Source organism: Vibrio crassostreae 9ZC13 (assembly GCF_000272045.2).
Lineage (GTDB): Bacteria > Pseudomonadota > Gammaproteobacteria > Enterobacterales > Vibrionaceae > Vibrio > Vibrio crassostreae_C.
The window spans coordinates 539,538-596,942 of sequence record NZ_AJYZ02000019.1 but is presented as its reverse complement, the minus strand read 5'-3'; the positions used below and the strand labels follow the sequence as shown (position 1 = coordinate 596,942).

Annotated in this window: 57 protein-coding genes and 1 pseudogene (1 of these 58 cut by a window edge); 13 read left to right on the top strand and 45 right to left on the bottom strand. The window is 44.2% G+C overall.

The genetic code is table 11. The annotated features are described in order from the left end of the window. On the top strand, window positions 1-59 hold the final stretch of the coding sequence (locus A136_RS04040; protein WP_032546850.1) for a GGDEF domain-containing protein. Its footprint begins 1,183 nt before the window's first position; 59 of the gene's 1,242 nt are visible here — the last part of the coding sequence; its start codon lies beyond the left edge, outside the window; the stop codon is at window positions 57-59. 144 nt (window positions 60-203) lie between these two features. Here the strand turns inward: A136_RS04040 and A136_RS04035 are convergent, their stop codons facing one another. Together A136_RS04035 and A136_RS04030 are read right to left on the bottom strand one after the other, a co-directional pair. Further along, window positions 204-1,214 (bottom strand): Solitary outer membrane autotransporter beta-barrel domain, encoded by a 1,011-nt coding sequence (locus A136_RS04035; protein WP_029235232.1) that lies wholly within the window; start codon window positions 1,212-1,214, stop codon window positions 204-206. Between the two features lie 78 nt (window positions 1,215-1,292). After that, on the bottom strand, window positions 1,293-2,264 hold the full coding sequence (locus tag A136_RS04030) for a diguanylate cyclase (protein ID WP_170791831.1): 972 nt from the start codon (window positions 2,262-2,264) through the stop codon (window positions 1,293-1,295). A 131-nt stretch (window positions 2,265-2,395) separates the two neighbouring features. Between A136_RS04030 and A136_RS04025 the strand changes: the two genes are divergently transcribed. After that, entirely contained in the window at window positions 2,396-2,833 is a 438-nt protein-coding gene (locus A136_RS04025; RefSeq protein ID WP_017060108.1) for a DUF3069 domain-containing protein, read from the top strand. Window positions 2,834-3,144: 311 nt separating this feature from the next. On the opposite strand, the gene modC is transcribed toward A136_RS04025, so the two are convergent. The 4 genes from modC to A136_RS04005 are packed head-to-tail and all read right to left on the bottom strand — an operon-like array spanning window position 3,145 to window position 7,228. Next, on the bottom strand, window positions 3,145-4,251 hold the full coding sequence (gene modC / locus A136_RS04020) for a molybdenum ABC transporter ATP-binding protein ModC (protein ID WP_017064577.1): 1,107 nt from the start codon (window positions 4,249-4,251) through the stop codon (window positions 3,145-3,147). Continuing rightward, window positions 4,248-4,946, bottom strand: a complete 699-nt coding sequence (modB, locus tag A136_RS04015; protein WP_017060110.1) for a molybdate ABC transporter permease subunit — start codon at window positions 4,944-4,946, stop codon at window positions 4,248-4,250. Before modB ends, modC begins: the two co-directional genes overlap by 4 nt. After that, window positions 4,947-5,705 (bottom strand): molybdate ABC transporter substrate-binding protein, encoded by a 759-nt coding sequence (gene modA, locus A136_RS04010; RefSeq protein ID WP_017064576.1) that lies wholly within the window; start codon window positions 5,703-5,705, stop codon window positions 4,947-4,949. It abuts the gene before it with no gap. Window positions 5,706-5,761: 56 nt separating this feature from the next. Then, on the bottom strand, window positions 5,762-7,228 hold the full coding sequence (locus A136_RS04005; protein WP_017064575.1) for a cobyric acid synthase: 1,467 nt from the start codon (window positions 7,226-7,228) through the stop codon (window positions 5,762-5,764). Between the two features lie 278 nt (window positions 7,229-7,506). Here A136_RS04005 and A136_RS04000 point away from each other — a divergent pair, with 278 nt between their 5' ends. Both A136_RS04000 and A136_RS03995 read left to right on the top strand, forming a co-directional pair. Further along, window positions 7,507-7,899 (top strand): YgiW/YdeI family stress tolerance OB fold protein, encoded by a 393-nt coding sequence (locus A136_RS04000; RefSeq protein WP_017064574.1) that lies wholly within the window; start codon window positions 7,507-7,509, stop codon window positions 7,897-7,899. Window positions 7,900-7,997: 98 nt separating this feature from the next. After that, window positions 7,998-8,522 carry a hypothetical protein gene (locus A136_RS03995; RefSeq protein ID WP_017060115.1) on the top strand — a complete coding sequence of 175 codons (525 nt, stop codon included), beginning with the start codon at window positions 7,998-8,000 and terminating at the stop codon, window positions 8,520-8,522. A gap of 137 nt (window positions 8,523-8,659) precedes the next feature. On the opposite strand, the gene A136_RS03990 is transcribed toward A136_RS03995, so the two are convergent. The 5 genes from A136_RS03990 to nrdD all read right to left on the bottom strand — a co-directional run bounded on the left by A136_RS03990 (window position 8,660) and on the right by nrdD (window position 15,483). Beyond that, window positions 8,660-10,267 (bottom strand): ABC-F family ATPase, encoded by a 1,608-nt coding sequence (locus tag A136_RS03990; RefSeq protein ID WP_080582218.1) that lies wholly within the window; start codon window positions 10,265-10,267, stop codon window positions 8,660-8,662. A gap of 324 nt (window positions 10,268-10,591) precedes the next feature. Beyond that, the gene (locus tag A136_RS03985) at window positions 10,592-11,278 is read right to left on the bottom strand and encodes a RimK/LysX family protein (RefSeq protein WP_017064573.1); all 687 of its coding nucleotides are present in this window, start codon (window positions 11,276-11,278) and stop codon (window positions 10,592-10,594) included. Window positions 11,279-11,289: 11 nt separating this feature from the next. Continuing rightward, complete coding sequence (locus A136_RS03980) at window positions 11,290-12,474, bottom strand: amino acid aminotransferase (protein ID WP_017064572.1); 1,185 nt, start codon at window positions 12,472-12,474, stop codon at window positions 11,290-11,292. 265 nt (window positions 12,475-12,739) lie between these two features. Continuing rightward, entirely contained in the window at window positions 12,740-13,207 is a 468-nt protein-coding gene (gene nrdG / locus A136_RS03975) for an anaerobic ribonucleoside-triphosphate reductase-activating protein (RefSeq protein ID WP_017064571.1), read from the bottom strand. A gap of 155 nt (window positions 13,208-13,362) precedes the next feature. Continuing rightward, window positions 13,363-15,483 carry an anaerobic ribonucleoside-triphosphate reductase gene (nrdD, locus tag A136_RS03970; protein WP_017064570.1) on the bottom strand — a complete coding sequence of 707 codons (2,121 nt, stop codon included), beginning with the start codon at window positions 15,481-15,483 and terminating at the stop codon, window positions 13,363-13,365. Between the two features lie 303 nt (window positions 15,484-15,786). Here nrdD and A136_RS03965 point away from each other — a divergent pair, with 303 nt between their 5' ends. After that, a complete protein-coding gene (locus tag A136_RS03965) occupies window positions 15,787-16,662 on the top strand; it encodes an endonuclease/exonuclease/phosphatase family protein (RefSeq protein ID WP_017064569.1) in 876 nt (291 codons plus the stop codon). A 163-nt stretch (window positions 16,663-16,825) separates the two neighbouring features. Here A136_RS03965 and A136_RS03960 read toward each other — a convergent pair whose 3' ends face one another. From A136_RS03960 to A136_RS03940, 5 genes are all read right to left on the bottom strand, one after another. Next, window positions 16,826-17,257 (bottom strand): YeeE/YedE family protein, encoded by a 432-nt coding sequence (locus tag A136_RS03960; RefSeq protein WP_016787649.1) that lies wholly within the window; start codon window positions 17,255-17,257, stop codon window positions 16,826-16,828. Continuing rightward, window positions 17,257-17,718: a YeeE/YedE family protein gene (locus A136_RS03955; protein ID WP_010429747.1), complete on the bottom strand. Its 462-nt coding sequence runs from the start codon at window positions 17,716-17,718 to the stop codon at window positions 17,257-17,259. Before A136_RS03955 ends, A136_RS03960 begins: the two co-directional genes overlap by 1 nt. 202 nt (window positions 17,719-17,920) lie before the next feature. Beyond that, window positions 17,921-19,153, bottom strand: a complete 1,233-nt coding sequence (locus tag A136_RS03950; protein WP_017064568.1) for a glycosyltransferase — start codon at window positions 19,151-19,153, stop codon at window positions 17,921-17,923. A gap of 97 nt (window positions 19,154-19,250) precedes the next feature. Then, a complete protein-coding gene (locus tag A136_RS03945; protein WP_029235231.1) occupies window positions 19,251-19,715 on the bottom strand; it encodes a GNAT family N-acetyltransferase in 465 nt (154 codons plus the stop codon). Between the two features lie 22 nt (window positions 19,716-19,737). Further along, window positions 19,738-20,835 (bottom strand): ketoacyl-ACP synthase III, encoded by a 1,098-nt coding sequence (locus A136_RS03940; RefSeq protein WP_017060124.1) that lies wholly within the window; start codon window positions 20,833-20,835, stop codon window positions 19,738-19,740. A 122-nt stretch (window positions 20,836-20,957) separates the two neighbouring features. Here A136_RS03940 and trxC point away from each other — a divergent pair, with 122 nt between their 5' ends. Beyond that, entirely contained in the window at window positions 20,958-21,392 is a 435-nt protein-coding gene (gene trxC, locus A136_RS03935; protein ID WP_017060125.1) for a thioredoxin TrxC, read from the top strand. Between the two features lie 56 nt (window positions 21,393-21,448). On the opposite strand, the pseudogene A136_RS03930 reads toward trxC, so the two are convergent. Together A136_RS03930 and A136_RS03925 are read right to left on the bottom strand one after the other, a co-directional pair. Further along, window positions 21,449-23,127 (bottom strand): annotated as a pseudogene (locus A136_RS03930) (GMC family oxidoreductase). Continuing rightward, window positions 23,120-24,724 (bottom strand): long-chain-fatty-acid--CoA ligase, encoded by a 1,605-nt coding sequence (locus A136_RS03925; RefSeq protein WP_017064565.1) that lies wholly within the window; start codon window positions 24,722-24,724, stop codon window positions 23,120-23,122. Before A136_RS03925 ends, A136_RS03930 begins: the two are co-directional and overlap by 8 nt. A gap of 369 nt (window positions 24,725-25,093) precedes the next feature. Between A136_RS03925 and A136_RS03920 the strand changes: the two genes are divergently transcribed. Further along, window positions 25,094-26,119 carry an AraC family transcriptional regulator gene (locus tag A136_RS03920; RefSeq protein WP_017064564.1) on the top strand — a complete coding sequence of 342 codons (1,026 nt, stop codon included), beginning with the start codon at window positions 25,094-25,096 and terminating at the stop codon, window positions 26,117-26,119. 57 nt (window positions 26,120-26,176) lie between these two features. On the opposite strand, the gene A136_RS03915 is transcribed toward A136_RS03920, so the two are convergent. After that, on the bottom strand, window positions 26,177-26,416 hold the full coding sequence (locus A136_RS03915) for a hypothetical protein (protein ID WP_017060129.1): 240 nt from the start codon (window positions 26,414-26,416) through the stop codon (window positions 26,177-26,179). On the opposite strand from A136_RS03915, the gene A136_RS03910 reads away from it, so the two are divergent. Continuing rightward, on the top strand, window positions 26,388-27,539 hold the full coding sequence (locus A136_RS03910; RefSeq protein WP_029235229.1) for an MFS transporter: 1,152 nt from the start codon (window positions 26,388-26,390) through the stop codon (window positions 27,537-27,539). The genes A136_RS03915 and A136_RS03910 overlap by 29 nt on opposite strands. Before the next feature lie 134 nt (window positions 27,540-27,673). Here the strand turns inward: A136_RS03910 and A136_RS03905 are convergent, their stop codons facing one another. Next, window positions 27,674-28,567, bottom strand: coding sequence for an AraC family transcriptional regulator (locus tag A136_RS03905; protein WP_017064562.1), 894 nt, complete (start codon window positions 28,565-28,567; stop codon window positions 27,674-27,676). A gap of 50 nt (window positions 28,568-28,617) precedes the next feature. Between A136_RS03905 and A136_RS03900 the strand changes: the two genes are divergently transcribed. After that, on the top strand, window positions 28,618-30,015 hold the full coding sequence (locus A136_RS03900; protein ID WP_017064561.1) for an MATE family efflux transporter: 1,398 nt from the start codon (window positions 28,618-28,620) through the stop codon (window positions 30,013-30,015). Window positions 30,016-30,118: 103 nt separating this feature from the next. Here the strand turns inward: A136_RS03900 and A136_RS03895 are convergent, their stop codons facing one another. Both A136_RS03895 and A136_RS03890 read right to left on the bottom strand, forming a co-directional pair. Further along, window positions 30,119-30,514 (bottom strand): nitrous oxide-stimulated promoter family protein, encoded by a 396-nt coding sequence (locus A136_RS03895; protein ID WP_017064560.1) that lies wholly within the window; start codon window positions 30,512-30,514, stop codon window positions 30,119-30,121. Between the two features lie 3 nt (window positions 30,515-30,517). Further along, window positions 30,518-31,036 (bottom strand): GNAT family N-acetyltransferase, encoded by a 519-nt coding sequence (locus A136_RS03890; RefSeq protein ID WP_017064559.1) that lies wholly within the window; start codon window positions 31,034-31,036, stop codon window positions 30,518-30,520. A gap of 97 nt (window positions 31,037-31,133) precedes the next feature. On the opposite strand from A136_RS03890, the gene A136_RS03885 reads away from it, so the two are divergent. Continuing rightward, on the top strand, window positions 31,134-31,343 hold the full coding sequence (locus A136_RS03885) for a DUF2986 domain-containing protein (protein ID WP_017060973.1): 210 nt from the start codon (window positions 31,134-31,136) through the stop codon (window positions 31,341-31,343). Between the two features lie 114 nt (window positions 31,344-31,457). Here the strand turns inward: A136_RS03885 and A136_RS03880 are convergent, their stop codons facing one another. The 9 genes from A136_RS03880 to A136_RS03840 form a co-directional block, all read right to left on the bottom strand. Beyond that, window positions 31,458-32,381: an ABC transporter substrate-binding protein gene (locus A136_RS03880; protein WP_017064558.1), complete on the bottom strand. Its 924-nt coding sequence runs from the start codon at window positions 32,379-32,381 to the stop codon at window positions 31,458-31,460. Between the two features lie 2 nt (window positions 32,382-32,383). Then, on the bottom strand, window positions 32,384-33,259 hold the full coding sequence (locus A136_RS03875; RefSeq protein WP_017064557.1) for a metal ABC transporter permease: 876 nt from the start codon (window positions 33,257-33,259) through the stop codon (window positions 32,384-32,386). Next, window positions 33,259-33,993 (bottom strand): metal ABC transporter ATP-binding protein, encoded by a 735-nt coding sequence (locus tag A136_RS03870; RefSeq protein ID WP_017064556.1) that lies wholly within the window; start codon window positions 33,991-33,993, stop codon window positions 33,259-33,261. Before A136_RS03870 ends, A136_RS03875 begins: the two co-directional genes overlap by 1 nt. Beyond that, window positions 33,993-34,928 (bottom strand): metal ABC transporter solute-binding protein, Zn/Mn family, encoded by a 936-nt coding sequence (locus A136_RS03865; RefSeq protein WP_017062541.1) that lies wholly within the window; start codon window positions 34,926-34,928, stop codon window positions 33,993-33,995. The genes A136_RS03870 and A136_RS03865 overlap by 1 nt, the downstream gene beginning before the upstream one ends. A 16-nt stretch (window positions 34,929-34,944) precedes the next feature. Then, a complete protein-coding gene (locus tag A136_RS03860; protein WP_029235228.1) occupies window positions 34,945-35,523 on the bottom strand; it encodes a DUF6162 family protein in 579 nt (192 codons plus the stop codon). Further along, the gene (locus A136_RS03855) at window positions 35,520-35,855 is read right to left on the bottom strand and encodes a hypothetical protein (protein WP_017064554.1); all 336 of its coding nucleotides are present in this window, start codon (window positions 35,853-35,855) and stop codon (window positions 35,520-35,522) included. The genes A136_RS03860 and A136_RS03855 overlap by 4 nt, the downstream gene beginning before the upstream one ends. A 116-nt stretch (window positions 35,856-35,971) precedes the next feature. Then, complete coding sequence (locus A136_RS03850; RefSeq protein ID WP_017064553.1) at window positions 35,972-36,808, bottom strand: DUF4198 domain-containing protein; 837 nt, start codon at window positions 36,806-36,808, stop codon at window positions 35,972-35,974. Between the two features lie 138 nt (window positions 36,809-36,946). After that, window positions 36,947-37,465 carry a DUF2271 domain-containing protein gene (locus A136_RS03845; protein WP_017062545.1) on the bottom strand — a complete coding sequence of 173 codons (519 nt, stop codon included), beginning with the start codon at window positions 37,463-37,465 and terminating at the stop codon, window positions 36,947-36,949. Window positions 37,466-37,536: 71 nt separating this feature from the next. After that, window positions 37,537-38,166, bottom strand: coding sequence for a PepSY-associated TM helix domain-containing protein (locus tag A136_RS03840; RefSeq protein WP_017062546.1), 630 nt, complete (start codon window positions 38,164-38,166; stop codon window positions 37,537-37,539). Window positions 38,167-38,618: 452 nt separating this feature from the next. Between A136_RS03840 and A136_RS03835 the strand changes: the two genes are divergently transcribed. Next, window positions 38,619-38,939 (top strand): hypothetical protein, encoded by a 321-nt coding sequence (locus tag A136_RS03835; RefSeq protein WP_017064552.1) that lies wholly within the window; start codon window positions 38,619-38,621, stop codon window positions 38,937-38,939. Window positions 38,940-39,100: 161 nt separating this feature from the next. Here A136_RS03835 and A136_RS03830 read toward each other — a convergent pair whose 3' ends face one another. The 7 genes from A136_RS03830 to A136_RS03800 form a co-directional block, all read right to left on the bottom strand. After that, window positions 39,101-40,279, bottom strand: a complete 1,179-nt coding sequence (locus A136_RS03830; protein ID WP_032546848.1) for a tetratricopeptide repeat protein — start codon at window positions 40,277-40,279, stop codon at window positions 39,101-39,103. Beyond that, window positions 40,276-40,896 carry an energy transducer TonB gene (locus A136_RS03825; RefSeq protein WP_008219721.1) on the bottom strand — a complete coding sequence of 207 codons (621 nt, stop codon included), beginning with the start codon at window positions 40,894-40,896 and terminating at the stop codon, window positions 40,276-40,278. The genes A136_RS03830 and A136_RS03825 overlap by 4 nt, the downstream gene beginning before the upstream one ends. 19 nt (window positions 40,897-40,915) lie before the next feature. Then, window positions 40,916-41,320: an ExbD/TolR family protein gene (locus tag A136_RS03820; protein WP_004739212.1), complete on the bottom strand. Its 405-nt coding sequence runs from the start codon at window positions 41,318-41,320 to the stop codon at window positions 40,916-40,918. Then, on the bottom strand, window positions 41,317-41,877 hold the full coding sequence (locus A136_RS03815) for a MotA/TolQ/ExbB proton channel family protein (RefSeq protein ID WP_010429842.1): 561 nt from the start codon (window positions 41,875-41,877) through the stop codon (window positions 41,317-41,319). Before A136_RS03815 ends, A136_RS03820 begins: the two co-directional genes overlap by 4 nt. Then, entirely contained in the window at window positions 41,877-43,253 is a 1,377-nt protein-coding gene (locus tag A136_RS03810; protein WP_017064550.1) for a MotA/TolQ/ExbB proton channel family protein, read from the bottom strand. Before A136_RS03810 ends, A136_RS03815 begins: the two co-directional genes overlap by 1 nt. Further along, window positions 43,253-44,020, bottom strand: coding sequence for a DUF3450 domain-containing protein (locus A136_RS03805; protein WP_017064549.1), 768 nt, complete (start codon window positions 44,018-44,020; stop codon window positions 43,253-43,255). Before A136_RS03805 ends, A136_RS03810 begins: the two co-directional genes overlap by 1 nt. A 193-nt stretch (window positions 44,021-44,213) precedes the next feature. Beyond that, window positions 44,214-46,310: a TonB-dependent siderophore receptor gene (locus A136_RS03800; RefSeq protein ID WP_017064548.1), complete on the bottom strand. Its 2,097-nt coding sequence runs from the start codon at window positions 46,308-46,310 to the stop codon at window positions 44,214-44,216. A 559-nt stretch (window positions 46,311-46,869) separates the two neighbouring features. Here A136_RS03800 and A136_RS03795 point away from each other — a divergent pair. Further along, on the top strand, window positions 46,870-48,174 hold the full coding sequence (locus A136_RS03795; protein ID WP_017062553.1) for a dicarboxylate/amino acid:cation symporter: 1,305 nt from the start codon (window positions 46,870-46,872) through the stop codon (window positions 48,172-48,174). Between the two features lie 184 nt (window positions 48,175-48,358). Here A136_RS03795 and A136_RS03790 read toward each other — a convergent pair whose 3' ends face one another. The 3 genes from A136_RS03790 to A136_RS03780 form a co-directional block, all read right to left on the bottom strand. Then, a complete protein-coding gene (locus A136_RS03790) occupies window positions 48,359-49,744 on the bottom strand; it encodes a sensor histidine kinase (RefSeq protein WP_017064547.1) in 1,386 nt (461 codons plus the stop codon). After that, window positions 49,741-50,406: a response regulator transcription factor gene (locus A136_RS03785; RefSeq protein WP_017062555.1), complete on the bottom strand. Its 666-nt coding sequence runs from the start codon at window positions 50,404-50,406 to the stop codon at window positions 49,741-49,743. The genes A136_RS03790 and A136_RS03785 overlap by 4 nt, the downstream gene beginning before the upstream one ends. 80 nt (window positions 50,407-50,486) lie before the next feature. After that, a complete protein-coding gene (locus A136_RS03780) occupies window positions 50,487-50,960 on the bottom strand; it encodes an NYN domain-containing protein (protein WP_010429860.1) in 474 nt (157 codons plus the stop codon). Window positions 50,961-51,283: 323 nt separating this feature from the next. Between A136_RS03780 and A136_RS03775 the strand changes: the two genes are divergently transcribed. After that, window positions 51,284-51,781 (top strand): DUF4174 domain-containing protein, encoded by a 498-nt coding sequence (locus A136_RS03775; protein WP_050546503.1) that lies wholly within the window; start codon window positions 51,284-51,286, stop codon window positions 51,779-51,781. Between the two features lie 51 nt (window positions 51,782-51,832). On the opposite strand, the gene cobA is transcribed toward A136_RS03775, so the two are convergent. The 4 genes from cobA to nirB all read right to left on the bottom strand — a co-directional run bounded on the left by cobA (window position 51,833) and on the right by nirB (window position 56,789). Continuing rightward, complete coding sequence (gene cobA / locus A136_RS03770) at window positions 51,833-52,609, bottom strand: uroporphyrinogen-III C-methyltransferase (RefSeq protein WP_017064546.1); 777 nt, start codon at window positions 52,607-52,609, stop codon at window positions 51,833-51,835. A 328-nt stretch (window positions 52,610-52,937) separates the two neighbouring features. Beyond that, window positions 52,938-53,753, bottom strand: coding sequence for a formate/nitrite transporter family protein (locus A136_RS03765; protein WP_017062558.1), 816 nt, complete (start codon window positions 53,751-53,753; stop codon window positions 52,938-52,940). A gap of 123 nt (window positions 53,754-53,876) precedes the next feature. Continuing rightward, on the bottom strand, window positions 53,877-54,200 hold the full coding sequence (nirD, locus tag A136_RS03760; protein WP_017064545.1) for a nitrite reductase small subunit NirD: 324 nt from the start codon (window positions 54,198-54,200) through the stop codon (window positions 53,877-53,879). A gap of 15 nt (window positions 54,201-54,215) precedes the next feature. After that, on the bottom strand, window positions 54,216-56,789 hold the full coding sequence (gene nirB, locus A136_RS03755; protein WP_017064544.1) for a nitrite reductase large subunit NirB: 2,574 nt from the start codon (window positions 56,787-56,789) through the stop codon (window positions 54,216-54,218). Window positions 56,790-57,405: the final 616 nt, after the last annotated feature.

The following is a 57,405-nucleotide window of genomic DNA, read 5'->3' as shown; positions in this document are numbered from 1 at the left end:
ACCAAGCGCTGTATAAAGCGAAAGAAACCGGTCGAAACAAACTGTGTATTGACCGTTAACAATAGTTGATAGCGAAAGATATTGAGTGCTAGAGATCTAAATAGCTTAAGCCATTAATAGCGATCTGCTTCAATAACTATCACTTCCAAGTTCAACGAGCCTCATTGATTTGAGGCCGTATGGGCTTAACTGGAAAAAAGAGCTTAATCTTGGTTGAAGAATATAACCAAGCTGCCACCTTTTAAGCTACTTCCGTAGTTAATCGTAAAACCTATTCCCACGTTATCGACCCACTCATTAAACAGGTTTGGGTTAAGCAACCAACCAACACTGCCCTCGTAGTAAGATGTGGTGCCCATAGATGCCACGGTGTCACCACCAATATCAATTCGTCTTATACTCGAGTACATCGAAGTGATGTTCTTATCCCAACGCACGAGATCATAGAAAACCTTGGCTTCATTGGCGATATACCACCCTTCAGGATGACCGACATTGCCATTATTCGCCTCGCCCCAGCCGATGCCATTAAAGTAATGCCAACTGGTGCTCAATTTATACTTTCCCCAGTCATTCTTATCTTCGTACATCAGCTTGATTTTAGGCTCGATGATGTAAGCCCAAGCATCAGTATTGAGATATACGCCATCCAGTTGGTCTTGAATAGGCTTTAGCAACGAAGCGCGATATTCATAATCATTGCGGTAGTAAGAGATGTGGTTACCGATTGCAGAGCTGAAGCTCCAATATTCGTCTAGCTGGGACACATTCGCGAATTCGACGTAGCCAGACACTACCGACTCTTTTTGAAAATCGTTTCTGTTTGCTGCCGCGTACTCGACATCGTTCTCGATTCGCAATGCAGACAAGCGTAGCGTCACCTCTTGATGGTTGTCTTCGATGTAACTTGGTAATTCAAATGTGTAAGGCAAACTCAGGGAGGTGATGTTTTGGCGACGACTTACCGAATCATTCGAACCGATGTCTTCATTGTCCAAACTAAACACTTTATTGGGGTCAAAGTTATTGATACCAAAAGTGAAAACATCGGTGTCGTTGAGCAATACACTGGTGGCAAAGCTCTGCTCTAGATCCTTTCGAAAAAGATCAGATAGCGTATTGGCATTAACAGTGGTCGCCAAAGCGGTAAAAAATAGAGGAACCGCAAGCGTCCAAGATGTGTTAGTCATAGAAAATGACTTCGAATGTGGCATTTCTTTTATCACTTAAAGCACTTCCTAGCTCAAACGCTATTAGAAGTATAAATTCAAATATCTAAAAGAGCTCGCCAACTAACGCGCAAGCTCCAAAATGTTACGTTGTACAAAGGTATTTCTACCACTTTGCTTCGCTTGATAAAGCGCTTGATCGACCTTTTCGTAAATAGACGCAATAGATTCGCCACCTTCTGGCACAAATGACAACACACCTTGTGACGCTGTCACTCTATCCGATACCGTTGAGTGTTCATGAGCGTAGTTCATCTCATGCAATGCCTCTTTAACTCGAGTCGCGTGTACCTTAGCGCCTTCACTGTCTGTATCGCTAAGAATCAGAACAAACTCTTCACCGCCATAACGACCTACAAATTCTCCCGCACGAACAAACAGCTGTTTCAAGGTATTAGCAAGCCCTTGTAAGCACTTATCCCCTTGAATATGACCATAATTATCGTTGTAAGGCTTAAAGAAGTCTACATCTAGAAGTATGACTGTCATGGATATATTACGTCTTCCGTGCCACGCTATGCTCTCTTCAAGCTTAGTATCCATATATCGACGGTTATACAATTTGGTCAGGCCATCTTCGTTGGCTTGTTGCTGCAGAAGGATGTTCAGTTCTTCGAGTTTGGCTGTGCTTTGTTTTAGCTCTCGTCTCATGTGCGCGATACGTTGCATCGCAATCAGCTTAGAATTCAAAACAACCTTGTTTACTGGCTTGATCAGGTAATCATCGCCACCAGCGTCAATCGCTTTTGCGATCATCTCAGGTTCTTCGTGACCACTAAGAAAGATGATGGGAACCCATTCTGGGAATCGGCTTCGAACCTCATTCGCCACTTCAAAACCATCCATATCAGGCATGCTGATATCAAGTAACACGAGTTCAGGATCAAAATCAGAATAAACACTCAGGGCTTCTTTTCCGCTACCGACAGCTTCTACAATATGACCCAGTTGCTTGAGTCGGATAGCAAGTTGCATCCTGTCTAGTTGAACGTCATCAACCAGCAATATGCGCATTGAAGATCCCTTTTCTATCATCACATCACCTTTATCTAGTGTTGAATATTCAAAGTAGCTCAAATTTGGGCTTAAATCATGCCCTAATTTCTATATTATATTGACTTTTTTACAGATCTTTTTAGCATTGTTTCTTTTTAAAGAGAAATACTATGTCAGACGCTACAAACAACGAACAACAAGAAATCGATTTAACCACCATCTCACCAGAACTTCGTCAAGTTATCGAATTTGATGGCGTACCAAAAGAGATGCACTTTATGGTTACTTCTATTCACGAAGTGTCTGAAGAAGCAGTACGCGAAGCTTGGGATAGTCTTCCAGCAAGCGCACAAAATGTTTTAGACAACTTCGAGCAGTTCCACGCTCTAATCTCAGTTAGCCAAGCTTTCGCTGGTGTTAACGTGATGGAAGAGTTCCCTACTCTTAAACTTCCAGAAGACATGTCTGACGAAGAAAAAGAAGAGTACCGTGCTCAACTGCTAGACCAAGTTCTACACAACTGTGTAAAAGACATGGTTAAACAAATCAAGAAAGCTCGTCGTGATGCAATCTTGAAGCGTGATTTCAAAGAAGTTTTTACTAAGTAAGTCGCTAGTCGCCTAAACTAGGCTAAGCGCTAACAGTACTACTTAGAATTAAGCCGCATGTTTCTTTAAACACGCGGCTTTTTTATATCCGCTATTTTCTGTTCGTCGATCGTTACGTCTGTATGTTCTTGTTGCTAATGTTCATATGATTCGACAAATCATATGCTTTAACACTCATATAGTGTGGCGCAAAACTGGCAGTTATACCGTATAAAAATGACGCATGTATCCATTCATGGAATCAAGACCGAATTTTCAGAACCTATAACAGGCAGTATCGCGGCAATATCGAAAAACTGACCTTGTCAGGTTTAATGCGTTACCGCGATATCTCTTTGAGCGACACTCACACCTTTAATTTGAGCGTAAACACGCTGCCCGATTTCTAGATTTAACTCATCCAGCGCCCACAATGTAATGGTTGCCCATAGGTAGCACCCAGACTCTAACTCTAGCTCGACCTCGACACTCTGCTTATTTGTGCCTTGTTGGTGCGTCTCTACGCTTTTAATGGTGACAGGAAGGATGTTACGTATAGAAGTCCCTTTCGGCCGTTCTAGCGTGATAGAGACATCATTTGCCCTAACTTGCAGCCTCACTGTCGTACCAAGCTCACTCGATACTTTCTGAACCCATAACGACGTCGACTTTCCTAGCATCAGGCGAGACAGCGCATAATCGTCATTGTGTTCCGCTAATGTCGCTTCAAACAACGAGCTTTGCTCTGAGAAAGATTGCCAAGGTTGCATGGCTCTCGATGCCCAAACCTCTTCCGTCACACCCGACGAAATCACTTTGCCTTGGTCAATAATCACAAGGTGATTTGCCAAGCGTAAAATTTCATTGAGGCTATGGGTGACATAGATGATCGGTATTTGGACGGTTTCGGATAAGTTTTCCAGAAATGGCATCACTTCGCGCTTACGAGGCAAGTCGAGAGACGCTAAAGGCTCATCCATCAACAAAATGCTCGGCTTTGATAACAAAGCGCGGCCAATCGCCACACGTTGCTTCTCACCGCCAGACAAACGAGCTGGGTATCGGTCAAGCAATGAACCCAAAGACAACAGCGAGACTATTTGCTCAAAGTGCGCTTGATTGACGCTTTTCATACCGTATTTAAGGTTCGCTGCCACCTTCATATGTGGAAACAATCGCGACTCTTGGAACACATAACCGACGTTGCGTTTGTGAGTCGGCAAATTAATGCCATTTTCACTATCGAACAGTGTGGTTCCAGATACGCTGATCAGACCTTTATCGGGCTGTTTAAGGCCACTGATTGCATTGATAAGTGAGGTTTTACCCGCGCCAGAACGACCAAAAATTGCCGTAATGCCGCTACTTGGTAATTCCAAGTCGATATCAAAGAACGTTTCACCAAGTTGTTGTTGATATTGGAGGATCAAAGCACTCATGCATTGCCTCCCAAGCGTTGTGCTGACTTTTTGTTGAGCCACTCAGATAGCATCAATGAACCCAGCGCTATCACAATAGAAATGACACACAAACGCGCGGCTTCCATTTCAGCGCCAGGGGTTTCAATAAAGGTATACATAGCCAAAGGAATGGTTTGAGTTTCACCGGGAATATTTGAAACGAAGCTGATGGTCGCGCCAAACTCCCCTAGGCTTCTTGCGAATGAAAGCATGGTGCCGGTAATGACCCCTGGGATCATCAAGGGTAAAGTGATCGTGAAAAACACACGAAGAGGTGAAGCGCCTAATGTAGCAGCCGCCTCTTCAAGCTTACTGTCTACGGTTTCTAGGCTCAATCTAATAGAGCGAACCATCAGCGGCAACGCCACAACCACACAAGCGAGTGCCGCGCCCTTCCAGCTAAAGCTGAATACAATACCAAACACGTCATTGAGCCACGAACCTATGATACCTTGCCTGCCCATCATCACTAGCAGTAAATAGCCAATAACCACAGGTGGAAGTACCAAAGGTAAATGGACAATACTCTCAACAATGCTCTTACCTACAAATTGTTTCTTAGCAAGTAGCCATGCTAAGCCAATACCGATAGGGATAAGCCATAAGATTGCAAACCCAGCGACTTTTAAGCTCAGCATTAAGGCTTGGTATTCGTATTCCGATAAATACATCATTTAACGCACTTCAAATCCAAAACTGTTCAAGGTGTCTTTCGCTTTTTCGCTCTTTAGGAAAGTATAGAACTCTTCTGCCACAACTTTATCACTCAACTTCGCTACAGGGTAACGTATTGGTGTGTGCAGATCTGATGGGAAGGTCGACACTAGGTTTACTTCTTTAGAAAGCAACGCATCCGTTTTGTAGACAATGCCAAGCTTAGCTTCACTGCGCTCGACTAAGGCTAAGGCCATACGAACATTGTTACTTGGTGCCAATCGAGTTTTCACATCGTCCCATACACCTAACGTTTCTAACGCTTCTTTTGCATAGATACCAGCAGGAACCGACATGGTGTTACCCACTGCAAGCCTTTCATTAGTAAGAAGTTTAGCCCATTGTTCACCTTTTGATAGGTCTAACGTTACCGATGTCTCTTTAGGAGCAATCAGCACCAGTTCGTTTTCACATAGGTTTGTGACATTGTCACTATAAACCAATTTACGATCGACTAAATGCGTCATCCATTTCTCATTTGCCGAGATAAAAATGTCTGCTGGTGCTCCTCTTTCGATTTGTCGCACCAAAGACGATGTACTCGCGTACACAGGAATCACATCGACAGAATGGTCTTTCCCAAACTCTTCAACCAACAGATTAACCGCATTGGTCATCGACGATGCAGCGTAAACTCGTAGCTTTTCCGCAGCAAAAAGATGACTAGAACTCAATGCCGAAGTTAAAGCCATGGTTAAAAGGAAGACTCGCTTTTTCATTGTTATCACTTATCTATTGTTCGTTTAAGTTCTTTAGCTAATTTCTAAATGGCGGCTTAAGCTGTTAACTCTGGCCAAAGCAGATCAAGATTTAAGTACTCTTCGATGGCATCAGCGATTCGATTAATACCCAGCTCTTTAAGCTGTTCGTGGTCAATCGCGGTCACATCGTTGGCTCCTGCCCATTCGCAAATAAGCGACAACGCATCACTGTTGTCGAATACGCCATGCAAGTAAGTACCAAAAATCGAGTTATCTTGATTCACAGCGCCATCTAGGCTGCCAGATTCTAACTGAACCGGTAAGGCTGTTTCTTTGACATCAGTCCTACCTACGTGGATTTCATACCCTTTTACTTGTGCTGTTTTGCCATCCAGCGTCATGGTGCCGCGTACGTTGGTTAAGGTTTTCTGCTGTGTAAGGGTCGTTTCAGTATCCAGATACCCTAACCCTTCGCTGCTGCCGGGTTCCCCTTCAACGCCATCAGGATCGAGGATGATGTTACCTAACATTTGGTAGCCCCCGCAGATACCCATCACTTTGCCGCCTAAGCGCAGGTGGCGTTGAATATCTTTATCCCAGCCTTGTTCTTTTAGGTAATCCAAATCTGCTCTTACCGACTTTGTACCCGGCAAGATAATTAAATCAGCATTGTTTACACGTTCGCCTTTACCGACATAACGTAAATCAATCGAAGGATTCAATCTTAACGCGTCAAAGTCTGTATGGTTGCTGATTCGGGTTAGCACTGGCACCGCCACCTTAAGCTTAGCTTCTCCGTAAGACTCTTGAGCAGAGGTAATGGCATCTTCCGCTTCTAAGTTAAAACCATGCAGATATGGCAACACACCAATCACAGGCTTGCCGGTTTTTTCCTCTAGCCAATCTAGGCCAGATTGAAGCAGTGCGATATCGCCTCTAAAACGATTTATCACAAAGCCTTTTACACGAGCTTGTTCAGATTCAGACAATAGAGCTAATGTCCCGTAGAGATGCGCAAAAACGCCACCACGGTCAATATCAGCAACGATGATCACAGGGATGTTCGCTTTCTCAGCAAATCCCATGTTAGCGATATCATTTTCACGAAGATTGATTTCGGCTGGGCTCCCCGCACCTTCAATCATCACGCTTTCATATTCTTCAGAAAGTCGGTCAAACGAATCGATAACTGTATCCATCGCCACTTTCTTGTAATCATGATAACCCATCGCTTCCATGTTGCTCAGCGCTCGGCCTTGCAAAATCACTTGCGCGCCGGTATCTGAGTTGGGCTTTAGCAATACAGGGTTCATGTGAACGGTTGGCTCTATATTACAAGCTTGCGCCTGAACCGCTTGAGCACGGCCAATTTCGCCACCATCTTTTGTCACAGCACTGTTCAACGCCATGTTTTGTGGCTTAAAAGGTGCCACTTTGATTCCTTTCCTTGCCAAAACACGGCATAAACCTGCCACCAAAACACTTTTTCCGGCATCTGACGTTGTCCCTTGAACCATAAGGGCACTTAATGGTGCTCGCATTTGTACTTAAATCCTTAATTTCTTAATTTTCAATTTATAGCTGTGGGCAATATTTCTCTGCGACCATCTTAACGTCATTGCCGAGTAGATGCTCAATAAAATGAATGGAAAATGAATGTGTTACTCACTCTGGATTCAACCCCAGTGTTGTTTAATAGCTCCATCGAAACGAAGCTTGTGAACGATAACAGGCGCTTCAACAAAAAACGTACTAACGAAAAGAAACGTTTCAAATTCAGAAAAACGTTTCTACTAAAAACAACATTAAGGGATTCACCATGAAAAAAACTGTATTAGCTATCGCATCTACTATTATCCTTGCTCCTACTTTCGCAATGGCTAGTGACCACAACAGCAATAATAATGTCAACAGCAAGCACGAAAGCGCTATTGCTTATACTGGCCCAATTGAAACCGTTTCTGTTGCGACACTACTTGCCGACACAAGCATGTTCGCAGAGCAAGAAGCAATTGTGGATGGCAAGATCGTTCGTCAACTTAAGAATGACACGTTTGTCTTCTCTGATGGCCAGAGTGAAATTCAAATCGAACTTGATGATGATATCCGCCTAGCACAACCACTGACCGCTGATACAAAAGTTCGTATCTTCGGTGAATATGAAGGTGGTAAGACACCTGAAATCGAAGTGGACCACATCCAGGTTCTATAAGCGATTAATATAAAAATACCGACTTCAAATAATTGGCCTGCATATTGCAGGCTTTTTTGTATTATACTGCCGCAAAATACAATTTATATGGAGTCACCATGCTAGGTTGCACGAATAAGACTGTCCTTTTAGGACTCGCTGCACTGTGTTCATTCTCTGCGTCTGCAAACAACTTTAACTACAACACATTCGAGCTGCGCATGGGTACTAGCCCAAGTACTTTCGGTGGTGAAGTCACAACAATGTTCACTCAGAACTCTCATTTTGTTGCTCGTATCGATTCAGAATTTGAAAGTGATTGGGATGCAGCGGTAGGTATGGGATTCAACGGCCCAATCAGTCAATTTGCTGACGTTACTGGCCAAATGTTACTGCACAACATTGAACGGAATGACGATAACCACATCAAAACAGAAATTAACCTTGGCTTGAGAGCTTGGTTAATGGCAAACGTTGAAGTTAACGCACGCCTTGGTCAACTGATCGACAACGATGACACTCGTTCAATTTTGGGTATCGGTGCTCGTTTCCATTCAACTGATCAACTGTCTGTTGGTCTTGATATGCGCAATAACGGCACATATGGCCACCAAATCTTAATGTCGGCTCGATTCGGATTCTAATCTAGATTTCAATTACTGAGTAATAAATAGCTAAACGTATTACATAGAAAAGCCCCGAACATATTAATGTTCGGGGCTTTTTTGTTTGTTAGTTTCGCTGGCTTTTAGTCGTTCACGACCTGAGCCAGCGACTTGCTTTATAAGCTAACCATCAGCATCTTTTTCTGGTGATCTAAGTACTCTTCATAAGTACCTTGGAAGCTCACTAGCTGTTGATCTTTTACATCGATGATGTGTGTTGCTAATGAAGAAACGAACTCTCGGTCATGGCTTACGAAGATAAGCGTGCCAGTGTAAACCTTCAACGCGTCGTTCAGGGCTTGGATTGCTTCCATGTCCATGTGGTTGGTTGGTTCGTCCATTACAAGCACGTTGATGTCTTGCATCATTAGCTTGCCGAATAACAGACGGTTCTTCTCACCACCAGAACAGTTACGCGCTTTTTTGTTCGCATCGTCAGCAGTAAACAATAGGCGACCTAGAATGCCACGTACCATAAGGTCATCGTGCTTCACTGTGCGCCATTGTGAGATCCAATCGAAGATGCTCAGGTCGTTATCAAAGTCAGACGTACTATCTTGTGGGCAGTAGCCTACAGATGCGTTTTCAGACCATTTTACGATACCTTCGTTTTGCTCTAGCTCTTGAACTAGGCAACGTAGCAGCGTGGTTTTACCTACACCGTTCTCACCGATAACCGCAAGACGAGTACCCGCTTCAAGCAGCAAGTTACCACCGGCAAACAATGTTTCGCCATCGAAGCCGTGACCAAGGTCTTGAAGTTCAAGCGCTTGACGGTGTAGTTTCTTACCTTCGCCAAAATCAATAGATGGGCTCATACGGCTCGATGATTTCACTTCATCAAGCGTGATCTTATCCATTTTCTTGGCACGAGAGCTTGCTTGTTTTGCTTTAGATGCGTTAGCACCAAAACGGTTTACGAAATCTTGAAGCTCGCTGATTTCAGCCGCTTTCTTAGCGTTGCTTGCTAAAAGCTGTTCACGAATCAAGCCAGATGCTTCTAGGAAGTACTCGTAGTTACCAGGGTAGACACGTAGCTCACCGTAGTCGATGTCTGCCATGTGTGTACACACAGAGTTCAGGAAGTGTCTATCGTGCGAAATGATGATCATTGTACATTTACGCTGGTTTAGCTCTTCAGCAAGCCAGTTGATCGTGTGAATGTCCAAGTTGTTGGTTGGTTCATCAAGAAGCAGGATATCTGGGTTTGCAAACAGAGCTTGTGCCAATAGCACACGCAGTTTCCAACCTGGAGCTACTTGCTGCATCAAGCCGAAATGGAACTCTTCTTCAATACCCGCTTGAATTAGGATGTCGCCAGCACGGCTTTCAGCTGTGTAGCCATCCATTTCCGCGAATTCACTTTCAAGTTCTGCGACTTTCATGCCGTCGTCTTCGCTCATTTCTGGCAAAGAGTAAATGCGGTCACGTTCTTGTTTTACTTCCCAAAGTTTTCTGTCGCCCATGATCACAACGTCGATAACGCTGTACTGTTCGAAAGCGAACTGATCTTGGCTTAGCACACCCAGTTTTTCTCCTGGAGTGATAGAAACGTTGCCCGAGCTTGGCGTTAATGCGCCACTTAGGATTTTCATGAACGTTGATTTGCCGCAACCATTAGCGCCGATCAAACCATAACGGTTGCCGTTACCAAATTTAGCAGAGATGTTTTCAAACAGCGGCTCTGCGCCAAATTGCATTGTGATGTTCGCGGTAGATATCAAAGAACTAATTCCTAAGCGTGTACTGACAGATAATTATTAGGCTATTTCAAGAACCTAAATAAGAAGTACGAAAGTATGGATTAAACAAAAATCGAAGCGCGGATTATATAGAGATCTCGATCACGTTGTCGAGGCTAAACAGTAAACGAATAGTAAACATAGACCATTTAGATGCTTTTCATACGTTATGGGGTGTAAATAAAAAAATCCCCACCAGCAGAACTGGTAGGGATTTCATTTATCAACACTAAAAGTCTTTTAAGCTCGTCACCTTTGAAACTATAGCTCTTCAAAACGAAAAGCTTTGATGACGAGCAGAACTTGTTATTTAGTAATTTTCTTCTGAACGTATTTTTTGCTCACGTCGACAACCGCAACATCTCTAAAGAAGCTTCTACCCAACAGAAGTGGGAAAGAAAGATGCGTTCGGTCGGCTAGCGTAAATTCAGTTTTGTCTTTTAGATCGCCAATTTGAATCGAAGCTACAACCACAGCGCGTCGTTGTGTGCCTTCTGCGCTTGATTGCTTGATCTTAACCCAGCGTTCTACTGGTAAGCTGATCTCTTCAGTTGTAATTCCGTCGTGTTCAATCTTGAACTTAACCCAATCTTTGCCGTCACGTTCAAAATCAACAATATCAACTGCACTGATTGAAGAGGTTGTTGCACCGGTATCGACACGTGCTTTAAACGCTTCTTTTAAACCAGGAACAAACACCCACTCTTCTTCACCAAGAATCAGTTTGCCATCACTTGTTTTTCTAACCTTCTCTACTGGTTTTTCAACAGGTGTAGGTTTTACTTCCGGCTCAGTTGGTTTTACTTCTTCAGGCTTCTCAGTAGGTTCCGTTACTTTCTCGCCTTCTGTAGCGTCAGTTTTTGAAGAGTCATCCACAACAGGTTGTTCGATTTGAGGCTTTTGCTCTGGCTCAACAGGAGTTTGAGTTGTAGCCGAACAAGCAAACAGGCCACCACTTAGCATTAAAACTACAATCGCTTTCCAATTATACATTCAGTCACCTTCTATTTTGAAACGTTTGCTATCGCTTTTGCTACATAAGGAATATGAGATTCGGAAAGGCCTGCGATATTGATGCGTCCATCACCAACACCATAGACTCCATATTCTTCACGTAATTGATTCATTTGAGTTTCTTTAAAGCCTAGTACACTAAACATGCCTTTATGGCTTTCAATGAAGTCAAATTGTGACGTGTTATAAGTATTTCGCAATTCATCACATAAACTTTGGCGCAGATTTAACAAACGTTGCTGCATTTCACTCAATTCTTGCTTCCAAATCGAGGTTAGCTCTTGATTCTGAAGAATTGTTTTAACCAAAGCTGCACCATGATCTGGCGGCATTGTGTAAGTTGAACGAGCAAGCGTTAGAAGCTTACCTTTAGCATTGCCAACGTGTTCGCTGTTTTTGCCAATCACGATAGCGGCACCCGTTCTTTCACGGTATAAACCGAAGTTCTTCGAGCAAGATGTCGTAATCAACATCTCTTCGACGTTGTTAGCCATGTGTTGAAGACCTTTTGCGTCTTCTTCTAAGCCATCACCAAAGCCTTGGTAAGCAATATCAACGAACGGCAAGAAGCCATTTTTCTGCGATAGTTTGGTAATTTCCTGCCACGCCTCAAAGTCGATATCCGCACCCGTTGGGTTATGACAGCAACCGTGCAGTAGTACCACATCTGATGGACCCGCTTTTGAAAGGTCATCCAACATTCTTGCAGTATCAACTTGCTTCGTTTCAGGACTGAAGTAGTTGTAATATCGAACTTTTAAGCCTGCCGCTTCCATCACCGGTTTGTGGTTAACGTAGCTTGGGTTTGAAATCCAAACCGTGGTGTCTGGTTGAGAAACTTTCATTAAGTCACCCAACATGCGAAGTGCACCACTTGCACCCGGTGTTTGAATCGCAGCAACGCGATCCATTGCAGAAGTCCCTTTAAGCAGCAGATCAACCATGCTCTGGTTGAACTCTTCACAGCCTGCTAGGCCAACGTAAGCTTTGGTTTTCTGAGTCTCAACAACGATATCTTGAGCCTTAGAAACGGCTTTCATGATCGGAGTTTCGCCTTGGTCGTTTTTGTAAACGCCAATGCCTAAATCGACTTTATCAGTACGAGTATCGCCACGGTAAGCGACAGAAAGAGATAAAATTGGATCTAAAGTTGGTTTTGGTAGATGTGAAAACATGAAAGTCACAACCCTTTGAAATTCAAGTAATGGCCTCCAAGTTATCATTTTATTTACAATTTAAGAAACAGAAATTCATCAAAGTTTTGATTTTTAGGAGATAACTCTAGTTGAGACTGGTGCAATCTAATATTCCCTATTCCATATAGTTCAATATTCAATCAATTTACAAATTTAGAACGTCATAAAATAAAAAAGCCTCAACAGAGAAGCTGAGGCTACTAATTTGCACTAATGTAGGTTGACGTTAACTAACGAAAGTCTACTAGAGTCGGAACCGATGAATAATTTGGTTTGAACTACCACGCCAATCCAACATTGGATCCGCTTTATCTTGCTCAAAACGACCATCAATCAAAGTATCAACATATTCAAGTACTTGCCTCTGCTTTTCGTCGAGTTCGTCGAGCTCGTAGCCCGTCCACATCCAGATGTCTTTGCCTTCACATTCTGCTTTTACACGCTGAACAAGCTTAAGCACTTCAGACACGTTTGCAGGATGCAAAGGATCACCACCAGAAAGCGACAAGCCACGACGCTTAATTCGCGGATCATTGAGATCAGCGATAATGTGGTCTTGCAGTTCTTGAGTAAACAAATGCCCAGAGTCCAACCTTTGCGTCGATTGGTTATAACACCCGCGACACTGGTGTACACAACCCGACACAAACAAAGTGCAGCGTGTTCCAGGGCCATTTACAACGTCGATTGGGTGATATTGGTGATAATTCATAAGGCAGTATTGAAAACTCGTGATTACTTAATAGTTTGAGAAGATGTGTTGTAAAAGCTGAAACGAAAGAATTGGTATCGACATAACGCCGATACCAATCATATTTCTTGAAACGTAGCTCTTCTAAATAAGCTAGCTAATAATCTTAGAGCTTACTAAAGATGCTTCACTCGGCGTTTAACTTCTTCTTGCTTACCGAAGTTAAATGGTCGTGCATCTGGGCTACCAAGGTAACCACAAACACGGCGTGTTACCGATACTTTGGTTGAGTCGTGGTTGCCACACTTAGGACACGTAAAGCCCTTACTAGTACAGTCAAATTCACCGTTGTAACCACATTCGTAGCACTCATCAATCGGCGTATTTGTACCGTAGTAAGGAACACGTGTGTAGCTGTAGTCCCATACGTTTTCTAGTGCTTCGATGTTCTTCTGCATGTTCGGGAACTCACCGTAACAGATGAAACCACCACTAGAGATTTCAGGATAAGGCATCTCAAAATCGATCTTGTCGTATGGGTTCACTTTCTTCTGCACGTCTAAGTGAAAGCTGTTGGTGTAATAACCACGGTCTGTTACGCCATCAATCACACCAAACTCTTTGGTGTCGATGCTGCAGAAACGACTACATAGGTTTTCACTTGGTGTGCCGTATAGGCTGAACGCGTAACCTGTTTCTTTGGTCCAAGATTCCACTTCACGCTTCATGTATTCCACCAGCTCAAGCGCTTTAGCACGCATTTCGCCGTCGTCATACAGGTGAACGTCTGTGCCGTAAAGCGCAGTCATTGCTTCGTGGATACCAATGTAGCCAAGAGAAACAGAAGCACGGCCGTTCTTGAAGATATCAGCAATAGAGTCGTCCGCTTTCAATCGAACGCCACAAGCACCTTCCATGTAAAGGATTGGAGCAACACGTGCTTTCACGTTTTCTAGACGAGAAATACGAGTTTCTAAAGCGCGACGAGCCAGCTTCAGTTTATCATCAAGCAGTTCGTAGAACTTAGCCATATCTTGTTTTGCGTTAATCGCAATACGTGGCAAGTTCAAGCTAACAACACCTAAGTTGTTACGGCCTTCGTGAATCAACTCACCATTTTCTTCGTAAGTATTCAAGAAGCTACGACAACCCATAGGAGTTTTAAATGACCCTGTCACTTCTACTACTTTGTCGTAGTTAAGAATGTCTGGGTACATACGCTTAGACGCACACTCTAGCGCTAATTGCTTGATGTCGTAGTTTGGATCTTGCTTCTGGTGGTTCAAACCATCTTTGATCGCAAATACCAGTTTAGGGAACACGGCTGTTTTACGGTTCTTACCCAAACCTGCAATGCGGTTTTTCAAGATTGATTGCTGAATCAATTTCGAGCCCCAGCTTTCACCTAAACCAAAACCAAACGTCACGAATGGTGTTTGACCATTAGCGGTGTGCAGCGTGTTTACTTCGTACTCCAGAGATTGGAACGCGTCGTAACACTCTTTCTCTGTGCGAGAGATAGCAAAAGCTTCTGGGCTATGAATGTCCCACTCTTTCGCTAGCGATAAGTGCTTCTCGTAGCTCGCCATAACGTAAGGTTCAAGAACCTCATCGATGCGGTTAATCGTTGTGCCGCCGTAGATGTGACTCGCCACTTGCGCGATGATCTGCGCGGTTACCGCTGTCGCCGTAGAAATAGACTTAGGTGTGTCGATTTCCGCGTTACCCATCTTGAAGCCATGCGTTAACATGCCTTTCAGATCGATAAGCATGCAGTTAAACATTGGGAAGAACGGTGCGTAGTCTAGATCGTGGTAGTGAATATCACCACATTCGTGAGCATGTACGATATCACGTGGCAAAATGTGAGTTTTCGCATAGTGTTTAGCCACGATACCCGCCAGCAGGTCACGCTGAGTTGGGATTACTTTGCCATCTTTGTTCGCGTTTTCATTGATTAGATCAACGTTGCTTTCTTCGATCAAACCTTCGATCTCACGAGTTAAAGCGCTTTGCTTCTCACGGGCGATGTCGCGGTCATGACGATATTCAATGTAGGCACGAGCCAGAGACTTGTATGGTCCCTGCATTAGCTCGTTCTCGACCATGGTTTGAATTTCAGAGATATGAACTTCATCGTAGTCTTCGAGCTTCAACTCAACTGCTAATGCCACATTCAGTGCATAAATAGCAATTTCCTTATCGGCTTTGTCTGATGCTGCTTCCACTGCAGCTTGGATGCGATCTCTACTGAATGGAGCTCTTGAGCCATCACGCTTGATTACGATTGATTTCACCACTTCTCCTTACTCTTGAGGTATTCACAGACTTATCCACAAACACACTATATAGAGCGATTTATCGTTTAACTAACACTAGATATTGTGGCGTATTTAACGAGAACCACCAACTTTGAGTATTGATTTGGATCAATAAAAAGAGAACGCTGACTAAGATCAATTCAATATTATTACGCTAGTTCTCAAGTCGAAAAGAAACAATGTAACAATAAAAAAACTCCTAAAAAGAGTTGAATTTTTGGTAAGTGTTGTAGGATAACGGCTCATCAATATTGGCAGACAAAATTAGGGATATTTGGCATGAAACGACTTCAAAACTGGATAATGTTAGGCTGCTTACTCAGTAGCCAGACATTTGCTGAACCTTTGACCATATCCAGTTGGAATATCGAATGGTTATCAACCAACGAGGCTGTGAATAAGTTTTCTGACAAACGTGATCAAGCTGATTTCGACAAACTCGCAACTTATTTTCAATCCTTAGACGCAGACGTGGTTGCGTTTCAAGAAGTCGATAACGTAAATGCCATTCAGCGTGTGGCTGGTGATCAATACAAGATATTGATGTCTGACCGGGCGCTATCTAAGAACAGCAACCGCCAATTTAAAGAAGTGAACCAATACACGGGATTTGCAGTTCGTAAAGGAGTAGCCCTCACCGACTACGCTGACTTTCCGCTTGAAACCACATCCAACAGTAAACTTAGGTTTGCCAGCTATATCGTTGTAGAAACAAACTTTAAACCCATTCACATGTTGTCTGTGCATTTAAAGGCAGGTTGTAGCGGAGCGTATAAGTCCAACCGCGATTGCTCTCGTTTAAAAGAGCAAGCTCAGCAACTGAACAAGTGGATAAAGCAAAGAGAGCGCAATAACGAAGACTACGCCATTCTTGGCGACTTTAACCATAACCTCGCTTACTCACGAGATTGGATGTGGAAAGAGTTATCACAATATACTGATGCGCAGTTAGCGACACGAAAGACCCGTGCAGATTGTAAGGTACGCTCTAACCGCAACAATTATCGCACACATCAGTTCCGCTCTGTTATTGATCATATTGTGGTGAGTGAGTCGCTAAATGCTTCTCCTGCAAAGCAGAAGGTATTTGAAACACAAGATGTTCTGGACTACAAACTCAGCGACCACTGTCCAGTTTCAACGACTATTAAATAGTAGATTTTAGATAACAGCAGATTGTAGATAACTGAAAATAATAGAAACAGTAAATATAGAAAGAGGCTGACTGACTTTCGTGCTGAAAGCGAGTCAACCTCTATGCTTGGTCAGCTCAGAACGGATAACGTCAAAGCCAATGTAATCAGCTATAAGCTTGCTACTAACACGTTTTGTTCATACGATCCGCCAGCCACATTCCCACCAGCATGCTTATCATAAACACCCACACCGTCGGGTTGCCGCCACTTAGGCTGGTTACCGCAGGGCCTGGGCAAAAGCCTGCAATCCCCCAGCCTAAGCCAAACGCTGTAGATCCAAGAATCAGCTTTCTGTCTATCAACGGATTGTTACGGCTATCTAACGGCTCGCCATTGATGGCTTTAGCGCGCTTTTTAATGACCAGATGATAAAACGGTGCAAAGACCAATAGCGCGCCACCCATGACGAATGCCAAACTAATGTCCCAGTTACCGGTAATGTCTAAGAAGCCGAGTACCTTCTCAGGATCAACCATCCCTGAGATGATCATGCCAGAGCCAAAAAGAATACCTGCGACCAAACCGATAACGATAGTAAATGAAGCGTTTTTCATTATGCCCCCAAGCCAGTCAGATTCTTGATAAACACGGTTACGATTGCCACACCCATAAATACACAGGTCGCAACAATAGAACGTTTAGATAAACGCGCCATTCCGACAATGCCATGCCCGCTAGTACAACCGTTCGCTGTTTTAGTACCAAAGCCCACCAGAAGGCCAGCAATAATCACTAAAGCGAGATTCATCTCTTCTAACTGCGGAAGTTGGTAGCCCGTCGGAATTAATAGCCAACCACTTGCGACCATTCCCACAACAAAGGCGATACGCCAGTGTTTTTCGGTGTTTGCTGTATCCGCATCTTTACGTTCTTTGTTGCTGGTGCCAGTTGGCAATAATCGGCTGACAATGCCACTAATGCCAGCAACTCGACCAATCCCCAACATTAAAACAATGGCCGACACGCCTAACAACATGCCGCCGAAAAAAGCATCCCAAGGAATCAAACTAAGCACAAACCTCTCCTATCCACAAACATCATAAACTCATAACAACCTATAAATTAGATTTTACTAATAAATATAAATTAGTCAATGCTAATGTACTGCGAGTATGTGTCGTTTTGTAAGTCTGGAATTAACAAGCGCCCTGCATGAAAAAAGCCCCTAGGTGTTAACCTAAGGGCTTAAGATTTATTCTGTCTTTGGTAAAGAACAGCTATTTGACCTTGTTCTTCTCAGCAATCCATTGCGACATGTACTTAGTGCTCGCCATGCTGTGGTGTTTGAGCATCGAACCAAAGAAGTTATCCAGTCGATGAGATTCAAGATCCGACTCTAACGCAATCAATCGCTCAATCAATGTGTCGCCCAGTTTATTCTGCTCGTAGTGCGCTTCAAGGATTGAATGACATCGGCTTTGTGCCTTAAGCCACTTCTCTTCATCTTTATAAAGGGCAACTGCAGCTTCAACAAATTCGTCGATATCATCAGCAACCGCACCTGGCCATTGCAGTTCTCCTTGTGGCAACATGCCTTCGCTGCCGATTTCACTGGTCACGTTCGGAGTCTGTAGCTTCATCGCATCAAGTAACTTGCCTTTAATGCCTGCGCCAAATCGTAAAGGTGCAACACACACACGAGCCTGCTCCATCACTTCTTGAGCGTCTATCGCCCAACCTTTGATATGGAAGCCAGTTTTAGGGTTATGCAAAGCGGTTGCTTTTGGCGGCGGATACGATCCATAAATATGAAGTTCAGTGTCAGGTAACTGTTTACGAATCTTCGGCCAAATCTTCTGTAACTGAAGCACTGCATCCCAGTTAGGCGCATGTCTAAAATTACCTATCGTCATGAAATGCTTACGTTCTTCAAAGCTTTTCGTACTTTCAGGCAACGTGTTGAGATCAACCATGAACGGCAGGTGATGTAATAGTTTTGGATCGATATTGAACTCAGATTGGAGCAATTCCATCTCGTAACTTGAGATGATCAACGAAAGATCACAGCGCAGGATTGCAGCGATTTCACGTTTCGCCAAGTCACTGTACAGGTGCTCTTTCGTTAACTCTGTCTCTTTCTTAACAGCTTCATGTCGAGCATTGCGTAGGAATTGTAAATCTTCAGTATCCAGTAGCTTAAAGGCATTGGGACATACCTTCTCGACGCGCCAGCCGAATTGCTCTTCCATCATAAAACGGTCAAACATCACAACATCGGGCTGCAGCTCTTCAATGTAATCGTCAAAGCTATCGCAATTTAACTGTATAGATTGGCTTGTGATGCCCTCTTCAGAGAGATCAATCATGTGCTCGGTTTCTTGAGCGGGTGTTGCAAATTCAACTGACCAACCTTGTCTCTTAAATAGACGTAAAAGAGACATCATATGGCTGCCAGCCGCCGATGAATTCGGTTCTGGCCAAACGTAGCCAATTGCTAAAACTTTCTTCAAAATACTTCCTAAGAAATAACAAAAGGGCCACAGAAGCCCCTAATAAAACGTTAATCGAGTTATGCCGCTGATAATAATGGTTCTAAGAACTCAGCGATCAGATTCGTTCACCTACATTGCGAGCTATCATAAGAACTTCATCGGCTGAGTAAAAGTTTGAAATCGTGGTTTCGACTTTAGCGCCCAATGTCGACTGATAGAGCTTTTGTGCAAAGTTATCTGCTCTGGTGGTCACTAATACATGTTTTAGTGTCGAGCCCTGCTCTGATAGCTTCTGCTTCACTTGAGGCAAAGAGTCTAGAATCAGCTTTTTGCCCAATCCTTGTCCCTGAGCACTCGGTAACACAGCAAGTTGTTCTAGCTCCAAAACAGCTTCAGGCCTAAACCCACTCTTTTGAACCCAAATAATGTAGCCGACAATCTCGCCATCGCTTTCAGCAACAAAGTTAAGAAAGCGTGGCGCAGCATTTAAGTTACATTGTAACCAATTTTTTGAGTTTTGCTGTCGAACAAAAGTAGCTTGGTGAACTAAAGCCGCTCCATCGAGGTCGGCTTCTGTCATAAAACGAACTTGCGCCATGCTGCTACTCATTCTCAGAATTAGGACGCGTTTTACAGTGTAAAATGGCTCTCTCTAGAAGTTCTAATGCCGAGCTATCTGCTTCTGGAAGCTTAGCGTCCGATTGACCTAACGGATCAACACGGCTACCCCACTTAATATGGCCTGCCCCCCAAGTTAAACCGGCACCGAATGCCGCCACAAGGATGTTTGAGTTCGGTTTAACAAAGCCTTGCTCTAACGATTCACACAATGCAATTGGCACAGTCGCAGCCGACGTGTTGCCATAGTTTTGAATGTTCACAAACGCTTTCTCACGTTCAATGCCCGCCATATCACACAGAGTTTGAATAATTCGGATGTTCGCTTGGTGCGGAATCACAACATCGATGTTTTCAGTTGAGATGCCAGTGCGACTCAATACTGTATGTGCTGCAGCGCCCATTCCTTTCACTGCACGCTTGAAGATCTCTTTACCAACGAAATCAAAATCCCAGTAACCGTTATCAGCAGCAAAGCGGTCCATAGACGTACCGAATTTTGGTACTGCTAGAATGTCACGGCCCTCTGCGTCACAACCGATTTGAGCTTCTTGTAAACCCACTTGTTCTTCAGTACGCGATAAAACCACAGCGCCAGCGCCATCACCGAATAGAACCGCAGTATCACGCTTGGTCCAGTCGATGAAGAATGAAAGACGCTCTGCACCCACAACGATCGCATTGCGGTAGTTGCCCGCTTGAATCAATCGAGTTGCTGTTTCAACACCGTAGATAAAGCCTGTACACGCTGCATTAAGGTCAAAAGCTGCTGCGCTCTTGATGCCTAAGTTCTGTTGAACTTTAGACGCGGTATTTGGAATAAGAGAGTCTGGACTGCACGTCGCTACGATCACAAGATCGATATCTTCGGCTGTTAAACCAGCACACGCCATTGCATGTTGAGCAGCAACGGTCGCTAGCTCAGAGGTATTTACATGACTGATACGACGATTTTCGATACCAGTTCGAGTACGAATCCACTCGTCAGACGTATCAATGAAAGTGCTTAAATCATCATTGGATAGCACGGCTGGTGGCAGACACTTTCCCCAGCCCGTAATTTCAGCGTAAAATTTTGTCATCATTTACCTGTTTATTGTTTGTTTTTATTTGAGTATCTTATTCTTGTTTTAAACAGTATAAGCGTTCCGTACATGATTCGTAAATCGCGTTAGGCACGGAGACGCAATAAAAAGAGAAAGTTATGTCTACATTCAACACACGTTGCCCTTCTTGCGGTGGCGTAAACCGAGTTCCTTCAGAAAGAATTTCAGAAAGCCCTACTTGTGGTAAGTGCAAAAACGCACTTCTAGACGGTGCACCAATCGAAGGTACGTCACTGAATTTCCAATCAATTTTGAACAGTTCACAGCCTGTCGTTGTCGATTTTTGGGCGACATGGTGCAACCCATGTGTAGGTTTCGCACCTGTGTTCAGCGATGTCGCTAAAGAGCGCGCTGGCGATGTTCGATTTGTTAAAATTGATACCGAAGCTCAACAGCAACTGGCGGCTATGTATCAAATCAGAAGCATCCCAACGGTGATGGTGTTCAAGAACGGTCAACGTGTTGATACGATTAACGGTGCACTGCCAAAAGGTCAATTTGACCAGTGGCTTAATCAAGCACTAACTAAGTAAGCACAAAAAAATAGGTTAGAGAGTCTTACCAAATCAAGACTATCTAACCTACTGTTTTATTTATGGTTATCACTTAACTTCTTGAATAAAACTACAGATTCGCCTTTCGCTTGAATATTAGATTCTTGCTTGCCAAACCCGTATTGCTGTTTGATTTGATCTGCGACTTTCTCAGCAATCATAATGGTTGGTGCATTGGTGTTTGCCCCAATCAGTGTCGGCATCACAGAAGCATCAATGACTCTCAAATTATCCAATCCATAAACTTTGAGATCTTTATCTACCACAGCTAAAGAATCGCTACTAGGTCCCATTTTACAGGTCCCGATCGGGTGATACTGAGTGTCTGCACGATTGCGAATATCTTGCTCGATAGCCTTGTCATCACTGGCGTCCACAGGGTAGAAAGCATTGCCTCGGATATCATCAAACGCGGAACTCTCTAACATTTGATACTGCTTCTTCCAGCCCTTAATCATGATCTCCATGTCTTCAGGATGACTGAAAAACGCAGGATCGATCTTAGGCGGATCATAGGGATCATTACTATTGAGCGTTACGGTGCCGTAGCTCTTCGGTCGCAATAAGGTGACATGAGAGGTAAAGCCATGACTGGTATGAATTTTTCTAGCATGGTCATCTACAACAGCGACCACAAATACAAACTCTAAATCCGGTACAGCGATATGATCTTCGGAACAGAGAAAGCCTATTCCCTCTGCAAAATTACTGCTCATTTTACCGCGGCGTTCTTTGTGCCATAATGGTAAGGCTTTGGTCATTTCAGAGGCCATTTGCAGCGAGATACCAAAAGTTTCACGCTTTTCACTGCATTTATACGAATGTACTAAGTCGATATGATCTTGAAGGTTCTTGCCCACTCCAGGTAATTCATGAACTTGTTCGATGCCATGCACCTCTAGTTCAGTTTGAGCACCGACACCAGACAGTAGTAGCAATTGCGGAGAACCAAACGCGCCAGCAGATAGAATCACCTCTTTGTTGCATTGGATCTGATAACGCTTGCCGTTAGATCCATATTCAACGCCAACCGCTTTCTTTCCTTCAAATAAGACCTTATGTGTGGTGGCTTTAGTCACGACCGTGAGGTTCGATCGTGAAAGGTTTGGCGTTAAGTAAGCCTTAGCAGCACTGCATCGTTCGCCATTCAACTGTGTTACCTGCGTCGGCATCGCCCCAAACTGAGCAGCGCCGTTAATATCCTCATTGCGAGGTACACCTATCGATTCACACGCCGTTAAATAACGTTCCAACATAGGGCTTGGCGATCTAAGATTGGCCACATTAAGAGGACCACCTTGGCCATGGAACTCATCTTGGTGGACTTCGTTGTTTTCTGCTTTCTTAAAGTAAGGCAAACAGGATTCATAGTTCCAGCCAGCATTGCCCAAGCTTTCCCATCTATCGTAGTCATAGCGATGTCCACGAGCGTACATCATGGCATTGATAGAGCTAGAACCGCCAAGTGTCTTACCTCTAGGCTGATAGCCTTTACGACCGTTCAAACCCGGCTGTTCAACCGTTTCGAATGCCCAATTATTGAGTTTGGTTGGCATCATCGCCACCACGCCAACGGGTGTGTGAATGAATGGGCTGGTGTCTTTACCACCCGCTTCTAACAAGCAAACCGTCACATCAGGATCTTCCGACAGCCGAGAAGCCATCACACACCCAGCTGAACCACCGCCAACAATAATAAATCATAACTATCCATTTGCCATCTCCGCTATTTCTAGTGGGTGTAACTCACGCTTCAAGATTTTTCCGGTTGCTGTCATGGGTAAGGCTTTACGAATGAATACCTTACGCGGGTATTTGTAGTCGGCGAGTTGCTCACGACACCATGCTATCAAGGCGGCACTATCACATTGCGTATGTTCGTGAAGAACCACATGCGCGTGGATCTCCTCGCCTAAATGTTCATGATGCTCGCCTACCACCGCGACCATTTCGACATCGGGGTGACACATCAACACTTCTTCGACTTCACGTGGATAAACGTTGTACCCACCACGAATAATCATGTCTTTAACACGGTCAACAATGAACAAATTGCCATGCTCATCGACGCGACCGATATCTCCCGTTAAGAACCAACCATCACGAATAGATTCAGCTGTCGCCTCTGGCCTTTGATAATAGCCTTTCATCACACTTGGGCTTTTAATGCAGACTTCGCCGAGTTCACCCATAGCGACAGAGTTGCCTTGTATATCAGTAATCTTGATGAGGTGGCCACATAAAGGCTGACCGACACTACCCGATAAACGATCGCCATCAATATGATTAAAGGTCGCAACCGGCGCCGTTTCCGAGAGCCCATAACCTTCTAAGACTGGTAATTCAAAACGAGATTCAAACTGTCGTATAACCTCAAGCGGCATAGAAGCACCGCCAGAAACACCTAACCTCAAGCTGTGTTTAACCTGTTCAGAGCGTTTGCTTGTGTTTTCTAAACTATCAGAAGACTCTTCTCCCGCCTTTAATAGCGCGATATACATAGTAGGAACACCCGCAAACACGCTGACTTTATGGCTAATGATCTGTTCAATAACCAATAACGGTTCAAAACGAGGAATCAACACCATGGTGGACCCTGTTAGCACACTCGCGTTCATCATCACCGTCTGACCGAAGCTATGGAATAAAGGCAGTGTAGCCATTGTGGTGTCGCTGTACTCCAATCTCATTAGATACTGTGACGACATCGCATTGGTTTGCATGTTGGTGTGGGAAAGCTCAGCCCCTTTTGGTTGACCCGTCGTGCCAGAGGTATAAAGGATCACAGCGGTATCATCGCCATGACAAGCCACAGACTCAAAAGGAGTAAAAGGTTGTGCCAACCAATCAGCGATTGATTCATGCTCCTCATTACTTTCTAAAGTAGTGTCTGTGTTTGTTGGGATAGGCATCTCGACAAAGTGTTCACAGTGGTTTGCCTGCTCAAAACCTTGTAAACCATAGCGACCAATTGGAAGCTCTTCACTGCCGTCAAAACATAAATAGGCCTTCGCGTTAGAGTCATTAAGGTGATAAGCGATCTCTCTGGCCTTGAATAGCACGTTCAAAGGCACGACTACACAACCCGCTTTTAGAATCCCGTAATAGGCTATCGGAAAGTAAGTCACGTTCGGGCATGACAACGCTACCTTATCTCCGTTCTGCAACCCAAGTCTTTTCAAGTTAGCAGCCACGTTTCCAGAAAGTTGTTCTAACTGAGAAAAACTGATTTCATCCGATCCCATACGCAGAGCGGCTTTAGTTGGAAAAAGCGAAGCGCTACGCTCCAAATTAACAGCAAGATTGTGCATCCATGATCTCCTTGTGCGGCTTAGACCTGTTTGTGACGGTCACCGTAGACGTTCTAATCGTTGTAATAAGTCTCTTTCTTGTCATCACGAGCCTGCACATTGGTGTGTCATGTAGATAAGAGTCGTTATTGAGCAAAATGTTTGAGACGCTCCAATGTGCAGCCCAATAAATTACAACATTTCGATAACATTTCGAACAGGTTTCAAAAAGACAAAAACCGGTGATATTCGGACACAGCCTGCGCTAGCCCAATAAAACCTTGCACACATAAACCAAAATTTGGAACAAGCTTGCGAAAGTGAGAACAAGCAACAGGCGTAAATGTTAAAAGTTCGGTTAAGATATCGATATTCAACAAGAGGCAGCTTATGGAATACACCGCAGTTTACGAACCCGACATGCAAGCATTCGGCATTCTGGATCTTCAGTTGCTGCATCGTTACCTGTCGCCTGTTCTCAGTATCGAAGAGTTGCTCGAAGGCAGTAACATCGATGCTCTCCAACTCAACACACCCGATACACACATCACTTTGGCGCAAAAGCTTGCTGTGTTCAGTAATGCGTTAGCGAATTCCAACGAAGACGGATTGGGGCTTAAAGTTGGCCAACAAGCGAGGTTCAGCGATTTCGGCGTGCTCGGTTATGCGGTGTTTAGCAGCGAAACACTACTCGATGCCTTTTTAATCGGGTTTAAGTATCTGCAACTTGCTGGCCCTGTCCTCAGGAAAACCATGTCTGTAGAAGACAACATTGGTTACTTTCGCGCAGAGCAACTTATCGAACTCGATTCTTTACTGCCCTTTTGTTGTGAATACTGGTTCGCAGCGATACACAGTTTGTGCGAAGAGGTCTTACAGCAGCCCTTTCCTTCTCAAGTGATCCGCTTCCCCTATCCAAAACCTGAATACGGCGATCTATACACAGAGATTTTCCGCTGCCCGGTTGAATTCAATAGTGACCGGCTTGAATGGGAGTTCGACGCAACCACCTTGTATTCATCTCTTCCTACCGCCAACCCCATCACTTTACAGATGTGCTTAAAATCGTGTGATGACATGTTGGCAAAAGTCAGTGCACCCAGTAGCCTCAAAGAGAAAGTCTCTCAGATGCTGATTGAAAGGCCAGGATGTTACCCTTCTATAGAATCCATTTCTTCAGAACTGGGCATGTCTTCTCGAACTCTGCGTCGTCACCTGAAAGCAGCGGATACGAGCTATCAGAAGATACTGGACCACGTTCGTTTTCACCTTTCTCGACACTACCTTTCTTCAACTCAAATGAGCATTGAAGAGATATCTGAGCGCGTTGGGTTTTCAGACAGCGCTAACTTTCGACATGCCTTTCGTAAGTGGAGTGGAAGCTCGCCACGTCAATACCGTAAAGAAACGGTCTAACACTTAAAATCCCACTCAATCCAAATCATAAAAAGACAATCACGCTGCAATCTTTTTCTAAATTAAACCACCAATGAACAACGGCTTAACGACTTTTTGCCCGCATAAAATCTCGCCAAACCACCAAATATCGCAACCGTATTTTAGTTTAGTTGGTCGATAAATTTCTTTTATCTTAACGACCATTTTTATTTGTTTTACCCAATTCAGTTTCTCCCCCATAGTCGCGGAAAATTCATCGTTTCTTTTACTATCAGAGGCTCCTGCATTGGACAACATCCAACCAACAACTCGCATAACTGTTCCTGTTATTGCATTGTCTTTTTACGCGATCGCTTCAGGCTACTTAATGAGTTCATTACCATTAATGCTGTCTGAGTATGGCTTAGACAAAGATCTATCGAGTTGGTTGGCGAGTGCATTCTATGCAGGTCTACTGGCTGGTACATTATTGATTGAACGTGCCATTGCGCGTGTTGGCCACAAAGATGCGTTCGTCATCGCATTGAGTGTGTTCATCGCAACGATCCTTGTATTGCCATTGATCCCACACCAAGCAGTATGGCTACTAGCTCGCTTTGTGGCTGGTGTGGCGGTTGCAGGTATCTTCGTGATTGTAGAGTCTTGGCTAATGAGCGGTGACGAGTCACAACGCGCAAAACGTCTCGCTATCTACATGTGTTCACTGTACGGCGGTTCTGCAGTTGGTCAGCTTGGTATCGGTTACTTAGGTATTACTGGTGGCGTACCTTTCATCGCAATGTTCACCCTTCTGTTTGGTGCGATCATTGTGCTGATGTACGGACAAGCAACTCCACCACAGATCCACGATGCGCAATCTTTGTCTTTAAAGCAGATCAGCAAATTAAGCCACAGCGCGCTAATTGGCTGCATTGTTTCCGGATTAACGCTAGGTGCGATTTACGGCTTGATGCCAGTTGAACTTGCTCAACGTAACATTGCACACGAAGACATTGGTGGTTTGATGGCTTTGGTTATCATGGGTGGTATGGCTGTACAGCCGATGGTGACTTGGTTATCTCACCACGTAGGACAAGTGTTATTAATGGCTTTGTTCTGCCTGCTAGGGGTTGCAAGCATTGGTGTGCTGACTATCAATCACGATTTCTACGTACTAGGCATGAGCTTGTTCGTATTAGGCATGGCCACATTTGCGCTATACCCAATCGCGATTAACTTAGGTTGCCGTAACCTTGACCCAAGCTACTTGGTGTCAGTGACTCAAATCATGCTACTTTGCTACAGCATCGGTTCTGTTGCGGGACCAATCGTTGCAGACAGCTTTATGGATTCACAAGCAGGATTGTTCACTTACCTGTTCGCGTCTCTACTTGCTACAACGATCTACATGTTGATTGCTAGCCTAAAGCGCTCTCACCTACAGATTGCAGGCGAGTAAGCTTAAATAGACAGACACTAGATGCGTGTCATTAGGGCTCCGAGTTCAGACTTTATGTCTAAGCGAAGGGCTCTTTTCAACTCATACCTATATGTAACCTTCTTCTCCCACACTTCTCATTTCATCGTGCAAGGCTAACCAAGAAGTCGATGGCTTTTTCGATATTGACTGGGTGACAAACCGAAATGCTTTTTGAAACGATGCGAAAAGTTATAAGGATCTTTGTAGCCTAAGCGATTAGCAATCATAGAAACTGACCAATCTTGATATTTCAGTAGACTGGTGGCTTTGTCCATGCGTAATTGAATCAATTTACTGCGTGGTGAGAGGTTGAATAGCGTCTTGGTGACTCTATTGAGTTGCTCTTCACTGATAAACACTCTTTCAGCCATCCCTGCCACTGTCCATGGCTGATGCAGACTACTTTCAATTTCGTTATAGAGCGCTTGAACACGTGCAGTGGTGCTGGTCGACTTAGGCTCAAACCCCGTCAATGTTCGGATAATTTCACTCAAGAGTAACTTACGGTAACTGGCTCTACCGCCTATCTCAAAGTAAACCAAGTTCATTAATGACCAGATCTGCTCACACTCTCCAAAAGGCACAATCCCCTGTCCTAAACTTGCTATGTGCTGCCATTGCTTGGTGTCAGGCGTCAGCATCCACGCCATTTTCCAATAATTATATTGAGGATCGAGTTCAAAACGAAATGGGGTTTCAGCAGGAAGCACCACGAGTGTATAAGGTGTAATCGCTTGGACCGATGTTGCGGTTGTTAGAATGCCGCCACCTTCCATAGTGAAAATCAACGTATGAACATTAACGGATTCGCGCTCAACCCAGTAGCCATCATATAGCTTCGCCATGCCGCCCATATAGACACCAAAGCTTTTCATCTCTGGAATATCTTCAACGGTCAAAAAACGTTCTTTGCACTGTTCAGCGAGAAAAACATCATCATGCCAAGTTGATTTTGGTCTCATTGAATCAATGACGGATCCGCACAGGTTTTGTTGTTTTTTAAACATGTTGTTACTTCGCTCAAATCACTATAGTTCTGCCATAAATCGGAGAGCTTATGACAACTAACATCAACCCTAACTCATCTATGAATAACAAGCCAGAGAGCATCTTACCTCGTATCGTTAAACTGGGTTTACCTGTTGCTTTACAAAGTGCGCTTGTCGCTATTCTTGCCCTTGCTGACGTATTAATGGTCAGTGATTATGGTATGGAAGCAGCTGCGGCTGTGGGAATTGCATCAAAATGGCACTTCGTTGCTATTATGATTATGGCAGGGTTGGCCTCAGCAAACGGAACATTAGTCGCTCAATACTGGGGAAAGAACGACCGAAAAAGCGCGCGAACGGTATCATCTATCGCAATGGTGTTTGGCTTAAAAGTTCTGCTGCCTGTTACTGCAATCATCACTCTTGGTTCTCAGTTTTTAATGATGTTGCAGACCAGCGATCAAACCGTGATTGAACTTGGCGCGACTTACCTGTGGTATGGATTCCCTGTCCTTCTGCTGACTCACATTGTGGTCGTGGTAGAAGCAAGCATGCGCTCATCAGGTGACACCGTAACACCACTATTGCTTGGTGCGGTCACGATTGCCCTCAACATCGCACTTAACTTCGTTCTAATCAAAGGTGCCTTTGGTATTCCCGCTATGGGCGTAGCAGGTGCAGCACTAGCGACGACACTCGCTCGCGCAATTCAAGTCGGCTTGATGTATAGCTACATGCGCATGCGTAAACATTGGTTGTTAACCACGCCTAGCTCACCACATCGTCCATCATTGTGGCTATCTTACCGTCGTATTGCTTTGCCACTAACGATGAATGCCGTGTTATGGGCAATGGGTACTATGGCATACCAAATGATCTTCGGTCACATGGGCACAACGGAACTTGCTGTGTTCTCTATGCTCGCGCCTTTTGAGTCGCTGTGTTACTCGATATTCTTTGGTATTTCTGTAGCGTGTTCCGTGTTGCTTGGTCACTCACTCGGTCGTGATGAGTTTGATGACGCTATGAGTATGGGTCTGACGTTCATCAAAGCCGTGGTTGGTTTTGGTGCGGTTGTAGGCTTGCTATTGTTTATGGGTAAAGAGCACGTTCTGTCATGGCTAAACCTGACCAAAGACGCTTTATACCCGCTTGCTTCACCTGCGATGATGATCATGTGCTTTGCGGTCGTGATTCGCATGCTCAACATGGTGATCATTAACGGTATTATTCGTGCTGGTGGTGATAATGCGTTCTGCCTTCGTATGGACTTCATCGCAATGTGGATGGTCGGCATTCCAGTATGTGTTTACGGCGCGTTTGTCGCTGGATGGGATTTCAAATACATCTATGGTTTGATGTTGGTGGAAGAAGTAGTGAAACTGGCAATTTGTTCTCATCGTTACCTAAGCCGACGCTGGATCAACAACCTCACAGTGACCTATGACGAGCCTCAAGCGGCATAGGCTACTTGGCTAGATTCAAGCTGAGATGGAAGTGTATCTACATCAAAAAGGTCTGCGCAATCAGACCTTTTTCGTTTCTTCAGCAACCACTTTTAAACGCCAGTTACTTCTTATTCATTCGGATATGGCGGTTCGACACATTCGACAGTGGCTTCTCAGACACTTTTCGCTTTTCATGTATCAAATGTCTGATCGCTAAAATCGGATGCTTGAGTAACATTCTTGGCCCAGCATAGCGCATGACTAAACGCATCTGCTCTTTCGGATCGGGCTTATAGCAATGAATCGGACACTTATTACAGGTCGGTTTGGCTTCACCATAAGGGCATCTATCCAGTCGTGTTTCGGCGTAACGCAACAGTTGCTCACACTCCTCACATAACGCGTTATTCTGACGAACTTCACCGTGGTGATCTTTGCAATAGATGTGCACCATCGCAATAACGGTTTTGTACTCCGTTGCGAGCTCACCTTGTAGAATATTGTTATGTTGGAACATGTTTTAATTACCTAATGAGAAACCGTACAGGTTGAGATTAACGCTTTCGCTTATCACATCTTCAACTCGCTCGAACACAAAGCCTAACTTAGTCAGTAGTGTGATACTTCGAATGTTATCAGAGGTAGTGATGGCAACTAAATGATCGATATCAGCATTCTGCTTAGCTTGTTCAATTATCGCCTCCGCGGCTTCTTGGGCAAAGCCTTGACCATAAAACTCAGGAGCAAACCCGTAGCCAATATCATGCGACGCTAAGGTGTCTCTTTTTATTAATCCGCAGATACCAATTGGCGTTGAAGTTTCTTTGATTTCAACCATCAACAAACAGACACCCTTCTCTTCATGCATCTTAAGAATGTTGTTTTCAATGTACTCGACAGCCTTTTCAGTGTCGTTGATTTCCTTATCACCAATGTAACGCAGGAAATCTTCTGAGCTGTATAGTCGTTGAATAAACGCCGCATCTTGAGGTGTGATCATTCTTAATCTTAAACGTTCGGTCTCGACTGATGACTGCATAGTGATATTTTCCTTGCTGAATACCATGTAAATATTGAGTTCTAGAGCTAAAATGATTATCCTCCACCGCCTAAACTAAATACAAGGCTATGCAGCAATGAACCGTAAGAAAAAAATCAATCAAATTCTAAAAAAGAAGCAGAAACAGGCGAATTCTAAACTGCATAGTAGCAACAAGCCTCGCTACATCTCTAAAGCTGACCGTGCAAAAATGGAAGCTGAAGAACAAGCGAAAGCAGCTCAAGAGCAAGCTGAAGGTTCAGTAGAAGCAACTGTTGAAGCTGAAGAGACAAAAGCTGCAGAGTAAGTTTATACTCGCAGTCCTCTTGTCTGACACTCTTTTCAGAGCCAACAGACAAGAACAAAAAAGCAGCCTCAAATTGGGCTGCTTTTTTGATCCTACCATTTTTAATCGCGCTGGTTAGCCTTTGAATGGCTGCACTTCCCAACGGGCAAACGGTGCTTTTGCGTTGATTCCCGCTCTGCCCCAACGATCAACAGAATCCACTACCAAGATACGCTCATTCGGTACCAATGATTTAATCAAGTTGCTTGGCTTTTTCGCTGTAACTAACCATAGAGCATCATCTTCCGAAAACATCTCTTTAAGCTTGGCTTTGTCCTGCTCTGTCCATTCCAGTTCAGCTTTGAACATGCGTTCTTCAACAAACAGTTGGCTGCCAGAGGCGAAATCTTCCAAGCTTTCTGAAAGCAACAATACTGAATCTACGTCATTGTCGAGCAATACTGCTTGCTGCTTGTTGATCAGTTCACGAACATCCAACATCACACGTTGTAAGTTGCTATCAATCGTTTCAGCTTGCGCAGGCCACAACAACTTAAAGTCGTCAGCCACAATCGCCGCCATACGTGTTAAGTTGGTCGGGTTTAACCATGCGTATTTAGACACATCACCATTCGACAATGTAAGCGCAGCAACGCCTTGTGCACGCGGTGTAATCGCTTGAGCGGCATCAACCTCAACTAAACGGATATTGCTTTGTCTTGCGTATACAAACGTAGGGTCGGCTTGCCAGATCGATGACAACGTTACCGCAACGGTCGCCTTTTCACCCGATTGAAGCACTTTACTCGCACCCTTGGTACCAAACCAATTCGGCAGACGGTCAATACCGTAGCGCTTAGGTGGTAGATATTCGGTCGTAATGTCCGTGCCTTTGGTTAGCTCTGTCGCCAATGCATAAGTCACAGGTGTACTGGTTAGGATGTCCTCTGCATTCACGTTCAGTGACATCAAAGAACCAGCCATTAATACACTACCAAGTACACTCACTTGAGCCGTTGCTTTTACTGAGCTAGCGATACGATTCATTAAACAAGTCATGATTACGCCTTTCTTACAATTCGGTATAGCGTTGCTGCTAGGAAAAACGTTGCAGAAACAATGATGATTGAAGCGCCCGATGGCACTGGCAGTTTGAGTTCCATAGGCAACACGGTTCCAACCAAACATGCGATGGTTGCGAGTAATGCCGACAAGAGAACAAAGCTCCCCATACGTTTAGTTAACAATCGAGCGGTCGCACCTGGAATCAACAATAACGCACCCACTAGAACTGCACCTACGATCTTCACCGCTGCAATTGTCACTAAGGTGATCATCATGACAAACAAGTAATCGTAAAAGCTGGTGTTGTAACCACGAACCTTAGCTATATCAGGGCTGATACAAGTCAGGAGAATGCGGTTGAATGTCGGTATCAAGAGCAAGATGATGATCGCGCAGCTACCTGCGAGAATCGCTAAGTCTTGGTCTGTTACCGTAAGAATCGAGCCAAACAGTACGTTTTCAAGCATGTGGATATTGATCTTACGAGCAACATACATCAGTAACGCCGCACCCACAGCCAACGCTAGCGCAAGGAAAACACCCACTAAGGTATCGTATGGAACGTTGGTCCTGTTTCTTACAAAGTGAAGAAGCAGAGCGAAGATCATACAGAAGCTAAACAGACCAATAATTGGGTTTTCTGGTGGCTCGCCAAGCAAAACACCAATAGCGATACCGGTTAACGCTGCGTGGCCGACGGCTTCTGAGAAGAAAGCCAGACGCTTGGCAATCACCAAAGTACCCAGACCACCTAACAGAGGACCAAGTAGTAACGCTGCAACCAAAGCATTGACCATGAAGGCATACATGAAACTGTCTGATAACCAGCCCGCTTCCACGCTACTAATGGCTAGTTGTCGTAACCAATCCATTACGCAACCTCCTTCGATTTGGTCATCGCAGAGCCACTGCTGTAGTGCTGGAACAGGCTCTCGATTTTACTTGGGTGTAAGACTTGTTCGTGTGGGCCACTATCAACCAAGAATCGATTCACAACATGTACGTTCGCTTCGAGTCGACGCACTGCCGTGACATCGTGGTGTACCGCAAGGATCGTACGACCTTCACTAACACATTCACGAATTAACGATTCAAGATAACGAACGCCCTGCTCGTCCATACCCGTGGTTGGTTCATCCAACACCAGTAGACTTGGGTTATCTAATAGCGCTTGGGCAAACAGCACGCGTTGCTGCTCACCACCCGATAACTGTCCCATGCGGCGGTCGCTACGAGTAACCATACCAACGCGATCTAATTGTGCGAGTGCAAGATCCAATTGCTTAGATTTACGACGCCAAAACAATGGGATTCGTGTTTGGTTAAGCAGTACGAAGTCCATTACAGTCAAAGGCAAGCTAGACTCGAAGGTCGCTTTTTGAGGTACGTAACCAATACTCTGCTTTTCTGGCCAGTGGATATTGATTTGGCCAGAGAAAGGCGTAAGGCCAAGCACAGAGCGCAGTAATGAAGTTTTACCGCCACCGTTTGGCCCCATGATCACATGACACTCGCCCGCTTTAAGTTCGAGCGAGATATCATCAAGAATTACGTTGTTATCGTATTGCAGACCGAGTTTATTAATTGAGATTGATGGACCTAACATTATGCGTTCCCGCTTTTAGCTTGGTTCGCCGCCGCAAATTTCATGGCTTCGATTAACGTCTCTAGGTTCTTCTTCATCTCAACTTCGACTTTATCGTCTTCATATTCACCGTGCGTCATGTGAGAAAAACGATAAAGCTGAACGCCTGTTTCCGCTTCAATTGTGTCAACAAAACGGTTTGGCATGTTTAACTCGTAAAACAGAACATCAATGCCCGATGCGCGGATCTTTTCGATCGTTTCTTGCAACTGGCTCGCACTTGGTTCAACACCGTGTGCAGGCTCAATCACCGCCGCAACATCCACTCCAAATTCTTGAAGGATGTAGCCATACGCATTGTGCGTGGTCGCCACCTTCATACCTGAAGTATCTAACTCACCTAATGACAACATCGCATCGCGCTTCATAAAGCGAAATTGCTTTGCGTATTTACGTGCATTCTTACGATAAAAAGCCGCGTTGTCAGGGTCGAGCTTAGAGACCTCACTCGCGATGGTGTAAACCTTTTGAATTGTTGTCGAAAGCCCAACAAAGGTATGTGGGTTAACGGCACCTTGACCAACAGACTGACCAAGAGCAGGAAGTAGAGGCACTTCTTTGTTTGCTTCGATCACGACTAAGTCATCACGTTGCGCTGCTGAAATCACTTTAAGCGCAAAGTCATCGTGACCAATACCGTTTACTACGATTGCATCCATTTGGCTCAATCGTTTTAAATCATTGGGTTGTGGTAAGTAGTTATGTGGGTTGAAACCTGCGTCAACCAAAGGAAGAATGTTCACTTTGTCACCTACCACGGCTTTCACGTAGCTGTAGTAAGGTTGAAGTGTGATACCAATCGTCAGCTTGTTGCTGTCGATCTTATATTCTTTTGCCAATGCATTGGGTGCCATGAACACCGCTAATAACGACATGAACAGAGTCATAATTCGCATAGTAATTCTCTTATTATTAGTGAGCATCGCTTTCATGATGCTGTTCAATTTCTGATTCGTTCACGACCATTTTCCAACCCGTAGACTCTAGCGTGTGTTGGTTAAAAGTAGCGGGCTGTTTCGCTACACCGCCCAAGAAGATCCAGATTTCAGGAGAAACGCTGTTCGCATTTAAAATAAAGGAATCCGCAAAACCATGATCGGTAGGCGTAGCTTGTTCACTTGGAGTAGAAAAGTAATAACCACGCTCGTCCAGTACCCAAGCATGAGAACCTTTGCGCTTCCAACTCTGATCTTCTACAAACGGGGCAACCCATTCATCTTTAAGTGATGCAACACTCGGCCATTCACCATCTGAGTCCATGCGCAGGTCACGGATTTCTTCATGCGCTAAACGCAGCTCTGATAGCATCGCCAAGTTTTCTTGTTCAACATCAGTCACTAGAATTTGATGATCAAGCACTGCTTTAACGTGGGATTCAGCCTGATGAAATGGGATTGCGACAGTTGCAAAGCAAAGGATGAACACAATGATCAGTCCTACCCATTTGCCCTCTCTGCCGCCCGTATCAGCACGTACGCTTTGAATCATCATTTTTCACTGATCTCTACAACATCAACTTCAACTGGAAACTCATGACCTGAATCGAACACAAGGTAGAACTCAGTGTCAGGATGTGGGAATTCAACGATAGAACGTTTATCTGTCATCTCTTTTGCAATCAAGTTGTCTTCGTAATCGTACATCTCAACTGCGTAATCAATCGCTTTGCTGCCATCCGAATAACCCGCTTCACAAGCAACAGTCTTACCTTCAAACCAGCAGCTCATCAGTGGAAAGTGTGCTTGCGCAGGTAATACAGCGAAACCAAGTCCCAATGCTAAGCAAGGAGTCATTAAAGCGTTAAGTTTTGTTTTTATTGTCATGGTTCGTACCCTAGCCACAGTGCAAATTCTCAGAAGTAAACTGAGCGATAAAGGGCTCAAATGAGCCCTTAAGTTTTTTTGATTCTTAATCAGGGATCTAGCCCCGATATCACAGACTATTGAAGCAGCGCTTCGAACGTTAGGTGAACGTTCGTGCTTGCTTTGTCTGCCAGTGGGTTGTCAATCAACTCACCTTTGTAGTTCGCTTTCATTACGTAACGACCTGCTACGTCTGGAGTAAACGTGATTTCACCGTTCTCATCACTCACCACATCAATCTGCTCTTGGTGGTTGCGGTAAAGCGTACCTTCACGAGTAATCTCCGCTTTCACGTCTTTCTGGATTTCACCGTTGTAGAAGAACTGGAATGTCACAGGTTCGCCTTCAACGATATCTGAAGGGTGTGTCACAGGCTTCATTTCTAGAAGCTTGCCTTCAATTTTGAACACTGAATCCGTTGGCTTACCTACCGTGATGTAGCTTTCTGCACGAGTGAAGCTGATCTGCGTTACCACGTCACGTGACTTTTCAGGTAGAACTGAGTCACGCTCAGCTTTGTTTGCTTTAATCCACTTCACCGTGTCACGGCGACCCGCTTTGTATTGCGTGTAGTAAGACGGCTGGTTGTTGATCGCCACTTTGTGTGTACCTTCTTCTTCAAAATAGAAGTCGAAGATTGAACGACGCTTGCCACGAATAACGAAGTTAGGACGCTCGCTGCGGCCATCGGGCATGATGACATGAGCATTTTCGCTGCCAGCAGGCTTATCAAAAACAAACGTACCGTGAGACGCAGTAACATCGAACGTTAGCCAATCACCACCTTCTTTAGATACAGTAAAGTGAGATGGCAAAATCCAACGTGGGTGAGCTTGTGCCGTTGTCGTTGCTGCTAGGCCGAATGCCATCACACCCGCTAGAGCAAGTGCTTTGATTTTTGTCTGTTTCATCATGTTCAATTCCATTATTCATAATTGTTAGCCGTGTCGCTCTATCTGAGCCTACGATGACCACTGTCTATTCTGTTCAGCTTGGTTTTAGTTCGTACTTACTAGTTACTGTTCGTACTTACTAGTTACTGTTCGCACTTACTATTTAGCGATGTAGTTCAGGGTGATTTCACCCGTCTCTTCCGTTGCTTTTAATTCGTAAGATATGTTTGAATCTGCGAGTGATACTTTTTGGCGAAGGTAATTACGGCCACCGTGTTCACGAACCACTTCGATATGAACCGTGTACTCGCCTTGTTCTAACGTTTCACCGCTGTCGCTCTTACCATCCCACACGAAACGGTACTGGCCAGCAGGACGTGTTGCAGACGTCACAGCATCAACCAGTTCACGATCGTAACGGCCAACCTTTCTCCACCAGCTGCGCAGATCCTTAAGCCATTCGTCTTTACCGACCCAAAGCTCGATGGTTTTCACTGACTTTCGTTCGCTATTCTCTACCCACACCGCCACATAAGGACGTGCATACATAGAGGTATCAATCTTTGGAAGCTCAAAGCTGACATCCAGTTTTGCCGTATCAGGAATCGCTTGTGCCATACCTAGGCTTGGCAAAAGAGATAAAGCAAGAAGCGCCTTGCTCCAGTTCATTTTTTTCATTTTTAACAACCTTTTAAATCCGTTTAACCTTAAGTTCGCTCTTCAATCCGATTCATCAATCGAATCAAGCGTTAAGGCACGGCGACAAAATAGATAACCAATGAGATTGCAGACCCAAACACCGTCCATTTGATGGAAGTATTAAGCGTCTTTTTCTTAGGTAACAGTAAGCACACGCCAGTAAGCACAAAGAAGATCATCAATAGCGCAGTGATATCGATAAACCATTTCCATACTTCACCGCTGTTACGACCTTTATGCAGATCGTTCAACAATGCGATAACGCCGTAATTAGTGGTTTCGACTTCTACAAACTCAGACGTAACGTCAACAAAAACGGAAGCGTTGTAGCCGGGTCCTTTGAAGTCCATAGATACCTCACCGATGAGCAACTCACCATCTTCAATCTCTGCATAGATGTCCAAACCAGAAGGAACGCCGGAGAGGTTGGCTTCTTCGAACAGAAACGTTTCAAAGGCTGTCTCGTCAGCTTTTAAACGTCCGTCTTGAACCGTAAATAAACTTGTAGGAAGCGTTAGCGTAGAGCGTTGGATATTGGGTTGGCTTGATTCAAATAACTCAGGTCGGTTCAGGGTGATACCGGTTACTGAGAAAAAAAGAACCACGAACAGAAGCGCCATAGAAATATAAACATGAAGTCGACGAGCCCATGACTGAACCGCCCTACTTTTTAACGACATACAAACCAATACCTATAAATTTTATGGCGACAATTTAGTTGATAATCATTCGTATTGGCATTCAATTTACATTGTTTACGTTTGCCGAGCGGCGTAAGGAAATTTACATAACATTACATGGGAAGTAATCGAACTGTATGCATATTCTTGCTAACTTGTACTAAAGGGAATGGATAGCTTGTATTTGAGGTCATCGATAGTAAGGTCAAACCTCAAAAAAATCTCAATATCAACATGCTTGATTGAGGTTGGTTTAAGGTAGCAGTTGTGGCTTTAAGGAATGAAAGTTGGAGCTATTTAAGCTTCATGACTATTAACCTTCAGAGCTATTTGATCTTTGGAACATTTTGAAGATCATACACAAACGGCGGACTCTTCGGTTGATGCAGTTTGTTAAATACAGACGAATAACCGATTTAACGATAGCTAATTAGGCTTAAAGGGATTTTGAAATGCGTATTATTGTTTTGGCTTTTACAGCGCTCGTAACAGCGTGCAGTAGCCAAATGAGCAGTACAGAAGAGCACGTCCAAGAATACATCGGTTCAGACATAACCGATGCACAAGAGCAGTATCTAACCGAACGCTCACGTCCTATCAGCTTTTGGGCATCTCGAAACTATGCTTGGGTTGAGACGAAGAAACCACTAGATAATGGTTACACTTTACATGCCTTTAAGAACCCTTATCGAGACTGCACCATTAACTGGGTCGCTAACACCAGTGGCGCAATTCAAAGTGCGACGCTTAGTGGCACGATGTGCGAGCCTTAATCAATCCAGGCCAATCGAACAATAACGCTAGATGAGCTAAAGTCTCAAGGTGAGTTTAAGTCGCTAGAATTAAAAAGGGTGTCATTTGAACGATCAAATGACACCCTTTTGCTTTTGTTGGTTCTTATGTGCTGTTCTTGTCTTCTGTTTGCGATGAGCTGTTAGACGTTTCCGTTATCACTTACCGTTCTTAGCTGAGTCAGATATTTAATCCAACCTTTTGCCTCAGAAGAAGGCTCAATGTTGTTCGCACGTTTCGCTTGAGCAAGAGCATTATCAAGATTCTTTAGCTTGTACCATGAACGTACTTTCGCTAAAGCAACATCAGCTTGCTTGTTCTTGTCTTTCACTTTATCCAAAACAACCAGAGCACGATCGTAGTAACCTTGCTGAACCAGTAATTGAGCCACATTCCAATGATATTGCGTGTCCTTTTTAGACGCTAACGTCCATACTTCAATAGCACTGTCCCACTCTTTCGCTAACTGCCAGTAGGTTGCTTGCTCAGCCAGGAGTTGAACATCGCTGTTCGCATCATCTAACTTAGCGATCTCTTGTGCTGCACGCTCTGGAATACCACGTTTAGCATAAAGCTGAGCCAGTAATCGGCGGTCTGAGTTTTTCAGCTCTACCCCTTGAAGATCAGCCAACGCTAGTGTGTTCAATGCATCGCGGTTACGCTCTAGTCTTAACTGAATACCCACAAGTTGACGCCACCAGTTGTCTTTTTCTGGCTGAAGTTCAATCAGGCTTTCCAGTGTTGGAATAGATTGCTTCCATTGCTTTAACTGTAGTTGTGCACCCAATTTTAGCGAAAGAGGCGACAGTTCTGATTTCGCATTGAACTTGTCGCGATTACCAATAGCAACCAGTACTTTTGACCAGTTTTCGATTTGGTATTCCGCTTGTGCAATTCGCATCCAAAGCACGTCTTTCTTTTCTGCCTCTGGCGCTGTTTTTACTAACTCGTAGTAATGTGGAAGCGCGTTTTTGAACTGTTGATCGTTTAATAACAGATCCGCAAGCATACGCTTCGTTATCCAAGCTTGTTCATCCACCAGCAAATTGGTATCGACGGCGTATGTAAGCTGCTTAATCGCCTTATCGGTTTTGCCATCTTGCCAGTAAAAAACACCTAGCATACGAGCTACGTACGCTTTGTCGTAGCCCTTAGAAAGCTCTAAACCTGCTAGTACGTCAATGGCCTGTTTAACCTGTTCATCTTGAGCAAGCTTATGCGCCTTTTGAACACGAATAGCAGTATATTGGGTTAGCTCTTGTGCCTGTGTTGTAAGGGACATTAACAACAAGCCCACTAATATCCATATATGTTTCATCATTTTGCCAACTTAAACTCTAGTTTCACGGTTTGACCAACCTGAGCTATCGCTTTTCCATCGACGACTTTCGGTTGATATTTCCATTTTTTAAGTGCTCTCATCGCTTCACGTTCAAACATACGACGTGGGTTTGCGTCAGTGACTTGAATGTCAATTGGACGTCCCGTTTCATCGATAGTAAAAGACATAATCACATGGCCTTCAGCTCCACGCTTAAGCGCTTTCGCTGGATAACGAGGCTCTACTCGATACAAAGGCATTGCTTGTTGGTTTGACCCAAAATCAGAGAATGTCGGTGCGTTAATCGCTAAGCCATCAATGGATGTGTTCAAATCCAATGAAGGCAAAGAAGACATCGAATTCAGAGGCGTAACTTCAGCTTGTGACTGAGACGTTTGCGCTTCCGGTGGCGGCTCTGGCATTTCTGGTTTTTCAGGGACTGCGCGTTGTCTTCTTTGAACTTCTTGTTCTTGTTCCACCATTACCATGTTGAAACTTAACGTCTCGCTATCGTCTGGTGAACGTTGGTGGCCATTATCGACCATCCAAGCCATGAAAGAAAACAGCGCTAAGCCCAACGCGCCCGCTAGCGGTAAAGCAAGAAATAGGCGAATCATTTATGAAGATCCTCCAAGATCATCGCTTATCAGCAGCAAGCGCAATGTTTTTAACACCTGCACCTTTCGCGGCATCCATCACTTTAACAACAGTACCGTTGTAAGCGTGTTCATCCGCTTGAATAACCAAAGAAGCATCAGGTTGTTCTAGCAACAAGTGCTCTAACGTCGCTTGGACACGTTCAACATCTACGACACGCTTGTCGATGAAAATGTCGTTTGCAGAAGTAATCGCAACAAAGATGCCTGCATCCTTTTGGCTTACTACGTTAGAAGCTTGTGGGCGATTGACTTCCACCCCTGACTCACGAACAAATGAACTGGTCACAATAAAGAAAATAAGCATGATAAAGACAATATCAAGCATCGAAGTAAGGTCTATTTGAGCCTCTTCGTTTTTAGAATGACGTCGACCGAGTCTCATCGTTGACTCCTTAAAGATTTTTCTAATTTCAATTCTAAGCGGTTACATACTTTCGCTAAGCGAGCGTGAACGAACATGCCCGCTAACGCTGCAACCATGCCTGCCATGGTTGGCAGTGTTGCTAACGAGATACCTGAAGCCATCAATTTAGGGTCACTGCTGCCTTGTGTCGCCATAACATCAAAAACAGAGATCATACCGGTTACAGTGCCTAGCAAGCCCAACATCGGGCAAATAGCGACTAACAGCTTAATAAAATTCAAGTTTTGGTTAAGCAAGATACTCGCTTGCCCTAACCAACCTTCACGAATGGCTTTGGCATGCCAAGAAGAGTGATCTTCTCTTTCATGCCATTTCGCTATCCAAGCTTGGCGTTGCTTAGGAAAGTAGAACGCAAGATAAAGCACACGTTCTACCACAAGCACCCAATACACTAGGACGACAGCCGCTAGCCACCACAGGACGAAACCGCCCTGCTCCATAAAGCTTGATAAAGACAGCAGCCAGTCACTCGTTAACCAACTCGCTGGTAATAGAGAACCCGACAAAATATCCATTACGCAGCAGCCCCAACTGGTGAAACAACAGCGTTTGATTCAACGGTCTTTTCAGCCTGCTCAGCAACAAGACCAATACCTTGCTTCTCAAGAATATTGCGAATGTTTTCTGCTTGAGTGCTAAGAATGTTGTGTGCCAGTAGAAGAGGCATTGCCGCAACCAGACCAAGTACCGTAGTTACAAGCGCCATCGAGATACCACCCGCCATAACTTTAGGGTCGCCATTACCAAACTGAGTGATCACTTGGAATGTTTCGATCATGCCGGTTACTGTACCTAAAAGGCCCAACATTGGTGCTAGTGCCGCCAATAGCTTAAGCATCGATAGACCTTTCTCTAGGTGAGTCTGCTCATCAACTACCGCTTCTAAAAGTCGCAACTCTAACGCTTCAACCGTTTGGTTTTGTTCCTTGTTGTACATCGCAAGAACACGACCTAGTGGGTTATCACCCGCTTGCTCAGGGTTCTTAAGTTGCGCGCGAATTTTCTGGCGTGCGATAGCAAGAGAGACACCACGAACTAATGCGATGATTAGACCAATAGCTAGTAGGCCAAGAATCACTTTACCAACCACACCACCCGCTTGTAGACGGTCAGTTAAACTTGGCGTAAGTGCTAATTGCTCTAGCATAAACCCGCGAGAAGGATCGACAACCACGTTAGATACTTCACCATTCGCTAACGAAGAAAGTGACGCTAACGTTGGACCATTTTGTGGTTGCTTAAGGTAAGCGATCGCATCTTCACGCTGAGTGTTCCAGCTAACATAGCCTTGCTCTGTCACAAGACCAATCGAACCTAGTCGGTAAGCGTCAACCTTGTTTGTATTGCCTTCACCATTAATGAATGCAATTTGAGATTTGCTAAGCTCAGAACTCGCTTGGATCTGTTCAACCATGCTCATCCACAAACCGGTCAGCTGTGGCATTGAAGGCAGTGATTTAGCATCAATGATTTGATCAACAGTTGCAGTGTGTTCAGCACGATCAACACTATTCACGGTTGAGCTAAGCTCTGCGCCTAGTTCTTTTGCGTTTTGACGAACGACACCGAACAGCTCGCCTAAGCTACCGGTTTCTAAACGCAGCTTCTCTTCTAAGCGAGCAAGCTTGTTTTCGTTATCACTGAACGTTTGAGTCAGAACATCTGTCGCACCTTGGATAGACGTACGCTTCGCTTCAAGCTGAGCTTTGATCGCTTTCAGTTCTTGTTCTGTCTTTTTGAAATCAGCTTCACGCACTACGTTGTGAGAAGCTTGAGTGCGATTTTCTGACTTAGCTTTGTTCACTAACTGAGCCGTTGAATCAGAAGCAGAGAAAGCAGAAAAGGAGATAGACGTGATACAAAGCAATGCTGCTAATGGTTTTAAGTTCATTACTTAACCTCCGCAACAGTTAAAGAAACAGGTAAAGTAATCAAGCTTGGGGCAGCTTGTTGGCCAGCAATATCGTACGCTTTATCTAGCTCTGACTTCATAGAAGAATCAAGTTCTTGCCATTGAGCTTCTGTTTGATTCCAAGCCCAGTATTGGCTGCCATTTAGATTACGAGCAACCAAAGAGATACGACCTAGGTGCAGAACATCTGCCTCGATTGTTTTATCACTCGCCAATGCGACACGACCTTGGTAAACACCCAACTTAATGCCGTAGTCCATCTCGATTTGGTATGCCTCTAGGATACGACGGTATTTCTCAGCATCACTTACGTCTGCACGAGTCATCATTGATTGAAGCTTTTCAACTCTCTCTAGACGCTGCTCTTTCTTAATCGGTACGTCTTTTTCTACCAGCTGTTGCAAGCCATCGATCATTTGATACATCAAAGGCACGACACCTTGGCGTGTGTATTTGATTTCTTCGATCTGCTCTTCAATGCTTTGAGCTTCTTTGTTTTGGCTCTCAACTAATGCAGCAAGGTGATCGTGATAGATTTCTAGGTTTTTAACTTCTTCTTGCAGACGCTCAATCTCAGCTTGCAGCATTAAAGTCGCTTGTGAGCTTTTATCAATAACCTTTTGGCTCGAAGCCGACGCGTTATTGGTCTTGTTTTGAATTGATTGAGCTTGATCCAAGCTGTTTGCCATAGAAGACGTTGCAACCAAACTGATGGCAAGCGCTAGGCTAGTTTTTAAAAGATTCATAATTGTAGTCATTTACTATAGAAGAAGGTCAAATACATTTTATTGATAAATACTATTATTGATAAGCACTCTCATTATCATTAAAAGTCACTCGCATTACTAGGGATATTTTACTGAATAGCAGAATCACGAAAGGAGAAAGCCGAAACTTTCCCCTTAGTATTTAGGCTAACAATAGTACCCTACTAACAAATTAGTATTTTACCTGTAAAGTCGCCATGTAGTTACGGCCTTCGCCGATTACTACGTCTTCAGCAAATTGGTGGTTTGAAGATGTTGAACCGCCACCCGCTAGGTATTCTTTATCAAATACGTTCTCGACTGTTAGACGCGCTACGAAATCAAGAGAATCGTCGTACTTAAGCGTGTATGCAGCACCCATATCTACACGTGCGTAGCCGTCTTTCTTGAATGTGTTCGCGCTATCGCCGTAACGAGAACCTTCGTAGATAAGACCCAGGTTCACATCAACTTCGTTTGTTGCTGCATAGGTAGACCAAACGCTTGCTGCAAACTCAGGTACGTCTACTGGACGGTTACCTTCATATGTTTCATGGTTCGTGATTTCAGCATCTAAGTACATTGCAGAACCAGACATTGAGAAGCGCTCTGAAATAAAGCCTTGTGCGGCTAGCTCAGCACCACGGTGAACTTGTTCGCCACCTTGTGTCTTCGTCCAATCGCCTGATGAAGTGTCTTCTACATCCATTGAAATGTTTTCTTGGGTAATATCGAATACCGCACCAGAAACGAATAGACGTTCGTCCATCAGTTCCCACTTAGTACCGACTTCGTAAGACACGCCCGTTGCTGCGTCAAGAAGTTCGCCATCGTTGGTGTAGTTGCGGCTTCCGCTAGACACAACACCTTGTGGTTCGAAACTTTCAGAGTAAGAAGCGTAGATACTACCGTTTGATGCTGGGTGGTAAATCAGGCCAAGCTTAGGCGCTACATTTTCTTCTGCTACGCCATCACTTACTTTACGGTCGAAACGAGCACCCGCAAGAACTTGCCATTCATCATTAATAGTAATCAAATCTTGGATGTAGAAGCCCCAAGTATCGTAAGTACTCATCTTACCTAGCGATGTTGGACCCACTGACGGCGCTGGTACTGTTGCATCTGGTGCGTATTCAGCGCTGCTGAAGCGATCCATACCACGGTAATAGCTGTAGCCTAACCAGTTAGCACCGAATAATAGTTGGTGCTCTGTGCCCGCAAGATCAGCGGTTGTTGTTAGATCAACGTAAGCCGTTCTGAAACGCCATTTATCATGACGGTAGTTACCGCCTTGAGTCACGGTGCCCGTACCATCAGGATTCATATTTGAAAAGCTTGGGTAGCTTTCCATATCAATACGTTCGAAATCTTGGTAGTTGAAACCTGTTTTTAATGACCATGTATCAGTCAGGTTAGCAGCAATATCAAAACCAACGTTCTCAACATCATTCTCGATCTGTGACCACTGTGCATCCCAGATGTGCTTGTCGCTACCTACTCGGTTGCCGTCTAGCGTGTATAAAGCGCCAGAATCTACGCTACCTTCGTCGTTAGTTTTGTCGTAATGAACAGAAACTGTCACGTCTTCAGTTACATCGTAATCAACGAATACACCACCAACAAAACGTTCTGTTTGTGGTTCAGTTCCGTCACCATAAGTTCTCCAAGAGCCGTAGCTTTCTTTAGATAGAATCGCGCGACCACGTAGAGTTTCAGCGTCGTTCAAAGCGCCACTTACGTCTACCGTTGTACGAGAATGGTCATTAGAACCAATATCTTGGCTAACACTTACTTGCGTATCGTAAGTTGGCTTTTTGCTTACCATGTTGATCAAACCACCTGGTGCAGAAATACCGTAAAGAAGACCAGAAGGTCCTTTTAGTACTTCAACACGCTCTAGCAGTTCGATTGGTTGACGGTAGTGAGACCAATGTTGCTGGCCATTTTTAAGGAAGCCCGAAGAGCTTTCTACCGAGAAACCACGTAGAGAGAAACGTTCACGGTTACGGCTTGTACCGCCAGCACTTACACTCGCGTCATTCTTAAGCACGTCACCAAGCGTTGTTGCACGCTGTTCATCGATGATTTGCTCATCGATTACTAAAACTTGTCCCGGAGTCTCTAATTGAGTCGCCTCCATGCGCATTGCTGTTGTGTTCGTGTCGGCTTTATAACCGTAGTCACGACCTTCAACAACCATATGCTCGTCTGTTTTTACTGTTTCTGCCAATACTGCTGGTGAAGCTAATACTGCGCCGATCACTAAAGCCAATGGGCTCTTTGAAAACATGTCCTTTACTCCGCTTTTATTCTTTTAGACGAACACTTTGTTATTTATTCGATGTGTTCGCTGAACCGTTGCCGGTACCACTGAATTATTTCGGGAGTAAATATAAGTGATAACTATTACCATTTGCATTAAATTTACATTCTTTGCATTCGTAAAGTTTTGTAAAGGCCTGTCGGTGAGTCATATTTGAGGAGTTCAACAAAACCATTCAATACAAGTAGTTAAGGCTCATGGACGTAAATCGACTGGTTATCTTCACCGAATTTTTTGAAACAACGGTATTTGTTCAGTCAATTGAAGACGTGAAGATTGATAAGAAAATCATCTCTTCTTATTTACTACCTTTGAAACGACAAATTTATGTATAAAACCCTCGATAGATGTAAACTAATAGTGAATTATTTTGTTTTTATTTGTTTAATTTACACAATTATCAGTGATTTTGATCACATCTATAATTCCAAACTCATTTTTTGTTTTTCGAATTGATTATCCGACTGCTAATCTCCTGCTCACTTTGAAAAGGTATCAAAGTTATAAATAATAAGGAGTGTTCTAAATGAATACCAAGAAACCTATGTCTCTGACTGGTCGAGTAATCCTCGGTATGGTCGTAGGTATATTAACGGGATTCGCCATTCAATCCCTTTTTGCAGACAACGGATTTGTTAACAACTACATCGTTAACGGACTCTTTGAAGTGGGCGGACAAATCTTTGTCGCCAGTTTAAAAATGCTTGTTGTGCCTCTAGTCTTCGTTTCACTAGTGTGCGGTACAAGTTCTCTTAAAGACTTATCAACTCTTGGCCGTATGGGTGGCAAAACGCTTGCACTTTATATCGGTACTACTGCCGTTGCCATCACTCTAGCATTAACTATCGGTAACCTGTTCCAACCTGGAGCTGGTGCGGATCTTACTGCTGCGAGCTCTTTCAAATCAGCGGATGCCCCTTCTCTGGGCCAAGTAATCATCGACATGTTCCCAACCAACCCTATTCAGGCGATGGCTGAGGGCAAAACGTTACAAGTTATCGTATTTGCAGTGTTGTTTGGTATCGCAATCAGTGCAGCGGGCAAACCCGGTGAACGTATCGCTGCAGTTTTCTCTGATCTAAACGAAGTGATCATGAAGCTAGTTGCGCTACTAATGAACCTTGCTCCTTACGGCGTATTCTTCTTGATGGCGAAACTGTTCTCTGGCCTTGGCTTAGGTGCAATTTGGAACCTAGCAGAATACTTCTTAGTGCTTGCTGGTACCCTGCTGTTGCATGGCTTGGTGACTTACAGTGCGATGCTTAAAGGATTCACAGGTCTTAGTCCGATTACGTTCCTACGTAAGATGGAAGATGCAATCATGTTTGCATTCTCAACAGCATCTTCGAACGCAACAATTCCAGTAACTATGGAAACGGCTAAGAACCGTATGGGCGTAGACAACAAAGTCGCTTCTTTCACAGTACCACTAGGTGCAACTGTGAACATGGACGGCACTGCAATCATGCAAGGTGTTGCGACGGCGTTTATCGCGCAAGCGTACAACATCGACCTTTCAATGGGTGATTACCTAATGGTTATCCTAACGGCGACACTGGCGTCTGTTGGTACTGCAGGTGTCCCTGGTGTTGGTCTTGTTATGCTAGCGATGGTATTGAACCAAGTTGGCCTGCCGCTTGAAGGTATTGCTCTAATCATGGGTGTTGACCGCCTTCTTGATATGATTCGTACCGCTGTAAACATCACAGGTGATAGTGCCGTATCTATCATCGTTGCTAAGTCTGAAGGCGCTCTAGACGAGTCTCGCTTCAACGACCCAGCAGCAGGTGAGAAAGAAGAAGAAGTTAAGCTAGCTCGCCAACAGGCATAGTCTCGCTTATCTTATGCTCTTGTCTTCAAGCTCAGGCGTAATTAATGGCTACGCCTAGCCCATACCAAAGCGCATAAAGAAAAACGCCACTGCAGATGCAGTGGCGTTTTTATTGGGTATCGCTTAAGTCAGTACTACTGAGTTGGGACAGTTATCAATTTAAGGTAATTATCAATAGGGAAAGCTAATCACCGATTGGGAACATCAAGTTCACTCTCAGCCCCCCACCTTCTCTATTCTCAGCAGTTACATGTCCATTCATCACACCCATCGCTTCTTTAACAATCGCAAGGCCCAGACCGTAGCCACCAGACCGTTTGTCTCTTGCTGATTCAATACGAGTAAACGGGTCGAATATACCTGCAATCTTGTTATCAGGAATACCGTCACCGTCATCTTCTACAGATATTACACTGTAACGTCTATCCATTACCTGTTCGTATGTCGTCACGACCACATGAGCGTTCTCACCCGCGTATTTAATGGCATTCCCGACCAAGTTACCAATGACTCGAAGCAGTAGCCTCTCATCAACGTTCACCATTGATATCGGCGTCTCTAGGGAACCAATCAAAGTTTGATTCGGTTTTAAATCGTTTTGCATCTGCGCGATCAACATTGAACAATAGTGCTCAAGGTGCATTAAACTTAACTTGGAGTCATAGCGAGAGGTTTCTAAGCGGCTAAATTCAAGTATCTCACCCACCAGCTTATTCATCTCTTCTGTTTCATTTTCCATTCGTTCTAGCAAACCAATGCTTTTATCATCAACCTTGCTGCGCAGCAGGTGTAGTGCGAGGTTTTGCCTTGCTAATGGTGTTCTTAACTCGTGTGAGACATCACGAATCAAACAACGTTGCTTTTCAGCCAGAGATTTAATCTCAAAGGTCATGTAATCAAAATCGTGTGCAAGCTCGTTGAATTCACGCGTGGTGGAGTTCAACTCCGACACCACACTGACCGTGAAGTCACCTTGAGCCAGTCTGCGGCTCGCTTCTCTCAATCTATCCAACGGTTGCTGAAGGCTTTTGGCCATGATAATCGAGAACAGAGACAATACGACCAATGCAATCAATGCTTTAAGCATATAGGAATATGGCGCAAAAGATTTTGCGGGATGAAACTGGTGCGGTAGTTGGATAACCAGTGTTTTACCGTTATCCAGTGGTAGGCCGAAGATCGGCTTACTCACACGATCACTAAGTTGGTGATCTAACGTTCTTAAGTATTTGAGCTTAAATTCAAAATGTGGGTGCATGTGACGATGTGTGATCGGACGATTGTCTTTGTCGATGACGAACAGATAATACTGCTGAGCATTACCCCAGTCCGCGAGTTCATCCATGTCCCCTTCTTCAATCAACACATTCGCTTGGTAAGCAAGGTCGAGCATCTCCGCTTTAACCGATTCTGGCACTTTAAGCAGCGCTTTCATCAAGGCTCTTTCTGCGACACCTTGCAGAATCAAAATACTCACCAAAATGACGGTCAGGTAACTGAACAGTTGGAAAGTGAGTCCGTCTTTACGCTTAGCAATAAAATCAGGGCAACGCAGCAGTTTTTTACTCATGCTCCGACCGACTCTAGGTAACTGTAACCTTTACCACGAACGGTTTTTATATGTTGTTTAGACAAACCTGCCTGAACGAGCTTTCTACGTATATTGCTGATATGCATATCTAAATTACGATCGAAGGGACACAATTCTTTCTTGAGTACATGGATTTGCAGATCAGATTTTGAGACGACAATACCGTCATTTTTGACCAAATAATCAAGCAAGTCTTTTTCAGTGCCAGTTAATGGCAAACGAGAGAGTTGTTCACACAAGCCGTGATTAGAGGAAGCTAAAGATTGTCTTTGGCGTTCAAAACCCACTCGGCGCAAGATCACCTTAATACGGGTTAAGAGTTCAGGAACATTGAAAGGTTTAGCGATGTACTGGTCGGCGCCTGCTTGGTAGCCATCGAGCATTGAGGCATCGTCGTTAAGCGCGGTTAGCATAAGAATGGGAGTAGCAAAACGCTGACAAATACGTCTTGCTACTTGAATGCCGCTTAGGTTCGGAAGCATTACATCGAGTAGAACCAAATCGACAGGGTGAGATTGAATAAACTCAAGCGCGGATTCACCGCAATGAACAGTATCAACGTGATACCCCTCATTTTCTAACACTTCACCCAGTAATTCACACAACTGAATATCATCATCAACAACTAAAACGCGAGACATTACACATACCGATAAATAAGAACTGTTTGCATTCTAATTATCGTTATTATTGATTTCAATTATAAAGTGCCCGATTTCCTCTATAGAAGAAAATCTTTTTCAATCGGTACAAATTTTGATGCAGAATCGATAAGATTTTGAGCAGTTAACCCGGGAACACCATACACTTCAACAGGCTTACCAAAGCGCTCTTTGATTCGCTCTACAAGGATTTCGAAATCACCGTCTCCTGATACCAAAACAATCGTATCAACCGTCTCAGCAAGTTCTATCGCGTCTAACGCAATACCCACATCCCAATCGCCTTTTGCACTGCCATCTCGACGCTGAATAAACGGCTTTAACTTCACATTAAAGCCCACACCACGAAGGATATGATGAAATTGACGCTGCTTTGGATCTTGGCTTGAGATTGCGTAAGCATTAGCTGCAATAACGTTACGCCCTTCCGTGGCAACATACCAAAACTGGTTATAGTCGAAGTTAGAACGGTATTTGTCGCGCGTCGTGTAGTAAACGTTCTGAACGTCGACCAAAATTGCTATGTTTTCCATAAATTCATACCTTTAGATTTTCCGTATACCCTATTCTATTCAATTGTAAAATGCGAGTCGCTTTACTCAATAAAAATGAACCTGCCAGCTATCGTTAACGTAAATCTAATATCTTTAGCGTAAAGCTAAGTGTCTTTACGTAATCCTAACTATGCTTATTGTAAGTGGATTTGTTTTGAGCGTTTCTTAGGTGGTTCTGATCTTCACCTTCTTCTTTACGTAGCGTTCAAATCGTACTCAGGCTTAGAGTTTTTAAAGGGAGGTTGGCAATGCTGCACCGACAAACACACAATTCGATCGTAAGCATCGACACAACCAAAGCGATGCAAACTTTAAATCAACCATCAAACTCTGGTAGCTGGTTTAGTTTGCTTAAACTACTGACCATCAGCACGGTAATAATCATGAGCTTAACCATCAATTCAGTACTCGCCTACCCCGCTTATTCTCACTCAAAGCCTTTGCCACACCGCAGTGTGATTTATTTCGCTCCAAAGGAAGATTCAATCGTTAAAGAGTTTCTGAATGAAGTGTTGCTCAATAACTGTCAATTGGACGAACGAGATGTCGTCATTATGGTTATTGCTGAGAGTGGTTACACAGTCCCAACTTGGTTAGAAGAAGAGTTTAACTTAGAAGCAGTCACCAGTATTTACGAGATCCCGAAAGGATCACATACCGCTGTTTTGATTGGTAAAGACGGGAAAGAGAAGCACCGATGGAGTGGCAAAACAGATTGGAAACAGATCACCAATATCATTGACGAAATGCCGATGCGCCAACAAGAAATGCAGCGACAAGGCAGCCGCTGCAGTATTTGATTCTTGATGGACTCAGTAGTGGCTTAGAGATCCAATTAGAAGGTCAAACGATCAAGCTTGTTTGTTAAACCAAGCAAGTTTTTCATGGAGCTGAGCCACGCTGCCTACAACAATCAGCGCTGGGCTCTTTGCGACGCTCGCAAGGTCAGCTAAATCACGTAACCCACCTCTAAACACCTTTTGTTCTTGGCGTGTACCGTTTTCGATGATCGCAACTGGCATGTCAGCTCGCATACCATTATCGAGTAGATTCTTCTGAATGTTCGGACTCTCTTTCAAGCCCATGTAAAACACGATGGTATGGTTGTGCTGAGCAAGAGATTGCCAGTCAATATCTTCGCCATCTTTCTTCAAGTGACCTGTAATAAACTGCACGCTTTGTGCATGATCACGGTGCGTCAACGGAATGCCCGCATAAGCCGTTGCTCCGGCAGCAGCTGTGATGCCCGGAATCACTTCAAATCTCACGTCATTCGCAGCTAGCGTTTCACACTCTTCACCACCACGACCAAAGATAAACGAGTCACCACCTTTTAGGCGTACTACGTGCTTGTTCTCTTGCGCTTTGGTCACTAATAGTTGGTTGATCTGATCTTGCGGTACACAGTGATGATCAAGCTTTTTGCCCACATACAGCATTTCTGCTTCTGGATTAGCCATCGCCAAAATATCTTTTGATACCAAGCGGTCATAAACCAACACGTCTGCTTGTTGAATCACTCGTGCGGCTTTTAGCGTAAGTAAGTCTGGGTCGCCCGGACCTGCACCTACCAATGAAACAAATCCTTTGTTTACTTCTTTAACATTCGATGGCGATACTTCTGACATGCTTTGCTCCGAAAGTTAGCTTGTTATATTTCAAGCTTAATTCTGTATGACGATTCATCGTTGTATGAATCACCAATATCCCTACTTCTTAGACTATCAGTTGTTGCCATAAAACTTTACGATTAATTCTAATCAAGATAGAAGTTTATATAACAAAACAATCTATTACGTTGGAAAACCCTGACATTTGCACCATCATCAAGCACACATTGCTCGCCTTAGGTGCACGGTTATCAAAGTAGAGAGTGTTAAGATCAAAAAAGCCCCAAATCAACAGCTTGGGGCTTAACACACATTATTAGTTGCTCATTAACCTAGAACTATCTAATTACTTAGCGCCTAGAGAAGGAGCTGTTTTAGCATGAGTTAGGTATAGAGGAACACACGTCATTAATAGACCACCAACGATGTTACCTAGGATTGTTGGAATAAGGTTGAAGTTCAACCATGTCGCGATACCAAAATCAGCGCCAAGAATCATACCTAGTGGGAATAGGAACATGTTTACCACTGTGTGCTCAAATACGAGTGCGAAGAAGATGAAGATTGGGAACCACATCATTGCTACACGGCCAGATACTGTGCGTGCAGTCATGTTGCCAATCACACCTAGACATACCATAAGGTTACAGAAGATACCGCGTACGAAACACGTGATCCATCCGTCCATACCCATGTTTTCAAAACCTAGGCTACGACCTGTAGAAACAGCAATGAACTTTTGAGCAACAGCGTTTGGTTCTAAAGAGAAGTTACCCGTTAGTGATACTGCAACAAGGAAAGCAACAATCAAAGAACCGATAAGGTTACCAAGACCAACAATACCCCAACAACGTAGGATACGACCCCAAGTAATACCTGGGCGGTTGTCGAATTTCGCTAAAGGTGCAAGGCCGAATACGCCAGTTACTAGGTCATAACCCATTACACTTAGAATGACGAAGCCAACTGGGAACACAAGTGCGCCAACAAGGCCAATACCGGTTTGAACCATTGCTGTAATAGCAACAACAACCGCTAGAGAAAGGATGATACCAGCCATAGTGCTTCGAATCAGAAGATCGCGAGTACTTGTTTTCGTTTTCGCTTCACCCACATCAATCATCGTTTGAACGAATTCAGCTGGTTTGTAATCAGGAGACATAAGGTTGTCCTTAAAAAGTTTAAATTAAAAGTTAAAATTGGATAGGAAAAGGCTCTAGTTGCCGAGTTAAGGCAATATCGAGAACTAGAACCCTTGAACTATCAAATCTTACTCATCCGAAGATTAAGCAGAGATTTCTACAGCGCCTTTGGCAACACGAGCTTTGTACGCTTCCACGTTGAAGTTCTCGTCTTCCATGCACACACCTGTTGCTAGGTTAAAGCGTTGCTTCTTAAGTGGGCTTGCTACCCAAAGCTCTTCTTTGTGCTCAACAATCAAACCACGTGATAGCACGTTAGATTGGAAGTATGGGTCTGTGTTGCTAATCGCGAATACTTCTTCAGCCTCAGTTGGGCGGAAGATAGCCACTTGCTCACCACTAACCAACGCACAAACACCTGTACCTGGGATAATGTCTTCGATCTTACAAACTTTGGTAAATGCCATGATGTCGTCTCCCAATTAAACAGATTCTACGTGAATGATGTCGCCCTGATGCTTTGAAGTAATGGCTTCAGGGTGTTTCTCAGTGAATGTCGCAGGACGGTGTTGTTCACGACCATCTTCAACAAACACAACGTTATCATCGCGGTCATCAGCATTGATGAAGTGTGCAAAGCGCTTAAGTTGAGCTTCGTCGTTGATTGTATCTGTCCATTCACAAGCGAAGTTATCAACTAGGCCAGCAATGTCAGTTTCAAGTTGGTCATTGATACCAAGCTTGTTGTCTACAATCACTTCACGTAGGTAATCAACACCATCTTCTAGGTTGTCCATCCATACCGAAGTACGTTGTAGTGGCGCAGCCGTGCGGATGTAGAACATCATGAAACGGTCGATGTACTTGATTAGCGTTTCTTGGTCTAGGTCGCTTGCCAGTAAGTCTGCGTGACGAGGTTTCATACCACCGTTACCACATACATACATGTTCCAACCTGCGTCAGTCGCAATAATACCTAAATCTTTACCTTGAGCTTCAGCACACTCACGAGTACAGCCAGACACACCAAACTTCATCTTATGAGGAGTACGGATGCCTTTGTAACGGTTCTCGATCATCACGCCAAGACCAACTGAATCTTGAACGCCGTAACGACACCAAGTAGAACCAACACATGTCTTAGCCATACGAAGTGCTTTTGCGTAAGCTTGACCCGTTTCGTAACCTGCAGCGATTAACTTCTTCCAGATTGCTGGTAAGTCATCTTTTTGAGCACCGAACAGGCCGATACGTTGTGCACCAGTGATCTTAGTGTAAAGGTTATATTCAGCCGCAACATCAGCCAGAACGCTTAGCGCTTGAGGCGTTACTTCACCACCCGCCATACGAGGGATAACAGAGTAAGTACCGTCTTTTTGCATGTTACCCAAGAAGTTATCGTTGGTATCGTGCAACTTCACTAGCTCAGGCTTAAGGATGTGTTCACCCCAGCAAGAAGCAAGGATAGAACCTGCTAGAGGCTTACATACTTCACAGCCGTAGCCTTTACCGTATTTCTCTAGTAGCTCATCGAACGTTTTGATTTCTTCGATGCGAATTAGGTGGAAAAGCTCTTGGCGAGAGTAAGCAAAGTGCTCACACACATCGTTCTTAACTTCTACCCCTGCTTTAGCAAGTTCAGCATTAAGTACTGAAGTCACTAGTGGAATACAACCACCACAACCAGTGCCAGCACCCGTTACTGCTTTGATATCACCGATGGTGTGATGACCTTCAGCAACCGCTTGAGCGATCTTGCCTTTCGTTACATCGAAACAAGAACAGATAACTGCAGATTCAGGAAGAGAGTCTGCGCCAAGTGTTGGCTTTTCAGCCCCAGCGTGTACAGGAAGAATCAACGCATCTGGGTGTTCTGGAAGGTCGATTTCGTTCAGCATAAGCTGTAGAAGATCGCCGTAATCAGACGTGTCACCTACCATTACTGCACCAAGCAGCTTCTTGTTGTCTTCAGAAACGATTAGACGCTTGTAAACTTCTTGTTCTTCGTTTTGGTAAACGTAGCTCTTACAGCCAGGAGTACGACCGTTCGCATCGCCGATAGAGCCTACTTTCACGCCCAAAAGCTTAAGCTTCGCAGACATGTCAGCACCTTCAAATGTGCTTTCGTTACCAACAACGTGGTCAACCGCTACCGTTGCCATTTTGTAACCAGGAGCCACTAGGCCGTAGAACGTTTGGTTCCAAGACGCACACTCACCGATTGCGTAGATGTCTTTGTCTGTAGTTTGACAGTGATCATTAATCTCGATACCGCCACGTGGTGCAATACCCAGCCCCATTTGACGAGCAAGTTTGTCTTGTGGGCGAATACCAGCAGAGAATACGATGAAATCAGTTTCTAGCTCTGTACCGTCTGCAAAGCGCATTACGTTACGAGCTTCAGTGCCTTCAGGAGCAATCTCAAGCGTGTTCTTACTTGTATGTACGTTAACGCCCATACGTTCGATTTTTTGACGAAGTTGGTTACCACCCGCTTGGTCAAGCTGCTCAGCCATTAGCTTTGGAGCAAACTCAACAACGTGCGTGGTTACACCAAGAGCTTTTAGCGCGCCTGCAGCTTCAAGACCAAGCAAACCACCACCAACAACCACACCAGATTTAGAATTCTTAGCGGTTGCTTCGATAGCTTTCAAGTCTTCGATTGTGCGGTAAACGAAACAGTCTTTACCTTCGTTACCTTTGATTGGCGGAACGAATGGGTATGAACCTGTAGCAAGGATTAGCTTGTCGTATTGAATTTCACGACCAGTACTTGAGTAAACTGTTTTCTTTTCACGGTTAACGTTAATAGCACGCTCACCGATCAGCATGTTGATGCCGTGTTTCTCGTAGAAGCCTTCTTTAACTAAAGAAAGTTCGTCCGCAGTATGGTGTGAAAAGTAAGAAGAAAGGTGTACACGATCATAGGCTACGCGAGGCTCTTCACAGAAGACTGTGATGTCCATGTTAGCAACGTCTGTCTTCTCGACTAAATCTTCGATATAGCGATGGCCGACCATCCCGTTACCGATTACGACTAGCTTCATCTTGCTCATAAGAATTCCTGAAGGTTATATATTTCTTAACTGAGCGAATAATGAATTATGAAAGAAAATGAAAATATGATGTAAATCAATTACGAAATCGAACTACCCTAAAGGGGTAGGACAAAAGAGGTAGATCTGCTGATTTATCATACGAAGCAAACGAATAACCGTAGGTTTAATAAGGTTTAGCGGGGTTTTATATACACTTTCGTGCAGTAAATAAGATGTTGTAAAGTTTCACAATAGGTTAGCAGTAACACAAGTAAATGACAATCATTTTCATTTGTGGTCATAATAAGTGTAATAACTCATGAAAGCGTTACAGGATCATGAGCAACTATGTATAAATATGAAGAATTTAATGACGCAAAAGACAGTCGCCCTTTTCCATTCCCCACTCATTCCACTCACAAACGGCGCAATTGGTTAACAGATGCTGTTGGTTGTTTAGCAAATGATAGGTTTACATAAGGAAAAGACCGGCACAAAAGTGATCTGATATAGCTTGTTCCTAGTGGTGCTACTGATTAGAGAGCATACGTGGAAGTTTGAACATAGCATGAGGGTTTAGAATTTCAGATAGCAAAAAGGCCAGCATTTCTGCTGGCCTTTCAACTTTGAATAG

Excerpts from the sequence above, each read along its gene's own strand:
- A136_RS04035 (WP_029235232.1), bottom strand. The coding sequence starts at position 1,214 with ATGCCACATTCGAAGTCATTTTCTATGACTAACACATCTTGGACGCTT.
- A136_RS04030 (WP_170791831.1), bottom strand. The coding sequence starts at position 2,264 with ATGATAGAAAAGGGATCTTCAATGCGCATATTGCTGGTTGATGACGTT.
- A136_RS04025 (WP_017060108.1), top strand. The coding sequence starts at position 2,396 with ATGTCAGACGCTACAAACAACGAACAACAAGAAATCGATTTAACCACC.
- modC (WP_017064577.1), bottom strand. The coding sequence starts at position 4,251 with ATGAGTGCTTTGATCCTCCAATATCAACAACAACTTGGTGAAACGTTC.
- modB (WP_017060110.1), bottom strand. The coding sequence starts at position 4,946 with ATGATGTATTTATCGGAATACGAATACCAAGCCTTAATGCTGAGCTTA.
- modA (WP_017064576.1), bottom strand. The coding sequence starts at position 5,705 with ATGAAAAAGCGAGTCTTCCTTTTAACCATGGCTTTAACTTCGGCATTG.
- A136_RS04005 (WP_017064575.1), bottom strand. The coding sequence starts at position 7,228 with ATGCGAGCACCATTAAGTGCCCTTATGGTTCAAGGGACAACGTCAGAT.
- A136_RS04000 (WP_017064574.1), top strand. The coding sequence starts at position 7,507 with ATGAAAAAAACTGTATTAGCTATCGCATCTACTATTATCCTTGCTCCT.
- A136_RS03995 (WP_017060115.1), top strand. The coding sequence starts at position 7,998 with ATGCTAGGTTGCACGAATAAGACTGTCCTTTTAGGACTCGCTGCACTG.
- A136_RS03985 (WP_017064573.1), bottom strand. The coding sequence starts at position 11,278 with ATGTATAATTGGAAAGCGATTGTAGTTTTAATGCTAAGTGGTGGCCTG.
- A136_RS03980 (WP_017064572.1), bottom strand. The coding sequence starts at position 12,474 with ATGTTTTCACATCTACCAAAACCAACTTTAGATCCAATTTTATCTCTT.
- nrdG (WP_017064571.1), bottom strand. The coding sequence starts at position 13,207 with ATGAATTATCACCAATATCACCCAATCGACGTTGTAAATGGCCCTGGA.
- A136_RS03965 (WP_017064569.1), top strand. The coding sequence starts at position 15,787 with ATGAAACGACTTCAAAACTGGATAATGTTAGGCTGCTTACTCAGTAGC.
- A136_RS03960 (WP_016787649.1), bottom strand. The coding sequence starts at position 17,257 with ATGAAAAACGCTTCATTTACTATCGTTATCGGTTTGGTCGCAGGTATT.
- A136_RS03945 (WP_029235231.1), bottom strand. The coding sequence starts at position 19,715 with ATGACAGAAGCCGACCTCGATGGAGCGGCTTTAGTTCACCAAGCTACT.
- A136_RS03940 (WP_017060124.1), bottom strand. The coding sequence starts at position 20,835 with ATGACAAAATTTTACGCTGAAATTACGGGCTGGGGAAAGTGTCTGCCA.
- trxC (WP_017060125.1), top strand. The coding sequence starts at position 20,958 with ATGTCTACATTCAACACACGTTGCCCTTCTTGCGGTGGCGTAAACCGA.
- A136_RS03925 (WP_017064565.1), bottom strand. The coding sequence starts at position 24,724 with ATGCACAATCTTGCTGTTAATTTGGAGCGTAGCGCTTCGCTTTTTCCA.
- A136_RS03920 (WP_017064564.1), top strand. The coding sequence starts at position 25,094 with ATGGAATACACCGCAGTTTACGAACCCGACATGCAAGCATTCGGCATT.
- A136_RS03915 (WP_017060129.1), bottom strand. The coding sequence starts at position 26,416 with ATGCGAGTTGTTGGTTGGATGTTGTCCAATGCAGGAGCCTCTGATAGT.
- A136_RS03905 (WP_017064562.1), bottom strand. The coding sequence starts at position 28,567 with ATGTTTAAAAAACAACAAAACCTGTGCGGATCCGTCATTGATTCAATG.
- A136_RS03900 (WP_017064561.1), top strand. The coding sequence starts at position 28,618 with ATGACAACTAACATCAACCCTAACTCATCTATGAATAACAAGCCAGAG.
- A136_RS03895 (WP_017064560.1), bottom strand. The coding sequence starts at position 30,514 with ATGTTCCAACATAACAATATTCTACAAGGTGAGCTCGCAACGGAGTAC.
- A136_RS03890 (WP_017064559.1), bottom strand. The coding sequence starts at position 31,036 with ATGCAGTCATCAGTCGAGACCGAACGTTTAAGATTAAGAATGATCACA.
- A136_RS03885 (WP_017060973.1), top strand. The coding sequence starts at position 31,134 with ATGAACCGTAAGAAAAAAATCAATCAAATTCTAAAAAAGAAGCAGAAA.
- A136_RS03880 (WP_017064558.1), bottom strand. The coding sequence starts at position 32,381 with ATGACTTGTTTAATGAATCGTATCGCTAGCTCAGTAAAAGCAACGGCT.
- A136_RS03875 (WP_017064557.1), bottom strand. The coding sequence starts at position 33,259 with ATGGATTGGTTACGACAACTAGCCATTAGTAGCGTGGAAGCGGGCTGG.
- A136_RS03870 (WP_017064556.1), bottom strand. The coding sequence starts at position 33,993 with ATGTTAGGTCCATCAATCTCAATTAATAAACTCGGTCTGCAATACGAT.
- A136_RS03865 (WP_017062541.1), bottom strand. The coding sequence starts at position 34,928 with ATGCGAATTATGACTCTGTTCATGTCGTTATTAGCGGTGTTCATGGCA.
- A136_RS03860 (WP_029235228.1), bottom strand. The coding sequence starts at position 35,523 with ATGATGATTCAAAGCGTACGTGCTGATACGGGCGGCAGAGAGGGCAAA.
- A136_RS03855 (WP_017064554.1), bottom strand. The coding sequence starts at position 35,855 with ATGACAATAAAAACAAAACTTAACGCTTTAATGACTCCTTGCTTAGCA.
- A136_RS03850 (WP_017064553.1), bottom strand. The coding sequence starts at position 36,808 with ATGATGAAACAGACAAAAATCAAAGCACTTGCTCTAGCGGGTGTGATG.
- A136_RS03845 (WP_017062545.1), bottom strand. The coding sequence starts at position 37,465 with ATGAAAAAAATGAACTGGAGCAAGGCGCTTCTTGCTTTATCTCTTTTG.
- A136_RS03840 (WP_017062546.1), bottom strand. The coding sequence starts at position 38,166 with ATGTCGTTAAAAAGTAGGGCGGTTCAGTCATGGGCTCGTCGACTTCAT.
- A136_RS03835 (WP_017064552.1), top strand. The coding sequence starts at position 38,619 with ATGCGTATTATTGTTTTGGCTTTTACAGCGCTCGTAACAGCGTGCAGT.
- A136_RS03830 (WP_032546848.1), bottom strand. The coding sequence starts at position 40,279 with ATGATGAAACATATATGGATATTAGTGGGCTTGTTGTTAATGTCCCTT.
- A136_RS03825 (WP_008219721.1), bottom strand. The coding sequence starts at position 40,896 with ATGATTCGCCTATTTCTTGCTTTACCGCTAGCGGGCGCGTTGGGCTTA.
- A136_RS03820 (WP_004739212.1), bottom strand. The coding sequence starts at position 41,320 with ATGAGACTCGGTCGACGTCATTCTAAAAACGAAGAGGCTCAAATAGAC.
- A136_RS03815 (WP_010429842.1), bottom strand. The coding sequence starts at position 41,877 with ATGGATATTTTGTCGGGTTCTCTATTACCAGCGAGTTGGTTAACGAGT.
- A136_RS03810 (WP_017064550.1), bottom strand. The coding sequence starts at position 43,253 with ATGAACTTAAAACCATTAGCAGCATTGCTTTGTATCACGTCTATCTCC.
- A136_RS03805 (WP_017064549.1), bottom strand. The coding sequence starts at position 44,020 with ATGAATCTTTTAAAAACTAGCCTAGCGCTTGCCATCAGTTTGGTTGCA.
- A136_RS03800 (WP_017064548.1), bottom strand. The coding sequence starts at position 46,310 with ATGTTTTCAAAGAGCCCATTGGCTTTAGTGATCGGCGCAGTATTAGCT.
- A136_RS03795 (WP_017062553.1), top strand. The coding sequence starts at position 46,870 with ATGAATACCAAGAAACCTATGTCTCTGACTGGTCGAGTAATCCTCGGT.
- A136_RS03790 (WP_017064547.1), bottom strand. The coding sequence starts at position 49,744 with ATGAGTAAAAAACTGCTGCGTTGCCCTGATTTTATTGCTAAGCGTAAA.
- A136_RS03785 (WP_017062555.1), bottom strand. The coding sequence starts at position 50,406 with ATGTCTCGCGTTTTAGTTGTTGATGATGATATTCAGTTGTGTGAATTA.
- A136_RS03780 (WP_010429860.1), bottom strand. The coding sequence starts at position 50,960 with ATGGAAAACATAGCAATTTTGGTCGACGTTCAGAACGTTTACTACACG.
- A136_RS03775 (WP_050546503.1), top strand. The coding sequence starts at position 51,284 with ATGCAAACTTTAAATCAACCATCAAACTCTGGTAGCTGGTTTAGTTTG.
- cobA (WP_017064546.1), bottom strand. The coding sequence starts at position 52,609 with ATGTCAGAAGTATCGCCATCGAATGTTAAAGAAGTAAACAAAGGATTT.
- A136_RS03765 (WP_017062558.1), bottom strand. The coding sequence starts at position 53,753 with ATGTCTCCTGATTACAAACCAGCTGAATTCGTTCAAACGATGATTGAT.
- nirD (WP_017064545.1), bottom strand. The coding sequence starts at position 54,200 with ATGGCATTTACCAAAGTTTGTAAGATCGAAGACATTATCCCAGGTACA.
- nirB (WP_017064544.1), bottom strand. The coding sequence starts at position 56,789 with ATGAGCAAGATGAAGCTAGTCGTAATCGGTAACGGGATGGTCGGCCAT.